The organism is Sagittula sp. NFXS13 (genome assembly GCF_040148795.1).
GTDB lineage: Bacteria > Pseudomonadota > Alphaproteobacteria > Rhodobacterales > Rhodobacteraceae > Sagittula > Sagittula marina.
The window spans coordinates 57,672-114,528 of sequence record NZ_JAGEMH010000010.1 but is presented as its reverse complement, the minus strand read 5'-3'; the positions used below and the strand labels follow the sequence as shown (position 1 = coordinate 114,528).

Genomic DNA, 56,857 nt, shown 5'->3' with positions numbered 1-56,857 from the left:
CCACATTGCCATCAGCAGCGGCGTGCGCGGCGCGACGGTGAGCACCACATTGTTGTCGGTGCGACGGCCAAGGCGGTCAAGCGCGCGGGTCAGATCGTCCTCGGCGTAGTAGATCAGGCTGTCCATGGCGAGGACGCGGTCGAAGCGGCCCAGATTGTCGGACAGCATGTCGCCCGAGGTGAACCGCACCCGACCGTGCAGGTCGATGGGCAGACGCTTGCGCGCGATCTCCACCAGTGAGGGCGAAATGTCGATCGCCACCACATCGGCCCCGCGTTCGGCCAGCGCCTGTGTCATCTGACCGGCCCCGCAGCCCGCATCCAGAACCCGCGCGCCGCGCAGGTCCTGCGGCAGGCGCGACAGCATCTGTGCGCGCATCTCGTCACGACCGCGCCGCACCGTTTCACGGATCCGACTGACCGGCGCATCGCTGGTCAGGCGTTCCCAGGTGCGGGTCGCTGTCTTGTCGAAATAGGTTTCGACACGGGTCAGAGTGCGCTCGTAGCTCATCAATCGAATCCCAAAAGCTCGAATATATCGCGGTCTTCCATCGGGGCGGGGGCCAGCGGGTCTGTGCCGCGCCACAGGGTTTCCGCCAGCCGGACGTATTCCGCGCGGCAGCGAACGATGTCCTCTTCGTCATCCATGGCGAACAGGGTTTTTTTCTTCAGGCGGGACCGCCGTATGGCGTCCACGTCGGGCATATGTGCGATGCGGTTGAAACCGACGGTGTCGCAGTAGCGGTCCACCTCGTTGGTCTCGCGCGAGCGGTTGGCGATACACCCCGCCAGACGCACCTTGTAGTTCACCGACTTGGCCTGAACTGCGGCGATGATGCGGTTCATGGCGTAGATGCTGTCGAAGTCATTGGCGGTGACGATCACCGCACGGTCGGCATGCTGTAGCGGCGCGGCAAAGCCGCCGCAGACCACATCGCCCAGCACGTCGAAAATCACCACATCGGTGTCTTCGAGCATGTGGTGCTGTTTCAGCAGCTTGACCGTCTGGCCGACAACATAGCCCCCACACCCGGTGCCTGCGGGCGGGCCGCCGGCTTCGACACATTTCACGCCGCCCCAGCCTTCGGTGACAAAATCCTCGGGGCGCAGTTCCTCGGGGTGGAAATCCACCGACTTGAGGATGTCGATCACCGTGGGCTGCAACTGTCCGGTCAGGGTAAAGGTGCTGTCGTGCTTGGGGTCACAGCCGATCTGAAGCACCCGCTTGCCCATCTTGGCAAAGGCTGCGGACAGGTTCGACGAGGTGGTCGATTTACCGATTCCGCCCTTGCCGTAGACCGAAAACACCTTGGCCCCGGTGATCTGTGCCGAAGGATCCTGATGCACCTGCACCGATCCTTCGCCGTCCTGGCCCCGAAGATCGGGGATGTCGTCGCGCGGGCTCATGTTGCGGTCCTTTCGGGTTGGGTGAGGGGGTTCATTCTGCGGCCACTCCCTCTAGCCGGTCTTCGAGCGCGTCTGCGGCATGGCGCAGCGCGGCGAGCGTTTCGTCACTGGGCTGCCAATAGGCGCGGTCGTGCGCCTCCAGCAGGCGATTGGCAAAGCGTGAGGAGGCCGCCGGGTTCAGGTCGGCCATCCGCTTGCGCATCGACTCGTCCAGAACAAAGGTCTCCGACATGCGCTGATAGACCCAAGGGTCAACCTGCCCGGTGGTGGCGGACCAGCCCATGGTGTTGGTCAGATGGCTTTCGATCTGACGCACGCCCTCGGCGCCGTGGCTCAGCAGCGCTTCGTGGAATTTTGGATTCAGCGTGCGCGACCTGGTTTCCAGCGCCACCTGATTCGCAAGCGGACGTATCTTGCCGGTGCCACGCGTGGTGTCAGAGATGTAGATCGCCGCATCGGTGCCGCCGCGCGCGCGTTTCACGGCTCGCGAAATCCCACCCAACGTGTCAAAGTAATGATCGACCGAGGTCACGCCCAGTTCGATTGATTCAAGGTTCTGATAGGCCAGATCGACGTTTTTCAGCGCCCGTTGCAGCATGGCGGGGCTGGCCTGCGCCTTGCCATCGGTGCCGTACCCAAAGCTTTTGCGTGCCTCGTAAGCGTCGGCAAGTTCGTCTTCGTTGTCAAAGGATGAGCTGTCGACCAACTGGTTGACGTTCGAACCGTAGGCCCCTTCGGCGTTGGAAAACACCCGCAGCGCGGCGGTCGCCATATCGCAGCCGGTGTCAGCCATATTCGCCAGCGCATGGGCGCGGACGAAGTTCTGGTCGGTCGGTTCGTCGGCCTCTGCGGCCTTCAGCGCGGCTTCGGCCAGCAGTTTGGTTTGCAGCGGCAACAGGTCGCGGAAAATCCCCGAAAGGGTCATGATCACATCGACGCGTGGGCGGCCCAATTCGGACAGCGGGATCAGGTCGGCTCCGCACAACCGGCCAAAGCTGTCGAACCGGGGCCGTGCACCAATCAGCGCCAGCGCTTGGGCCAGCGGTTCGCCATCAGATTTGATGTTGTCCGAGCCCCAAAGCACCACCGCTACGGATCTTGGCATGGTGTGATGCGTGTCCAGCAGGAGTTGCGCCTGACGTGTCCCGGCGCGGCAGGCAAATTCGCTGGGCATGCGGAACGGATCAAAGGCGTGAATGTTACGCCCTGTCGGCAGCACATCGGGCGAGCGGATCAGATCACCACCCGGCACTGGCGCGGTAAAGCGGCCCTCAAGCGCGTTCAGCAGCGCTGGGATTTCGCTGTCCTGCATCAGTAACGCTTCGATTGCCGCACGGTCGGACCCTGCCGGTAGCAGGTTTAGGTAGCTGGCGCGGGCCTTGTCAGACAACGGTTGACCGACCACATGCAGCCCCTCGGGAATCAACGCATCCTCGGTATCCAGCAGGCGCAACCACAAGGCGTCCGGGTCGGTGCCGGTCATGTCAACCGCCTCGGCCTGTTCGGCGATCAACAGCGCCAGCTCGTCACGCTCATGGGCGTCGGGCGCACTGCGACGCCAGCGTGTCAGGCTGTCCTTGAGTTCTGCCAAGCCCTTGTACAGGCCCGCAGACGACAGCGGCGGCGTGATGTGCGACACGGTGACCGCCCCGGTACGGCGTTTGGCCAGCGTCGCCTCGGACGGGTTGTTCGACGCGTAAAGATAGACGTTTGGCATGTCGCCGATCAGCCGGTCGGGCCAGCATTTTGAGCTGGGACCGGCCTGTTTGCCGGGCATGAATTCCAGCGCACCGTGCATCCCGAAATGCAGAAGCACATCGGCCTGAAAGCTGTTCTTCAGCCACAGATAGAACTGGGTGAAGGCATGGGTCGGGGCAAAGCTGCCCTCGAACAACAGGCGCATCGGGTCGCCTTCGTAGCCAAAAGCCGGTTGCAGCCCGACAAAGACATTGCCGAATTGCGCGCCAAGGATGAACACACCGCGTCCGTCGCTCTGGATCTTGCCCGGGGCCGCGCCCCATTGCTGTTCGATTTCTGTCAGCCATGGCGTGCCGGTCACGATCTGGTCGGCGCTGACATGTGCGGCGACGTTGGCCTCTGTGCCGTAGCGCTTGGCTGTGCCTTCGAGAACGGTCTCGCGCAGCGCCTCGACGCTGGCGGGCGGGGTCAGGTCATAGCCGCGGTCGGCCATGGCATGCAGGGTGTTGTAGAGCGAGCGGAACACATCCAGATAAGCCGCCGTGCCCGCAGCCCCAGCATTGGGCGGAAAGCCGAACAGGACGATCCCGACTCGACGATCGCGCACCTGAGAGCGGCGCAGCGCGGCAAGCCGCTCAACCCGCAGCGCCAGCTTTTCGATACGTTCGGGGCAGGGGGCCATCGCCTTGACGGTCGAGGTGATGGCGCAGTTGTGCGCACAGCCGTTGCAGCCATTCTCGCCATGGCGCCCGGCAAAAACCGTGGGATTGGCGGCCCCATCGAGTTCCGGCAGGGCAATCAGCATGGTGGTCTCGATCGGGCCAAGGCCCTGCGTGGAGCCAGCCCATTGTGCAAGCGTCTGAAACTCTAGCGGGTGGGCGGCGATATAAGGCACGTCCAGCGCCTGAAGCCATGTGCAGGCGGCCTCGTTGTCGTTGTAGGCAGGTCCGCCCACCAGCGAAAAGCCGGTCAAAGACAGCAGCGCGTCGATCCGTGGGCCTTCCGGCCCCTGAAAGAAACCGTCGATGGCGGGGCGTGCATCCAGACCACCGGCAAAGGCCGGCAGCACGCGCAAGCCGCGGCCCTCCAGCGCGCGGATCACCGCGTCGTAATGGGCGGTATCGCCGGACAACACGTAGCTGCGCATCATCAGCAGGCCAACGGTGGCCTTGGTGCCCGCTTGGGCGGGCATATCGGCGGCATTGGTGGTGATCCGTTCCGGAAGATCCGGATGGTACAGGCCCACATCGGGGTATTCCACCGGGTCCGGAGCACTCGTGCCGCGCCATTCGGCGTGGCGGCAATAGCGCGAGATCAGGAACCGGATAAGCGATTCAATGTTGTCGTCAGACGCGCCCAGCCAATACTGCATGATCAGGAACCAGGCGCGCAGGTCCTGCGCCTTGCCCGGGATCAGTTTCAGTATGCGCGGCAGACGCCGCAGCATCTTCATCTTTTTCGCGGCATCCTGTGTGCCCGGCGCGCCGTTGCCACCGCCGCGCATCTTCTTCATCAGCTTGGACAGGCCGGTGTCGGGTTTGGACATGTCCAACGTGCCCATGCGCGTCAGCTTGACGATCTGCGCGTCCGAGATCACTCCGATCATCGCATCGCAGGTATCGCGGCGCGCCTGAAGAGCTGGCAGAATCTGGCGGATGTGTTCGTCGAGAAAAATCAAACCTGACAGGATGATGTCCGCCTGCGCGATGTCGGCACGGGCCTGCATCAGCGTGGCGGGGCTTTCGGCCCATTCGGCGGCGGCGTGCACGCTGATGCACAGGCCGGGGAAATCCGTCACCAGCCGCTCGGCGGCCCGGTTGCAGGGGCCGGCCACATGCGAATCCAGCGTGAGGATCACGATGTGATACTCGAAAGCCGAAGAGCCGTCGAAGCCCGTCATGAAGCCATCATCTCGCATAGTGGGCCTTCGCTTCGTAGAGGGTTTCGAGGCCGATTTCGTTCAGACCCTTTTGGGCGGCAAAGGTTTCTGTGTTGCGGCGAGCCTTGCCCCTGACAAAGAACGGGATCTTTTTCAGTTCACGCTCCGCATCGGCCAGCCAGATCACCTGCGCGGTGACAGCATCGACGGGCGCAGTGTCCGGTTCGCCAACCTGAGCGTGGATCGGCTGGGGACTGTCGGCAGGGGCGGACGTGGCGTGACCGCCATGGTGGCTTGGTCCAGCTGCGTCATGAAATTCGAAATCGTCGCGGAACATTGTCAGCAGATGTTCCTCCAGCCCCATGACCAGCGGATGCACCCATGTGTCAAAGATCACGTTTGCGCCTTCGATCCCCATCTGGGGCGAATAGCGCGCCGGAAAGTCCTGCACATGCACCGGGGCAGAGATCACGGCGCAGGGGATGCCCAGCCGTTTGCCGATGTGGCGCTCCATCTGTGTGCCGAGGATCATCTCTGGTGCGAGCTGTTCGATGCGCTCTTCGACGTCGAGATAATCGTCGGAAATCAGCGCCTCGACGCCGTAGTCCTTTGCCAGGGCGCGGATCATCCGGGCCTGTTCGCGGTTGTAGCAGCCGATCCCGGCGACCTCGAACCCCATCTCGTCCCGCGCAATCCTGGCGGCGGTGGCCACATGGGTGCCGTCACCAAAGATGAAAACGCGCTTGCCCGTCAGATAGGTGCTGTCGACGCTGGAGGAGTACCACGGCAGGCGCAGTCGGCTTTCATCCAGTGCGACCGGGCGACCGATTATTGCGGCGATCTCATCTGCAAAGTCGCGGGTGGCCCCGACGCCGATGGGCACAACCTTGGTATATGGCTGGGCAAGTTCCCGTTCCATCCACCGGCAGGCCGCCTCTCCGGTTTCGGGGTACATCAGCACGTTGAAATGCGCGGCCCCCAGTTGGGTCAGGTCGTGCGGGGTGGCACCATAGGGGGCGCAAACGTTCACGCCGATGCCCATGTCCGACAAAAGACCGGTCAGTTCGGTGATGTCGTCACGGTGCCGGAACCCCAGAGCCGTCGGGCCGATCAGGTTGCAGGTGACATGGGCGCTGCGCGTCATCGGCTTGGCCAGCGCGCGGACCAGTTGGAACAGCGTCTCATCTGCACCGAAGTTTTCCTTGCGCTGGTAACTGGGCAGGTCCAGTGCGATCACCGGGCAGGGCAGGCCCATGGTTTCGGCCATGCCGCCGGGATCGTCCTGGATCAGTTCGGCCGTGCAGGACGCTCCGACGATCATCGCCTGCGGCTGAAAGCGGTCATAAGCGTTCTGGCAGGCAGTTTTGAACAGCATCGCCGTGTCGGTCCCCAGATCGCGGGCCTGAAAGGTGGTGTATGTTACCGGCGGGCGGTGGTTGCGTCGCTCGATCATGGTGAACAGCAGATCGGCGTAGGTGTCTCCCTGCGGCGCGTGCAGCACGTAATGCAGACCCTTCATCGCTGTCGCGACGCGCAAGGCCCCGACGTGGGGTGGGCCTTCGTATGTCCAGACCGAAAGCTTCATTCCGCAGCCTCCATACGAAGCGCCGCGCGACGGTGCAGCGGGCGCGAGAACAGCCCGGCCAGATCGCCCGCCTGTTCGTAGAAATGCACCGGGGTAAACACCAGTTCGATGGCCCATTTGGTCGGCAGGCCCTCGGCCTCCAGCGGATTGGCAAGGCCAAGGCCGCAGACCGTCAGATCCGGATGCGCGGCCCGGCAACGGTCCAGTTGCAGGTCCACGTCCTGGCCTTCGGAAATGGTTGGGCCGTGGCCGAGCAGGTCCAGATCCGGGCCGACGATGGCGCGATGAATGTATGGGGCGCCGACCTCGATGGCGGTCATGCCACATTCGCGGGTCAGAAAGCGTGCCAGCGGGATTTCCAACTGGCTGTCGGGAAAGAAGAAGATGCTCTTGCCTGTCAGGCGCGCCGCCGCCTGGGCGACCGCCTTTTTGGCGCGGGCGCGGGGCGCGGTGGTCACGGCGTCAAAACGCGCCTGATCAACGCCGAACTCCCGCGCCACAGCTTGAAGCCACGCGGTGGTGCCTTCTTCGCCAAACGGGAATGGCGCGGGAATGTGCCGCGCCCCGCGCCGTTCAAGGGCGGCATGGGTGCCTCCCAGGAACGGCTGAGTGAGGGCAAAGACCGTGTTCGACCCCAGCGCCAGACCTGAATCGGCGTGGCGGGCGGGCAGAACGGCGATGTCTTCGATCCCCAGATTCGTTAGCAGGTCCAACGCCTGATCCTCGACCACGTCGGGCAGGGCGCCCACCAGCAGCAACTGCCGCTTGTCGGTTTGCGGCAGGGCCGGGACCATTGCGGCGAGGCAGGCGTCTTCGCCTTCGGTAAAGGTGGTTTCGATGCCGGAGCCGGAATAGTTCAGCACGCGCACCTTGGGCGCATGTTTGGCCGACAGACGCTCGGCCGCGCGGGCGAGATCGAGTTTGATGACTTCGGACGGGCAACTGCCCACAAGGAAGAGTTGGCGGATGTCACCACGGCGCGAAAGCAGGCGGTCGACCTCGCGTTCCAGTTCGGCCTGCGCATCGGCGAGCCCTGCCAGATCCGTCTCTTCGAGAATCGCGGTTCCGAACCGGGGCTGGGCAAATATCATCACGCCAGCGGCGCTTTGCAGCAGGTGAGCGCATGTGCGACTTCCCACAACGAGGAAAAACGCATCCTGGATCTTGCGATGAAGCCAGATGATTCCCGTCAGGCCGCAAAAGACCTCGTGCTGGCCGCGTTGTTTGAGCACCGGCACATCGCGGCAACCACCGGATAGAGGGGCGTGAGGCAACGTCATGCCACGGCCTCCGTCTGAAAGCGCGCGGCGCGTAGTTTCAGCAGAAATTGCCCCGCGTTGATAAGGTAGGCTGCGTAGGCGGCGAGCGCCAGAGCCATCAATGCATTGGCCGTCAGGCTGTCGGTGAACAGTGCCCAGACATAAGCGGCGTGCAGTGCGATCACGACAAAGCTGAACACGTCCTCCCAGAAAAAGGCGGGGGCGAAAAGGTATTGACCAAAAACAACCTTTTCCCAGATCGCGCCGGTCACCATGATCAGGAACAGGAAGCCTGTTTTGACCAGGATAGACAGGGTTGCGGCGTCGTAGCCTAGTCCGGTCATCATAAACCGCAGCACCAGGCCAGCGGAAATGAGGAAGGCGGCGAATTGAAGAGGTGCCAGAATGCCTTGGATCAGTGTCCAGACACTTTCGTCTCGGCGAGCGCGTTGGGCGCTGGTATACAGCCCCTTTTCGCCGATTTCAGGATGAGTCTCTGACACCATCTGGCCGCGTCCTCGAAGTTAATTCTTCGTTGATGCTACTGGCCTCGCAGGCAATGTGTCAATCTAAACTTACACATTTGCTTATCGCGAAATGTACCTTCAGGCTCACACCTTTGCGCTGGCATCTAGGCGCGGTTTCCAAGATATCAAATTATTTAGTGCAACGTTTCCATGGCCCTCCGGGGTGCATGCCGCCGCATACCAGCGGCTGAATGTCAATAAAAGTTGACAGGTATTTCGCTCTGGAGCACTCTTGTAGCGGGAACGTCCACGCAAGACTCGCTTGATCAGAACAGCATTCTTGCTAACCTTGGGAGGGGGGGGATGAATTGCATATCAGGGGGAAAAGCGCTGGCCACCAATCGTGACACCGCTATTCGTTTTCTAGTCGAGGCGGCTCTGCAATCGGTTGCCGCCAAAAAGCATGTTTGCGTACCCAGTACTCGTGAAGAGTGGATAGATAAGCTCTGTGTCGAGATCATGTCAGAGTCGGAGACCAGTCATCGAAGCGTGATCACGGCTCTGATGGCGACCGGTGTCTCGTCCGAGGATGTTTTCCAGATCTACGTGCCCGCAGCGGCCCGTCGCATAGGCGAGCTTTGGGTCCTGGACAAGGTGACTTTCGTGCAAGTTACTATCGGAGCCAGCCGTCTGCAGGCGTTGTTTCATGACGAAAGCCAGTCGCCGCAGGGCAAGTGGCTGGATCGCACCGTGCCGTTGGGCCAATCGATCCTGATGATCTTACCCGAAACCGAGGATCACACACTGGGTGCCTTTGTGGCGGCGGACCAGTTCCGTCGACACGGGCTGTGGGTGCGCATGGCAATTCGCTTGAAACCACTTGAGGTTGTGCGTGCTATCGAAGAGGGCAGCTTTTCTATGCTCGGCATGTCCCTGGCCAGCCGAAAATCGGTGCAACATGCTGAAGAACTGATACGATTTTTGAGAACTACACTGGACGTCTGCCCGCCAATTGTTATTGGTGGCAAGTACGTGCTTGACGCGGATGATATCGAAGAACGCACAGGTGCGGATTTCGCTGTTAAATCTGTGCGAGAAGCAATATCGCGATGTAAGCTAGCGACTGTCAACGAGACGCTCGCTATGGATTCGATGGCTGAATAGGAGCGTTAGCGACTCGAGGTGGTGTTTTGACAGATCAAACTTCGGCTCTCGAGTTCAGCCATTCGGGCGTGTTTCCTGAGACTGCTTCGGTAGAATTTCTGATCGAGCAAGCGTCGGATATCGCAGTTCACCTGAGCAGCGCCGGCGTGGTGGAGGGCATCTATGTCAGCCCCGAAAGCCCTTCGCTTGGATGTTTGGATCATTGGGTCGGGCGGAGTTTTCACAGTTTTCTGAATGAAGAAAGCAAAGAGAAATTCGATATACGGCTGGCTCAGTTTCGTAAGAACGCGTCGGAAACGTCGGTCGCGGTGGAGTTGAACCACAGCGACAATGCCGATTGGGAATTCCCTATACGCTACGCAATGCTGCGCGTCCGAAACAGCGACGCCCTGATGTTGATTGGCCGTGACCTTCAGCCCTTGGCGGAGGTTCAGCAGCGACTTGTGCATGAACAACTGGCGCGGGAACGTGACCAGCAACGTATCCGCAGAGCTGAGACATTTTATCGTGTGGTTCTGGAAGCTTCTGAAACCGCCCTTGTGCTCGTCGATCCCGAAACTGGCCGCGTGCGCGACATCAACAGTGTCGCGTCGACAATGTTGGGGGCCAAAGGCGACACCCTGCCCGGCAACACGTTCAACCAAGCCTTTCAGGGATTGCGCCGTGGTGAATTGATGGAGGCGCTGCAAAACGCCAGTTCGTCGGATGAAACCCGCAGCATTCAGGCTGTGGCGCGACGCAGCGGTTTGCACGTGGCAATTTTCCCGGAATTTTTTCGGGCGGCTGGCGAGCTATGTATGCTGTGTCGGTTGGCGAAGGTCGATGAGGACGATCCTGGTGGCACCGAGATCGCCATGGCGCTGGGTTCGCTGTTCAATACCTCGACCGATGCCATTGTGATCCTTGACGCCAAGAGCCAGATCCGCGAAGCCAACGATGCCTTTCTGACGCTGGCGGATGCCGCTCAGTTCCGTGACGTGATTGGCAGCGGCTTTGCTGGTTTCCTAGTGCGCGGCGAAGTGGACATGCAATTGATGATGGAAGCCGCGGTGCGTGACGGTCGCGTTCGCAGTTATACCACGCAATTCAAGAGTACGGTCGGCACCCGCGCATCCGTCGATATTTCTGTTGCCATGCTGAAGACGGGCAACAAAGAACGCGGTTTTGGCATGATCATCCGGGATGTCAGCCAGAACGCCCGCGCCGCCGAGAATTTGCCACAGGCGGTGGTCAGTGAAGACGCGCTTCAAAATGTGATGGACCTTGTTGGCACTGCGTCACTCAAAGAACTGGTGTCCGCCACCTCGGACGTGATCGAGCGCATCTGCATTTCGACGGCGCTTGAGATGACGAAGAACAACCGCGTCGCTGCCGCCGAGATGCTGGGCCTCTCCCGTCAGAGCCTGTACGTCAAACTTCGCAAGTTCGAGATGCTGAACGGCAATCCCGACGAATAGCCTTCAGTCTCATCGGAGCGTGTGCGGCTGGGGTGCGATATTGCGCCCTTTCTGACGATGATCCCAGAAAAAGCTTCCCTCGACTCTGATTGTATAGTCTAGTTTACACTATGAGTGTAACGCATGAAATGCAGGTAGGGCGTAGATACCCGCAACCGCTGGCGGTTCTGACGCTGATCAAACCCATAACGTGGTTCCCCGCGATCTGGGCGTACCTTTGTGGCGCTGTGTCTTCCGGGGTGCCGTTCACTTCCGCCCCAGTACAGGTCGCGTTGGGGATGTTATTGGCCGGTCCGATTGTCTGCGGCATGAGTCAGGCGGCCAACGATTGGTGTGACCGCCATGTCGATGCCATCAACGAACCCGACCGGCCGATCCCCTCTGGGCGCATTCCCGGCCGCTGGGGCCTGTGGATTGCGTTGGCCATGACGGCGCTGTCGCTGTGGGTGGGGTCGTTTTTGGGTCTATGGGGATTTGGTGCGACGGTGTTTGGCGTGCTGGCGGCCTGGGCGTATTCGGCGGAACCCGTCCGGATGAAGCGATCAGGCATCTGGGGGCCGGGGCTTGTGGGTCTGTGCTACGAGGGGTTGCCCTGGTTCACCGGCGCCGCCGTGTTGTCGGCAGGCGCGCCGTCGCTGGCGATTGTGTTGATTGCCGGGCTTTATGCCTTTGGCGCGCATGGCATAATGACGTTGAATGATTTCAAGGCGCTGGAGGGTGACCGCCAGACAGGTGTCAACTCGTTGCCCGTCTCGTTGGGCCCTGAACGGGCTGCACGGGTGGCCTGCTGGGTCATGGTTCTGCCGCAGTTGGTGGTGATCGCGCTGCTGGTGCTGTGGGGGGCGCCGGTGTTTGCGCTGGCCGTAACCGCGCTGGTTTGCGGGCAGGTCTGGGCGATGCGTGTCCTTCTATCCGACCCAAAGGCCCGTGCGCCGTGGTATAACGGCACCGGCGTTCTGATGTACGTCAGTGGCATGATGATTGCCGCCTTTGCCCTGCGTTTGATGGAAGGTGCAATATGACTCTCGGATGGTTTTCGATTGTTCGGCTCGGGCTGGTGCAAATGGCACTGGGGGCGATCGTCGTCCTGACCACCTCAACCCTGAACCGCTTGATGGTGGTTGAGATGGCCTTGCCCGCGGTACTGCCCGGCCTGCTGGTGGCGTTGCACTACGTCATCCAGATCACCCGACCGAATTGGGGTTTTCTGTCCGACACGGGCGGGCAGCGCACACGCTGGATTATTGGTGGCATGGGGATCTTGGCGCTCGGAGGCTTTGGCGCGGCTATCGGCGTGGTGCTGTTTGCCGAGAATTGGTCTGCGGGTTTGGCGGTCTCGATTGTCAGTTATGCGCTGATTGGTCTGGGTGTAGGCGCGTCCGGCACGTCTTTGCTGGCGCTGCTGGCCACTGCAACAGAGCCGCGCCGTCGCGCGGCGGCGGCGACCATCACATGGCTGATGATGATTTTTGGCATTGCGGTGACAGCTGGCACGGTGGGGGCGTTTCTGGATCCTTACAGCCCGGCGCTGTTGCTGCGCATCGTCGGGGTCGTCACGGTCGGGGCTTGCGTGCTGACCACGCTGGCGGTCTGGGGAATCGAATCCCGTCTAGGCGCTCCTGCGCCGGTGGCTGATCCGCCCCGGTTCATCGACGGCCTGCGCGAAATCTGGGCCGAGCGCGCGGCGCGCAACTTTACCATTTTTGTCGGTCTGTCGATGACCGCCTATTTCATGCAGGAACTGATACTTGAGCCATATGCCGGGCTGGTCTTTGGCCTCACGCCGGGCCAGTCGACGCAACTGAGTGGCGCGCAGAACGGCGGGGTGTTCCTGGGAATGCTGACTGTCGGTATCGCGGCCACCGGGCTGAGCCTCGGCAGTTTGCGAACATGGGTGGTGGCCGGGTGCCTGGGCTCCGCAGTCAGCCTGTGCGCCATCACGCTGATCGGGAACTTGGCACTTGGCGTGGCACTGTTGCCCGCCGTGATCGGGCTGGGAGTGTTCAACGGCATGTTCGCGGTGGCCGCCATCGGATCGATGATGGCTTTGGCCGGAGAGGGTCGCACCGCGCGCGAGGGGACCCGCATGGGCCTGTGGGGCGCGGCGCAGGCCATCGCTGCCGGATTCGGCGGACTGCTTGGGGCGGCGGCGGTTGACATGCTGCGCACAGGTCTGCCCGACACGACTGCCTTTGGTGCCGTGTTTCTGGCCGAAGCAGCGCTGTTCCTGTTTGCGGCGCTGCTGGCGCTGCGTGTCATTGCCCACCGTCGCAGCGCGTCTGCGGCCCCTCTGGTTCCGGGAGAGTGAAGATATGTATGACGTCATCGTTGTAGGCGGCGGCCCGTCGGGCGCCACGGCGGCTGAGGATCTGGCGCGGTCGGGGCACAAGGTCGCGCTGCTGGACCGGGCCGGACGGATAAAGCCCTGTGGCGGTGCGATTCCCCCCCGGCTTGTCGCCGATTTCCACATCCCGGAAGAGCAGATCGTCGCGCGCATGACGTCGGCGCGCATGATTTCGCCCAGCGGTCGCAAGGTCGACATCCCGATCAATGGTGGGTTCATCGGAATGGTCGACCGCGAACGTTTCGACGTGTTCTTGCGTAAGCGGGCTGTAGAGGCCGGGGCAACCCTGCTGACCGGCACCTATCGACGGATCGAGCGCGACGAAAAAGGCGTCCGCGTCGTCTATCGCGACAATGTCTGCGGAACCGAGAGGACCGTCGCGGCGCACCTGGTGATCGGCGCGGACGGCGCGCGGTCCAATGTGGCCCGCGACGAAGTGCATGGCGGCGATACCATTCCCTACGTCATCGCTTACCACGAGATCATCGAAGCGCCCGAGCCTACCGCGCAATACGATCCGACGCGTGCCGACGTGATCTATGACAGCCGTATATCCCCGGATTTTTACGGCTGGGTGTTTCCGCATGGCGGAAACGCGAGTGTCGGCATGGGCTCACTGGTGCGCGAAGTGAACGTCAAGAAGGCCACCGCCGATCTGCGCGCCTCGGCCGGATTGACCGACTGCGTAACCCTGCGCCGAGAAGGCGCGCCGATCCCGCTGAAACCGCTGGACCGTTGGGACAATGGCCGCGATGTTTTGCTGGCTGGCGATGCGGCGGGCGTCGTCGCGCCCAGCTCTGGCGAAGGCATCTATTATGCCATGGTCGGTGGACAGGTCGCCGCTGCCGCCTGTGCCGCCTGCCTTGCTTCGGGGCGGGTGCGCGACCTGCGGCTCGCCCGGCAGCTATTCATGCGCGAACACAAGACGGTGTTTCGGGTTCTTGCCTCGATGCAAAGAGCATATTACCGCAGTGACGAACGGCGGGAACGCTTTGTGTCTTTGTGCCATGATGTGGATGTGCAGAGACTGACCTTCGAGGCCTATATGAACAAGAAACTGGTCCACGCCCGGCCGATGGCGCATCTTAAGATCGGATTGAAGAATCTGGCCCACCTGACGCGACTGGTGTCCGTGGAACACATATGACTTCGCTGATTCCCACTTGGGTCGATGGCAATCTGGTCGCAATCGACAAGCTGGAGGCGCACCAACGCGGCCTGCTGCACAAGGCGGTGTCTGTGTTTGTGATGTGCGGCAACGACGTGCTGATCCAGCGCCGGGCCATGGGTAAATATCATACGCCGGGGCTATGGGCCAACACCTGCTGCACCCATCCGCATTGGTCCGAGGATCCCAAGGAGTGCGCCATACGCCGACTTCGAGAGGAGCTGGGGATCACCGGGCTGAGGCTGGATCACAAGGACCAGTTGACCTATCGCGCCGACGTGGGCAATGGCCTGATCGAACACGAGCGCGTCGATTTATACGTGGCGCGCGTCCCGTCGCACATCGCCGTGGACCCGAACCGCGAAGAGGTCATGCAGACCGATTGGGTAGACATGGACCTGTTGGTCCGGCGGGTGCGCGCGCGGCCCGCGCAGTACACGCCCTGGCTGCGGATCTACCTTGCAGAGCACGCGGCCCGGATTTTCGCCTGATCGGTCTCTACGACCCGCCATCAGTTTGCGCGATCCAGTCGAAGATTTTGCGGGTGACCAGGGCGGGATCTTCTTCATGTGCGAGGTGACCCATTGCGCCCAACGATTGCAAGGTGGCGTGGGGCAGGGCGCGAACGGCCTTTGCCGACACCTGCGGGGCGACGGCGCTGTCCTTGTCGCCGGTCAGCAATAGGCAAGGCGCATTGATCTGCGGCAGCGCGTCCAGCAATGGCCCCACATCCCATTGCGACATCATTTGCAAAACCCCATCGACATGGTCGCGGTCAGATACCAGGCGACCATACAAAGCCAAGCCGTCGGGTGGCAGCTGCGATCCAGTGCCTTCGATCAGGCGGCGCGCGCGCGCGGTCGGATTGCCCCCAGCGGCAAAGGCAAGCGCGGTCAGCGGTGTCAGGGCCAGCACTTTTGCCAGCAGCGGAAACAGCCAGCTCGCCACGCCGTCGAAACGACCAAGGGCAGCGTTGATGCCGACAATGCGCGGGCTGTTTGGCAGGATCCGCGACAGGTGCAGCGCAATCGCTGCCCCAGCGGAATGTCCGATGATCACCGAGGGAGCCCAGCCCTGATCCTGACACAAGTGCGCAATGTCCTGTGCCATAGGCACCAGCCCGCAGCGGTTGCGCGGGCCGAGTTTGGTAAACCCTTGTCCGGGCAAGTCCAATGCCACGACGTGATACTGTTGTTCCAATAGCGGGATCATGTCCCGCCATGTGTGGGTCGAGGCGCCCGCCCCGTGCAGCAGCAAGAGCGTCGGACCGCCACACTCGGATCCGGTTTCTTGCACATGCCACTGATGTGGACGACAGCGAACCCGGCGGGAGAGTTCCGACAATGGCCAGTTTGGCAGGGCGCGGTTCCAGTCCATCGGATTACCGGGTCAGCGCCGCATCCGCCGCCGCCGAGATGCGAGACGCATCGGCGCGGGGCAGAGGCAGGTATTGCGCGTTCAACCAACCAGCCAGGGCCGCGCTTTCGGGACCTGGGCGGGGTGCGATGTCAATGACTACCGAAGGCAGCCGCAGGCCGGACAGCAGGCGCGCCATTGTCTGTGCATCCTCGCGGGCCTGCGCGCGTCCGGGCGTGCCGGCCAGGTCGATATTGCCGCGCCCGTCAGTGAGAAAGGCAATGCTGGGGCTGAGGCCAACACGCTGGCCGTGCAGCGCCATGTCGAATGCCGCCCGCAGCCCTGATGCCAGCGGCGTACCGCCGCCTCCGGGAAGGGCAGTTAGTCGACGTTTGGCCTGCACAAGAGAGCGCGTCGGTGGCAAAAGGACCTCGGCACCCGTGCCGCGAAAGGCGACAAGCGCTACCTGATCCCGCTTGGCATAGGCTTGCGCAAGCAGCATTTCGATTGCGCCCTTTGCCTCGGCCATGCGGGACAATGCGGCGGACCCCGACGCATCGACCGCAAAGATCAGCAGCCGGTCAGAGCGGTCCTCGAACCGTCGCAAGCGGATGTCGGCGGGCAGGATGATCAGCTGTGGGTGGCTTTCTCGGGCTTTTCGGCGGAGGGTTTGCCATGGGGCGGCCGCGCGTAGCGTAGCGATGACGTCGATGCGGGCGCGCCCGTCGATGCGACCGGGGCGCGATGGAAGCGGCCGTCCGCGCCGGTTGGCTTGGCGTTTGAACCCCGCGCCACTGCCGGCAGCGGGGCTGCCGCGTGCCCGGCTGCTGCGTTCGAGGCGCATTAGTAGGTCGGCGGGGAGGCATGCGGCGACGGCCTGGACGAGCAAATCGTCGGGGATCTGCCCCGTGTCAGACGCGACACTGTCCGCGTCCGTATTTGCGGGGTCAGGCGGGGCGTCTTGATCGGGGTCTGGGTCTGGCGCCTCATCTTCTTCGGGGGTCTGGGTCGCACGCGGGGCATAAATCAGCTGCACCGCCTCGCGCAGGTGGTCCTGCGTTGTGTTGTCCTCGCCGTCCAACGCGGCCAATGCCCGAGCGCAGCGCAGCGCAAACATTGGCGCACGTGCGCCGTCTATTCCAAAACGTGCGGCCAGCAGCACCAGTTGCGTCAGGTCATCGCTAGGGGTTTGCACCCGATCCAAGTGGCGGCGCGCGCTGTCTATATCGGCGGGCGCTGGCAGACGAATCGCGGCGTCAGCGGAGCGCACCACGGACAGGTCAGCGAGAAATGCCAGCCTGTCGGACATGCTGGCTGGCGCGGTTTCCTCCGGCTCGGCGCCTTCGTCCAGCAAGACTATGCAATGGCCGCCGCCTGTGTCCAGTAGTTGCGACAGCCGCGCGGCAAGTGCGGCGGGCGTGCGCTCTGCCATGGGCAGGAGCAGCGCGCAAGGTGTCTCGGCCAGGCCAGGATCTCGGATCATATGCCCCGCCGCCAGCGAGGCCGCCACGTTCAATCCGCCAAACAGCTGTGCGTCATCCAGCCCTGGATGAATCCGGCGGAGGGGCAAGGGCAGGCCGGGCAGGGCGCCTTCAAACCTTTGGCGCACGGGGCCGGGACGGGCGCGCACAACCATGCCACCGAGTCCGGCAGGGTCCACCATCAGCGCCGACAGCGCTCGCAGCGCCCGGTCCCAGTCCGAGGAGCGGACGGTTGGCGCAGTGGTGATCATGGCAGGGTGTCGGCCACGGTGCGGGCGACCCGGGCAGAGGAGCCGGCCTCGTCCAGTGGATCGCGTCGCAACCGGTGGCTGAGCGCAAGCGGGGCGATGTCTCGAAGGTGCGCGCGATCAATCCGGCCGGCGCCGCGCAGGGCGGCCAGCGCGCGCGCCGCGCGCAGCAGAGTCAATTCACCGCGCAGGCCGTCTGCCCCAAGCGCGAGACTGAGGCGGGCGCAATCGTGCAAAATCTCGTCGGAAGTTTCGACCTGCGGCAAGGCTGCGCGGGCGGAAAGGATCGCATCGCGTAAAGTGGTATCCTCGGCTTGCCATTTCGCCATGAAAGCCGCGTGATCGCGGTCATAGGCGTCGCGCCGGCGGATCACTTCGACCCGTTCCTCGACGGTGTTGGGGGATGCCACCTCGACGGACAGGCCGAAGCGGTCGAGAAGCTGCGGACGCAGTTCCCCCTCTTCGGGATTGCCGGACCCGACCAGCACGAACCGCGCGGCGTGGCGGATCGACAGGCCCTCGCGTTCTACGGTGTTGATGCCGGACTGCGCAACATCAAGCAGCAAGTCGACGATGTGATCCTCCAGCAGGTTGACCTCATCTATATACAGGTATCCGCGATTGGCGCGGGCGAGCAGACCGGGTTCAAAGGATTTCTCGCCGTGGGCCAGCGCGCGTTCGATATCCAGCGCGCCGGTCACCCGGTCTTCCGTTACTCCCAGCGGCAGATCGACAACCGGGGTCGGGCGCTCCGTCATGGTATGATCAGTGACATTGGCCCAAGCGGGGCAATCCTGGGGTGCTTCGGAATTGACAGGGCAGCCCTGTACCACTGTGATTGGCGGCAGCAGCGCGGCCAGTGCGCGCACGGCGGTGGATTTCCCTGTGCCGCGATCCCCGAACACAAGAACACCACCCAGACCGGGGTCGATGGCTGTAAGGATCATAGCGGTTTTCATCTGGTCTTGGCCAACGATTGCGGAAAATGGGAAGGGGCTGATCATGAGGTTGTTCCGAAAGCATTGAGGGGGGATCTGCCCATCCATGTGCCCCGATCCCCGAGTATGCGGAAGCGGGCATATAGCTCCTCACGGAACCAGTCTCCGTCTCGCACTGCGCGGATGGCCGACGCATGCGGACCGCTTTCACGTGCGAAACGCGCCATGGATGAGGTGTCGGGCCAGATTGAAAAGGTGATCTGGTGCAGCAAGGGCACTTCGCCGATCCCGATCTTGAAAAGAGCGTCGGGATTTTGACCGATCATGGCGCTGATGTCAGGAACGCGTTGCCAAAACCGGATGGCACGCGCCGGGCGCACGGTGGCACGGGTCAGCGCGGCGATGGGCCCGGATTTTGCGCCAGATTCCGGGGCCGAAACGATCGGAGCGGCGCTGAACGGAATGTGCCCCGACCACGCGCCGCGCACAGAGGTCGGCGTCAGAAACACTGTCCAGCTTTCATCAGAGCGGGCGTGATAGGCGCGAAACACTGGCGTTGCGTCAGTCTGGTGCCGCGCCGTGTCCAGGTCGGTCCAAGTTGCGAGAATCGCGTAGACGCCGGTGTTCGGGACGGGTGTGAACCCCTCACCAGTACCAGAGCCACAAAGCTTCCAGAAGCCAATGCCAACGGTACGACGCAGGCCCCGCCGGGCCAAGCCCATCATGGCAAAGGCCCAGAGCCGCGAGGCCCCCTTTGGAAAGTGAAAAAAGCTGAGGCTGACGACTTGTATCGAACTTCTCCCCAAAAGCGCGTTGTGTCTAATCAGCCTTACATTTTCGAGGTCATTGGAAAAGGGGGAAATTCCAGATTGTCAACTAAACCTTACACATGTAGGATTGAGGAATGTTGACAGGTGTAGATCCCGTACAAAAGGCAGAAGCCCTCTTGGGGCCGCGCCCTCATGCCGTGGTGATCGGTGCTGGGCTGGGTGGCCTTGCATCGGCTATGCGACTGGGTGCCAAAGGTTACCGCGTGACGGTTCTGGACCGCTTGGACAGTCCAGGCGGGCGCGGGTCGGCGATCACCCAGGGGGGACACCGTTTTGATTTAGGACCCACCATCGTAACCGTCCCTCAACTGTTTGAGGATCTTTGGGCGGCCTGCGGAAAACGGTTCGAAGAGGCCGTCGATCTGCGCGCCTTGGACCCATATTACGAAATCCGCTGGCCCGACGGAAGCAACTTTACCGTGCGCCAGGACGAGGCCGCCATGCTGGCCGAGGTCGAGCGTCTGTCGCCCGATGACGTCAAAGGCTACATTAGATTTCTAAGGGACAGCGAACGGCGGTATCACGTCGGTTTCGAGGATTTGGGGCGTCGCCCGATGCACCGCGTCGGCGATCTGCTGAAGGCGCTCCCGAAATTTGTGATGCTGCGGGCTGACCGATCCATTGCCACCCACGCCGCGGGCTGCGTTAAGGATACGCGGCTGCGCATGGCACTGTCGTTCCATCCTTTGTTCATCGGCGGTAATCCGTTTAACGTCACCTCGATCTATGCGCTGGTCAGCCACTTGGAGAAGGCCTTTGGCGTGCACTATGCCATGGGCGGGGTCGCGGCGATCGCCAAGGCGATGTCTGACGTAATTACCGATCAGGGTGGGCTGATCCGGCAGAAATCCGAGGTTGACGAGATCCGCATAACCGATGGCCGGGCGCGGGGCGTGACCCTGACGAGCGGAGAAATGATCGACGCCGATATCACCGTTTCAAATGCCGATGCGGGCCAAACCTATGACCGGCTGTTGCGCAACCATAGAAGGCGTCGCTGGACCGCGCCGCGCCTGAAACGCACGCGTTGGTCTATGGGGTTGTTTGTCTGGTACTTCGGGACCAAGGGCACGCGGGACAAGTGGCAGGACGTGGGCCATCACACGATCCTGAACGGGCCGCGCTACCAAGGGCTGTTGCAGGATATATTCCAAAAGGGAAAGCTGTCGGAGGACATGAGCCTGTACATCCATCGTCCCACAGTGACCGACCCCAGCGCCGCGCCAGAGGGCGACGATACGTTTTATGCCCTCAGCCCGGTGCCGCATCTGGGCCACGATAACCCAGTCGACTGGGCACGGATGGGCGAAGTCTATCGTCAAAAAGTGCAGGCCGTTCTGGAACGCGATGTGCTGCCCGGCTTGGGCGCGCATCTGACAGAGCAACTGGTGTTCACGCCCGAGACCTTCCGGGACCGGTATCTGAGCCCGCACGGGGCAGGGTTCTCGATCGAGCCGCGCATCCTGCAAAGCGCCTATTTCCGCCCGCATAATGTGAGCGAAGAAGCCAAGGGGCTGTTTCTCGTCGGTGCGGGCACGCACCCCGGCGCTGGCCTGCCCGGAGTGATCGGCAGCGCCGAAGTTCTGGACCAACTGGTCCCTCACGCAAAAATGGCAGGACAAGAATGATTGCACCAAGGGATATGGAGCACTGCGTCGAGTCGATCCGCCATGGGTCGCGGTCGTTTCACGCGGCCTCCCGGCTGTTGCCCGCGCGGGTGCGCGACCCGGCGTTGGCGCTTTATGCCTTTTGCCGTTTGGCGGACGACGCGGTCGATTTGCAATCGGCCAAGGGAGAGGCGGTGCTGCGGCTGCATGACAGGTTGGACAAGGCCTATGCCGGACGCCCGAAGGATGCCCCGGCCGATCGGGCCTTTGCCGCGATCATTGAAGAATTCGAGATGCCCCGCGCATTGCCCGAGGCTCTGCTGGAGGGTTTGGCCTGGGACGCGATGGAACGGCGGTACGACGATCTTTCGGGTCTGCGCGCCTATTCGGCGCGCGTGGCTTCTGCTGTGGGCGCAATGATGTGTGTGTTGATGCGGGTGCGCGACCGGGATGCATTGGCGCGTGCCTGCGATCTGGGCGTGGCCATGCAATTGACCAACATCGCGCGCGACGTGGGCGAGGATGCCCGTGAAGGGCGGCTTTATCTGCCGCTGTATTGGTTGGCAGAGGCCGGGATTGATCCGGACGCGTTTCTGAAAGCGCCCGCCATGACGCCGGACCTGGGCCGTGTCGTGCGGCGTTTGCTGCGCGAAGCGCAGGGCCTCTACCATCGGTCGGAGGCGGGGATCGCAGCCTTGCCGCTAGCCGCCCGTCCAGGGATTTACGCCGCGCGGTTCATCTATGCCGGGATCGGTCAACAAGTTGCGCGCCAAGGCTATGACTCCATCACGCGGCGCGCCCGCACCAGCAAGGCGCAAAAGCTGGGCTGGCTGGCATTGTCGATCCTGCGGACCGGAGCGACGCTCGCCTTGCCAAGGTCGTCAGTCATTCACGCGCGACCGGTGCCGGAAACAGCCTTTTTGATCGCGGCCACGGCGGATCACCGACAGGTACCGCATTGGAGCGACGGGCTGAACGCGACGCTGGAAATTCTGCACACCCGCGAAGAAGAACGCCGCGCGGCATTGATGTCTTCCGCACACGGCTTAAGATAAAGAACATGTTCTGGATTCTCTTTGGCATCTTTTTGGCGTCTTGTCTGGCGGTCGGCGCAACCGGCGGGTTGTTCCCGCCCGGCTCATGGTATGAGCGTCTGGCAAAGCCGTCATGGACCCCTCCAAACTGGCTGTTTCCGGTGGCTTGGACGACGCTTTACCTGTGCATGTCCTTTGCCGGGGCGCGGGCGGCGATGGCGCCGGACAACGTAGTCGCGCTGGCGTTATGGTCTTTGCAGATCGCACTGAACGGGCTTTGGACGCCGGTCTTTTTCGGCCTTCACCGAATAAAAGCAGGGCTGATTGTCCTGAGCGGACTTTGGATCTCTGTCGCGGCGTGCCTTGTGGCGCTGTGGGAGGTGGACCAGATCGCAGGGATGCTGTTTGTGCCTTACTTGACATGGGTCACAGTTGCTTGGGCGTTGAACTTTTCAGTATGGCGGCTGAACCCGGACCAACCCGCAGAAAGCACCGCCTGACTTTTCAATCGAAGGACCAATGCGCCCGGCGCGGCACGCGCATCGCCAGCATTGGCTTCACCAGTGGCATGCGGAACCGGCGCAGGTCGAGCGCCTCGTGCACGCCAGTGATGGCAACGCCGTCCAGACAGGTTTGCACGGCACTGCGGCTGTAGAACGGCGCGTCCAGCATGTTTTGCACCTGACGTGGCCTGAAGCCCGCATCGGCGCGGGTCTCCCGGCGAACTTGCCACAAGGACCGGGGCAGAGGTGCCTTGGGCGGAGCTGTGATGGCTGTCGCGCTGCCGTCACGGCTGAATCGGAACGCCGCCGCCAGCACGGATCCGTCGCGCCGCGTTGCATCGTAGAAACAGGTACTGCCCTGTGAGGTAGGGAACCGCCCCCATGTCCAGTAGTCGAAATCTTGCTCCAGCGCGCGCGTGCCGAAATTTGCGTCGAAGTATCCGTGCCCCTGCCAACGCCAGCCGGGCGCATCCAAGTCCACGTCGATTGCGCAGGTCGGCGCGAAGGGCCGCCAGATATGCGTGCCTTCTGGCGTCAGAGGCAGTTCGACTTCGGTCAGCGCCGAGGGCGTTACGGTGATCTGCCCGCGCACCCGCGACACCACAGGGGGGGCGCTGATTTCGTTGATGTCGATCACCAACCGGTCGCCCTGCCAATGCAGTGATGACGGCCCGACGGTCAGGCTGTGCCGGGTCTGGCGCAGCGCTGCGCTGCCACGATCTGTCATGGTGAACCGCCCGCCGAGGCCATAAGTGGCGACGTTGATGCAGACGTGATTGTCCGGTTGCCGTCGCCCGGACCAGCCATACCAAGGCGAGAACACCGACCCTATGAACGCGATGACGCTGACGGCGCGGGTTCCGCAGGCGCTGATTCCGTCGACATACCACCAGGCGTAGCCATTCGGCGGGACATGGAGGTCAAAGTTGGGTCCGCCAAGATCGCCTCGACCGCGTGCCTCGCGGAGAGGATCGCCATCGGCACACCCGCCCCCGGATGCGCCCCGCCCCCCGCCAGGTACAGTCCCTGCAGCGCGGTTCGGGCCGTCGGGCGCTGAAAGGCCGCCATCAGGCCGTGCGGGCTCTGCCCGTAGAGTGATCCTCGAGAGGCCGGAAACAGTTGGTCGAAGCCCGTCGGGGTGGTCAGGGCGTCTGGTCCCGGTTCCGGATCGAAGGAAAGACCATGACGCCGCAGCGTCTGAAAGGTGCGAGTGTGGCATTGAGCGAACTCCTGATCGAGCGCGGGCAGGGGCGGCGCGTTGGCGATGATTTCGAACCGCTCTACAGTTGGTGGCGGGGTGGTGTCGCCGCGGTCCATCGCACAGATGTACAGCGTCGGGTCTGGAACCAGTGCGCCCCGGGCGAGGGCATCGAATTCAGATTGGCCGCTGTTGCGGAAGAACACATTGTGATGCGCGAGGTCTGGGCCTTCAGGGCGGGCTGCAAAGGACCAGACCTGCGCCGACAGGCTGCGTGCAACACTGCGTGTTTGGGGGGCGATGCAGGTGGCTTGCTCTCCCAGCGCGCCGGTGGCGAGCGCGCGCGGGTCGCCGTTGAATACCACAACATCTGCCTTGATACGGCTGCCGTCTGCCAGCAAAACCCCGGTGGCGCGCCCCGCTGTCTGGGTGATTTCCGAGACATGGGAATTGTACACGAACTGGCCGCCACGCGCGATACACAGCGTTTCCAGCGTCCGCGCCAGTTGATGCATACCGCCATGGATCTTCCATACACCCGACAGTTCGGCCTGCCAGATCAGCGCCAGCGTGGCAGGCACCTGATCGGGCGCGCCGCCGACATAGGTCGCATAGCGCCCGAACAATTGTGCCAGCCTCGGATCGTCAAAGCTGTTCTCAAGCAACGTCGCCAAGGATGAGAACGGCGCCATGCGGGCAATCAAACGAGGGCTGCGCAGGCAGGTCAACGCCAGAGCCAGTCGCGACGGCGCGGCGGTCTGCATCATCGGCCCGTTGAAGCTGGAAAACAGCACGCGGGCCCTGTCGGAAAAAGCCAAAAACTGTTGCGCCGCCGGGTTCCCCGCAAAGTGGCGTATGGAGCCAACATTGAGCGCAAGACTATCGTACAGGTCCAGGCAGCTGCCATCCGGCCAGAAATGCCGCGCAATCAGGTGTTGCCTATGCAGGGTCAAGTGGTCGTCGAGCGCTTCGCCGAGGTCGGCGAACAGCTCTTCGATGAATGGGCGCATCGTCAACACGGTCGGGCCGGCGTCGACCGGCCCTGCATCGGACCGCAGGCAACGCATCTTGCCGCCGGGGGTGGCGTGGCGTTCCAGGACCGTCACTGCAAAACCCGCCTGAGCCAGCCGAACGGCTGCGGCAAGCCCGCCTATGCCAGCACCGATTACAAGGGCAGTTTGTCCGGATCCCGGACCTCGTGGGGCAGATGTCATTTCGAAATTATTGACTCGGCCTGACGAAGTGTCCAATAATATTTACACAACGAAGAGTAAATTTATAATTACATAACCGCAATCAGGGAGACTGCGATGCCTTTGTCCAAACGGATCGAAACGGCGATGGGACAGGCGCTGAGTTTGTCGCAAGACCCCTTGGCGCCGCGGAAGCTGGCCGGCGCACTGCACTATGCCACGTCGCCGGGCGGCGCGCGCATTCGCCCGACGATCCTGCTTTCGGTGGCGATGTCCTGTGGTGATGATCGTCCGGCCCTGGCCAGTTCTGCGGCGGTGGCGTTGGAGTTGATCCATTGTGCCAGCCTCGTGCACGACGACTTGCCGTGTTTCGACAATGCCGACGTGCGGCGCGGAAAGCCTTCTGTGCATCGCGCCTATTCCGAACCGTTGGCGGTGCTGACCGGCGATAGTCTGATCATATTGGCGTTCGAGGTTCTTGCCCGCGCAATCCCCGACCACCCCGACCGCGCTGCGCAGCTGTTGCTGTCGCTGACACGACGGTCAGGAATGCCGGGCGGGATCTGCGCCGGGCAGGGTTGGGAAAGCGAGGCCAAAATCGACCTGAGCGCGTACCACCGGTCGAAAACCGCCGCGCTGTTCATCGCCGCAACCGAAATGGGCGCGATCGCCGCCGGGCACGCGCCCGAGGAATGGCACGACCTTGGCGCGCTGATCGGCGAGGCCTTTCAGGTCGCAGACGACCTTCGCGACGCGCTGCTGGACGAACAGACCTTGGGCAAGCCGACCGGTCAGGACGATCTGCACGGCCGACCCAACGCGGTGGCACAACTGGGGGTGAAGGGCGCGCTGGACCGGTTGTCGCAAATCCTTGCAGGAGCAATCGCGTCGATTCCGTCGTGTCCCGGAGAGGCGGCTCTGGCCCGCATGGTCAGTCACCAAGCGGAAAAGATAATGCCGTCGGTGCCCGCAAAATATCGGGTCTGAGAAGGTGGTCTCGACAAGAGGGCCAAGGGCGTCTGGCGCTTGGCTGCCGCGTCTGATTGCGCGGCCCGGCTTCCAGAAATGGGCTGGGCGTCTGCCGTTCTGGCGCGGCATGGCGCAACGTGACGGGGCGAAAATATTTGATATACTCCAAGGGTTTGTGGCGGCGCAGGTGCTCTTGGCATTGATCGAACTGGACGTTCTGCGGCGCTTGCTTGACGGTGCGCGGGACGCGGCCGAGCTTGCGGTGGATCACGGGATCGACGTGGCACGAATGCAGGCGCTGTTGCAAGCAGGCGCGGCGCTGGACCTGCTGCGGCTGCGAAGTGATGGCCGTTTCGTGTTGGCCCGCAAGGGCGCGGCAATCTTGGGTGTGCCGGGGTTGGAGGATATGGTTCGCCATCACCGCGGTTTCTATGACGATATGTCTGACCCCGTCGCTTTGCTGCGCGGGGAAGGTGAAACCAACATGGCCCGCTTCTGGCCCTATGTCTTTGGTCAAGGGGCCGACATCAGCCCGGAGGCGTCGGCCCGCTATTCCGATCTTATGGCGCGGTCTCAGGTTCTGGTGGCCGAGGACACGTTGCGGGCGGTGCGCCTGAGAGGCGTGCGGCAGCTGATGGATGTTGGCGGCGGATCCGGCGTGTTTCTGAGCGCGGCGCTACACCGATACCGAAGCATGTCCGGCGTCGTTTTTGACCTGCCCGGTGTGCAACGCGCGGCAGAAACCGCGCTGACCCGGGAAGACCTGTTGGGGCCGTCTGGGCGGGCACGGTTCAGTCCCGGCAGTTTTCGCGCGACTGCGCTGCCGACTGGCGCCGATGCCGTTTCCCTCGTGCGGGTGCTTTACGACCACGACGACGACACGGTGCGTGATCTTCTGGCCAAGGTCCACGCGGCGCTGCCGGTCGGCGGTCGACTTATTATTTCAGAACCGATGTCTGGTGGCGCGCGGCCTGATCGGGCGACGGATGTCTACTTCGCTTTTTACACTATGGCGATGGGCACCGGACGCACGCGTTCTGCCGAGCGAATCGTCGAACTGTGTCAGCAGGCGGGATTCGCCAATCTTCGCCCTATTCCGTCAGAGCGTCCTTACATCACGTGTGTTGTAACCGCCAATCGCGCCTGACAAAGTTCACCCGACTGTAAACTTACCTTGACAGATTGGTGTGTAGCTGTAGCCTTACGTTAACGTAGCGTTCACCACTGGCGGCACTCGCCAGACTAATGACGGAGAGGAGGCGTTCATGTTTACCCACGCTGTCCTGTTGAAGGGTCCCGAGGATCTTCACCTGGATGAACTGGCGCTCAAGACGCCGGACAAAGGTGACCTGCTGATCGAGGTGTCCCATTCAGGGATTTCGACCGGCACCGAAAATCTTTTCTGGTCCGGGGCGATGCCCCCATTTCCGGGCATGGGCTATCCGCTGGTACCGGGATACGAATCCACCGGCGAGGTCATCGAGGCCGCACCGGGAACGGGTTACCGCCCCGGCGACCGCGTGTTTGTTCCGGGAGCCGATTGTTTCGAAGGAGCCTATGGCCTGTTCGGTGGCGCGTCGGGGCACTTGGTGTCGGATGCGGCGCGGGTGACAAAGATCGACAGCGCCATGGGGCCCGAAGGCGCGCTGCTGGCGCTGGCCGCCACCGCCCGGCACGCCATGGCCGGTCTGGACAAGCGCGTCCCTGACCTGATCGTCGGGCATGGTACACTTGGCCGGTTGCTGGCCCGCCTGACCGTCGCGTCTGGAGCGCCGGCTCCCACCGTCTGGGAAACCAACATGAGCCGCCGCAGCGGTGCGATTGGCTATGAGGTCATTGACCCCGCCGACGATCCGCGCCGCGATTACAGCGCCATCTACGACGCCTCAGGCAACGCTTCGATCCTGAACGACCTCATCGGACGGTTGGTCAAAGGCGGCGAAGTGGTGCTGGCCGGGTTCTACCCGCAAGGTCTCAGCTTTGCATTTCCCCCCGCCTTCATGAAGGAGGCGCGCCTGCGTGTCGCAGCGGAATGGCAGCGCGAAGATCTCACCGCCGTGCGCGCCCTTGTGGACACCGGCGCGCTCTCCCTTGGCGGATTGATCACCCATCAGGCCGTGGCCCAACAGGCGACAGCGGCATACCGCACCGCTTTTGAGGATCCGACCTGCCTGAAAATGATACTCAACTGGAAGGACGCAGCGTGAAGGACGACGTACCCAATCTGAAGGACTTCGACCAGAGACTGCGTGACGAAGCGCATGAGGACCTGGCGGACCTGATCACCGAAGAGCCCAAGAGTAAGACCCAGATCATCGCGATTTACGGCAAGGGCGGCATCGGCAAATCGTTTACCCTTGCCAACCTCAGCCACATGATGGCGGAGCAGGGCAAGCGCGTGCTGCTGATCGGCTGCGATCCGAAATCGGACACCACCAGCCTGCTGTTCGGTGGCAAGGCCTGCCCGACGATCATCGAGACCTCGACCCGAAAGAACCTCGCCGGCGAAGCGGTTGCCGTCGGCGACGTATGTTTCAAGCGGGGCGGCGTGTTCGCCATGGAACTGGGCGGGCCGGAGGTCGGTCGCGGCTGTGGCGGGCGGGGCATCATCCACGGCTTTGAGTTGCTGGAAAAGCTGGGTTTTCACGACTGGGATTTCGACTATGTCCTGCTGGATTTCCTCGGCGATGTGGTCTGCGGCGGCTTTGGTTTACCGATTGCCCGGGACATGGCGCAAAAGGTGATCCTGGTCGCGTCGAACGACCTGCAGTCGCTCTATGTGGCCAACAACGTATGTTCGGCGGTGGAATATTTCCGCAAGCTGGGCGGCAATGTCGGTGTCGCGGGTCTGGTCATCAACAAGGATGACCATTCCGGCGAAGCGCAGGCCTTTGCCCGCGAAGTAGGCATTCCGGTGCTGGCAGCGATCCCGCAGGACGATGATCTGCGCAAGAAATCTGCCAATTACCAGATCGTTGGCACCGAACAAAGCCAATGGGGCAGCCTGTTTGCCGAACTGGCAGAGGCGGTGTCCATCGCACCGCCCGTGCGTCCGACTCCGCTGGAACAGGACGGTCTTCTGGCGCTGTTCGACAGCAAGGACACCGGCGGCGATTACGTGCTGGTCCCGGCCACTGATGCGGACATGCGCGGCAAATATGCCGTCCCGGAGGAGTCGCTGGAGGTGGTCTATGACGACGTCTGACACCCATCAGGGGGCTGATCCGCGCATGGCGGAGGTCCATCACATCATGAGCCGCGCCCGCCCCGAACAGATCCGCCGTCTTCTGGACGACATTCGTCAGCCTGTCCCGCAACAAGCATCCCGGTCGGAAACCCAATGAGCGATGAAGTGACATATGACACCGCCGCCGAGGTCGAGGTGCTGAAGGATGTCGGACCCTCTGAGGCGGCCGCGCCCGAGGTGAGTGCCGATCAAGGTCTGGGATGTCATTCCGGCAGCGAGCTGGAAAAGGCGGCGCGTGCCGCCGGCTCCAGCGAGATCCTTGATCAATACGCCCGCGATTACCCCAAGGGACCACATGACAAACCGCAAAGCATGTGCCCCGCGTTCGGATCGCTGCGTGTGGGCCTGCGGATGAAGCGGGTGGCCACGGTGCTCAGCGGCTCGGCTTGCTGCGTCTATGGTCTAACCTTTGTCAGCCATTTCTATGGTGCGCGGCGGTCTGTGGGCTATGTGCCATTTAATTCGGAATCGCTGGTGACCGGCAAGCTGTTCGAAGACATCCGCGACGCGGTGCATGAACTGGCCGACCCTGATCTCTATGACGCGGTGGTTGTGACCAACCTTTGTGTGCCGACCGCTTCTGGCGTGCCTCTGCGGCTGTTGCCGGACGAGATCAACGGCGTGCGGATCGTCGGCATTGACGTGCCCGGCTTTGGCATCCCGACACACGCCGAGGCCAAGGACGTGCTGGCCGGGGCGATGCTGAATTACGCCCGCAAGGAGATCAAGGCAGGCCCGGTGCCCGCCCCGGTGGGTGGGACATCCGACTTGCCGACCGTGACCCTGCTGGGCGAAATGTTCCCGGCGGACCCGATGATGATCGGCGCGATGCTGGCCCCCATGGGGCTGGCGGCGGGGCCGGTGGTGCCAACGCGGGAATGGCGCGAGCTGTATGCCGCACTGGATTGTGGCGCGGTGGCGGCGATCCATCCGTTCTACACCGCCGCCGTGCGTGAATTCGAGGCCGCGGGGCGCAAGGTCGTCGGCAGTGCGCCTGTGGGCCATGACGGCACGGCGGCTTGGCTTGCGGCGATTGGCGATGCATTCGCCTTGTCGCCGGAGAAGATTGCCGCCGCGCAGAACGCCTTTCTGCCCGCGATAAAGGGTGCGCTGGCCGCAAACCCGATCAACGGTACGATCACGCTGTCGGGTTATGAAGGCAGCGAATTGCTGGTCGCTCGCCTTCTGATCGAAAGCGGCGCGCATATCCCCTACGTCGGGACCGCCTGCGCCAAGTCGCCCTGGTCCGCCGAGGATGCGGAATGGCTGCGCGCGCGCGGCGTGACGGTGAAATTCCGCGCCTCTCTGGAAGATGACTGCGCCGCCATGGAAGGGGTCAAACCCGATCTGGCGATCGGCACGACTCCGGTTGTGCAAAAGGCCAAGGCGCAGGGCATTCCGGCGCTATATTTCACCAATCTGATTTCCGCGCGTCCCCTGATGGGGCCTGCGGGTGCCGGGTCGCTGGCCGAGGTGGTGAATGCCGCTATGGCCAACAAGGGCCGCATGGACAAGATGCGCGACTTTTTCGAAGGGGTCGGCGCAGGCGATACCGCCGGTGTCTGGGAAGGCGCGCCGAACCTGCGGCCGGAGTACCGGGCGCTGAACCTCAAGAAGATCGAGAAGAAAGCGCGCGCCGCCAAAGCGGAGCAGATGATATGACCGCTGGTTTCGAGTTTGCGCCTTTCGGCATCAGAACCGGGGAGGCAGGCCCATGCTGATCCAGGACCACGACCGCGCCGGCGGATATTGGGGCGCTGTTTATGCCTTTTGCGCCGTGAAGGGCCTGCAAGTCGTGATCGACGGCCCGGTGGGCTGTGAGAACCTGCCGGTGACATCGGTGCTGCATTACACCGACGCGCTGCCGCCGCATGAACTGCCCATCGTGGTGACGGGTCTTGGCGAAGAGGAACTGGGCCGCGAAGGCACCGAAGGGGCAATGAAACGCGCCTGGGGCACGCTGGACCCGGCATTGCCCGCGGTGGTTGTCACCGGCTCCATCGCCGAGATGATCGGCGGCGGTGTGACGCCCATGGGCACCAATATCCAGCGGTTCCTGCCGCGCACCATAGACGAGGACCAGTGGCAGGCGGCGGATCGCGCCATGACCTGGCTGTTCACCGAATTCGGCATGACCAAGGGCCGCATGCCTAAGGATAAAGCCCGCGCCGAGGATGCCGCCCCGCGCGTCAATATCCTGGGCCCGATGTATGGCACTTTCAACATGCCGTCAGATCTGGCCGAGATCCGCCGTCTGGTCGAAGGTATCGGCGCAGAGGTCAACATGGTGCTGCCGCTTGGCGCGCATCTGGCCGAAATGCGAGATCTGGTGAACAGCGATGTCAATATCTGCATGTACCGCGAATTTGGACGCGGCCTGTGTGAGGTGTTGGGCAAGCCCTATCTGCAAGCGCCCATCGGCGTCGACAGCACGACCCTGTTCCTGCGCAAGCTGGGTGAGATGCTGGGTCTGGACCCGGAGCCGTTCATCGAGCAGGAAAAGCATTCGACCATCAAACCGGTCTGGGATCTGTGGCGGTCGGTCACGCAGGATTTCTTTGCCACCGCCAGCTTTGGCATTGTGGCGAACGAGACCTACGCCCGGGGCATCCGCAAGTATCTGGAAGATGACCTTGGACTGCCCTGCGCCTTTGCCATTGCGCGCATCGCGGGCAAGAAAACCAACAACGTCGAGGTTCGCGCCCGCATCGCGCAGGATCGCCCGCTGGTGGTGCTGGGGTCGATCAACGAGAAGATGTATCTGGCCGAACTGAAGGGCGGGCATGGGCCAAGCCCGACGTTTATCCCGGCCAGCTTTCCGGGAGCGGCGATCCGGCGCGCCACGGGCACGCCGATGATGGGCTACGCTGGGGCGACTTACCTGCTGCAAGAGGTTTGTAACGGCCTGTTCGACGCACTGTTCCATATCCTGCCGCTGGCCAGCGACATGGACGCGGTCGAGGCCACGCCGACTCCGCTGCGCCGCAATTTCCCATGGGATGCGGATGCACAGGCGGCGCTGGATCGGCTGGTGGCCAGCCACCCCATTCTGACCCGAATTTCCGCGGCCAAATCCCTGCGAGATGCTGCTGAAGACGCCGCTCTGAAGGCCGGTGCCGAACGCGTTGTTCTGGAAACCGTGCAGGGGATTGCCCCCAAAACACGCTTTGTCAATGAGGAGGATTGATCGATGACCGATGTCACATCCCATACGCCCGGCCGCTACGCGGCACGGCGCGGCCAGGGGGCGGAGTATGCTGTCTATTTTGGCGCAATCTTCGTGACCGCCTTGGCATTTGCCGTTGTGAGCTGCCTGCGCGATCTCGCTTTGGGCAACACCCGGCAGTGGTCCGGACCTCTGGCGCGCGCGCGACGCGACGCCGGGCGGATCACCCCGATGATTTTCTCGGCCTGAGCCCAGGCGGCACAGGACCCGAGACACGAGCTGCCTGCCCTGTCAGGGGCGGACAGAGACCTGAGGGACCGTGAAGGCCCCGCAGGACCCGGCCGCGGGGATCGCGGCGTCAGCGTAGTTTTCCGGAGGAAAGTTAATGGCTGATAACACCGACCTGTCCTTCACAGGTCTCACAGACGAACAGGCCCAAGAGCTGCATTCGGTCTACATGAGTGGGTTATACCTCTTCACGATCGTCGCAGTGGTTGCCCACCTGGCAACCTACATCTGGGCCCCTTGGTTTTAAGGAAGGGATATGGACGTGTCAAAATTTTACAAGATTTGGCTGATCTTTGATCCTCGCCGCGTATTCGTCGCGCAAGGCGTTTTCCTGTTCCTGTTGGCTGTCATGATCCACCTGGTGGTTCTGTCCAATGGCGTCAACTGGTTCGAAAATGCCGCCGAGTCGCGCGCAGCAGCCGATTAAACCAGACTGGGCTTAAGCCCGACGAGACTGCTGCGGGCGGTGTGATCGCCCGCTGCAACCTTAACCATTCATGACGACGGCTTGAGATCTGTACGGGACGAGCCGCCAAACGCGGAGTACAACGATGGCGTTGCTTAGCTTTGAAAAAAAGTATCGCGTCCGCGGAGGGACGTTGATCGGCGGCGAACTTTTCGATTTCTGGGTTGGTCCATTCTACGTGGGCTTTTTCGGGGTCACGACGGCATTTTTCGCCCTGCTCGGAACCATTCTGATTTTCTGGGGGGCGGCCTATCAAGGCACGTTCAATCCCTGGTTGATAAATATCGCGCCCCCGGACCTGTCCTATGGGCTGGGCGCAGCCCCCCTGATGGAAGGTGGCCTGTGGCAGATCATCACGATTTGCGCCATCGGCGCATTCTGTAGCTGGGCGCTACGCGAGGTCGAAATTTGCCGAAAGCTGGGGATGGGGTACCACGTGCCGGTGGCCTTCGCTTTCGCGATCCTGGCCTATGTGACACTGACGGTGTTCCGGCCGGTGCTGATGGGGGCCTGGGGACATGGATTTCCCTACGGCATTTTCAGCCACCTCGATTGGGTCAGCAACACCGGCTATGCCTATCTGCACTTCCACTACAACCCGGCGCATATGCTGGCCGTGACGCTGTTCTTTACCACCACCCTGGCGCTGGCCTTGCATGGCGGGTTGATCTTGTCGGCAGCCAACCCTGAAAAGGGTCAAAAGATGAAGACGCCCGACGACGAGGACACCTTCTTTCGTGATTTTGTCGGCTACTCCATCGGCACACTAGGTATTCACCGCGTGGGCTTCCTTCTGGCGATCAACGCGGTTTTCTTCAGCGCGGTCTGCATCATCATCAGCGGCCCGGTCTGGACCAAGGGCTGGCCCGAGTGGTGGAACTGGTGGCTGGAACTGCCGATCTGGCCAAGCCAAGTGGGGATGTGACCAATGATTGAGTATCAGAATATTTTCACCCAAGTGCAGGTGCAGGGCCCGGTCGAGTGGGGCATGGACAATGAAAACAAGATGGCCGAAGAGCGGATGATTACCCCGTTCTTCAGCCGACTGATGGGGTTGATCGGCAATGCGCAGATCGGTCCGATCTACTTGGGCTGGACCGGCATGGTCAGCCTCGCAACCGGGATCCTGTTCCTGAATATCGTGGGCATCAACATGTTGGCGCAGGTCAACTGGTCGATCCCCGAGTTCCTGCGGCAGGGGTTCTGGCTGGCGCTGGAACCGCCCAGCCCGGGCTATGGGCTTCAAATCCCGCCGTTGCAGGATGGCGGCTGGTACATCATTTCCAGCTTCATGCTGCTGGTCAGCGTCTGCACCTGGTGGCTGCGCAGTTATCTGCTGGCCGAACAGCACAAGATGGGCAAACACGTCGCCTGGGCCTTTGGAAGTGCGATCTGGCTGTTCCTGGTGCTGGGCCTGTTCCGCCCGATCCTGATGGGATCGTGGAGCGAGGCCGTGCCCTATGGCATCTTCCCGCATCTGGACTGGACCGCAGCCTTTTCCATTCGCTACGGCAACCTCTACTATAATCCGTTCCACTGTCTCTCGATCGTCTTCCTTTATGGCTCGGTTCTGCTGTTCGCCATGCACGGGGCGACCATTCTGGCGGTCAGCCGCTTTGGCGGCGACCGGGAACTGGAACAGATTGTCGACCGGGGCACCGCCTCGGAACGGGCGGCTCTGTTCTGGCGCTGGACCATGGGCTTCAACGCCACGATGGAAGGGATTCACCGCTGGGCCTGGTGGTTTGCCGTGCTCTGCCCGATCACCGGTGGCATCGGCATATTGCTGACCGGCACCGTGGTCGACAACTGGTTCATCTGGGCACAGGAACACAACTTTGCGCCGATGTATGACGGCAGTTACGGCTACGAGGCCTTTGGGTCCTACGAAGCCTTCATCGGAAAGGAGTGAGCCCAATGTTCCCCAAGTGGTTTAGCAAATGGAATCGCGATAATCCGGTGAACGTCGAATGGCCGGCGGTTGTGGTCGGAGTGGTTGGAGTTGCGGTGATCGCAGTGACGGCACTGGTGACACTGGGGCAACCCTTTGCCACCGACAGTCTGCAGACCGGCCCACGCGGCACGGGGATGTCCGTGCCGGAATTCAAGGCCGATCTGGCGACCCCGGACCCGATCATCGCCACGATGTTCTCGGACGAACCCTATCTGCCCGAGGAAGGCGAAGAGCTGGCTGGAGACATCTACCAGAACGTCCAGATGCTGGGCGATCTGACCGACGCCAACTTCAACCGTGTGATGGGAGCTATGACCCGATGGGTCGCCCCCGAACAAGGCTGCGCCTATTGCCACGGTGATGGCGATCTGGAGACCTACGGCGAGGACACCCTGTATACCAAGGTCGTTGCCCGCCGCATGATCCAGATGACCCAGAACATCAACGAAAACTGGGATGCACATGTGAACGCGAACAAGCAGGTCGGTGTCACATGCCTTACCTGCCACCGCGGGCAGAACGTGCCCAGCGGCATCTGGTACCAACTGGGGGAGGTTAACAAATCCGCCGAAGGGTGGGCGGCACATCAGAACCGCGTAACCCCTTTGTCGCAGTATACCTCGCTGCCGTCCGACGCGCTCGAAGCGTACCTGCTGAATGGTGAGATTATTGCCGTCCATGATCTTGACAGCCGTGTTGCCGGGATCCCTGGCGAGGACGGCTATCCCGCCATCCAGAACGCCGAGCGAACCTATTCCTTGATGAACTACGTGGCCAATTCTCTGGGTGTAAACTGTACCTTCTGCCACAACACCCGCGCGTTTTACGATGCAGGTCAGGTGACACCACAATGGGCGACGGCAACCCTGGGCATTCAAATGGTGAACGAGCTGAACAATGAGTATCTCGTTCCGCTAAAGGACGTCTATCCGCAGTCCCGCCTAGGTCCAGTTATGGGTGACGCCCCAAAGGCGGCTTGCATGACGTGTCACAAAGGCGCGCAGCAACCCATCCAAGGAACCAACGTCATCAACGACTGGCCGGAACTCGCTGTCACCGAAGGTGCCCCGAGCTATAGCCAATAAGGTCAGATCGGGCGGTACGATCCCTCGCGCCGCCCGTTTTTCCTTCGCGCCGTTCGCGCCCCGCATCGCGTTCGCCGCCCCACCACTCTGCGGGAGGAGCGCGCGTGATGACCCAGGACACCCCGAAAACCCCGTTGTTGGACCGGATCGCAGGACCTTCTGACCTACGCCAGATGCCGGACGACAAACTGGCCCTTCTGGCCGACGAACTGCGCTCCGAGGTGATTTCCGTCGTCTCGGAAACCGGCGGACACCTAGGGTCGTCGCTGGGGGTTGTCGAACTGGCTGTGGCTATTCACGCTGTGTTCAACACCCCGATGGACAAGCTGGTCTGGGACGTCGGCCACCAGTGTTACCCGCACAAGATCCTGACCGGGCGGCGCGACCGTATGCACACCCTGCGTCAAAAAGGTGGTCTGTCCGGCTTTACCAAGCGCAGCGAAAGCGACCATGACCCATTCGGCGCGGCGCACAGTTCCACCTCGATCAGTGCTGCGCTGGGGTTTGCCGTGGCGCGAGACATGGGGCGGCCCACGGGTGACGCCATTGCCGTGATCGGCGACGGGTCGATCAGCGCGGGCATGGCTTATGAAGCTTTGAACAACGCCGGCACCAGTGGCCGCCGACTGTTCGTGATCCTCAACGACAATGAAATGAGCATCGCGCCGCCGGTGGGGGCCATGTCATCCTATCTCAGCCGTATGTACGTCACAGAACCTATGGCCCGAATGAAAGTGCTGGCCGAAGGGTTCGAGGCTGCAATACCCGAACCCATGCGAATGGGCGCAAAACGTGCGCGTCAGTTGGTGACCGGTTTGACCGGTAGCGGCACCCTGTTCGAGGAGCTGGGCTTCGACTACATCGGCCCGATTGACGGCCACGATATGGGCCAGCTCCTGCCGGTGCTGCGCGCCGCCCGGTCTCGTGCCACCGGCCCCGTTCTGATTCATTGCTGCACGGTCAAGGGCAAGGGGTATGCCCCCGCCGAAGCCAGCGCTGACCGCGGACACGGTGTGTCGAAGTTTGACCCAAAGACCTTTGCCCAAGTGGAATCCAGCGGCGGCCCACCCAGCTATACCAGCGTGTTCGGCAAAGCGCTGCTGGCGGAGGCGTCGCGCGACGACCGCGTCGTAGCGGTGACGGCGGCGATGCCTTCGGGCACCGGAGTAAACTTGATGGCAGACCGTTTTCCTGCGCGCGTCTTCGACGTCGGTATCGCTGAACAGCACGCTGTGACCTTTGCCGCCGGGATGGCCGCCAGCGGTCTGCGGCCGTTCTGCGCGATCTACTCTACCTTCCTGCAACGCGGGTATGACCAGGTGGTGCATGACGTGGCACTGCAGGGTTTGCCTGTACGCTTTGCCATTGATCGCGCCGGGCTGGTGGGGGCAGACGGGCCGACCCACGCCGGGGCCTACGACATCGCCTACCTGTCCAACCTGCCCGGGTTTACCGTCATGGCTGCTTCAGACGAAGCAGAACTGACGCATATGGTGGCCACTGCCGCGGCCCACGACAGCGGTCCAATCGCCTTCCGCTATCCACGCGGCGCGGGCACCGGCGTAGCGCTGCCGGAGCGTGGTCAGGTGCTGGAGATCGGCAAAGGCCGCGTGCTGGAGGAGGGCGAGGATGTCGCGATCCTGTCCTACGGCGCTCACCTCGAAGAATGTCGCTCCGCGGCCAGAATGCTGCGCGACGACGGGTTGTCTGTGACCCTGGCCGATGCCCGCTTTGCCAAGCCACTCGACAGCGATCTTGTGATGCGGCTCGCGCGCGAGCACCGCGCGCTTTTGACCGTAGAGCAGGGGATCGAGGGTGGGTTTGGCTCGATCGTGATGCACGCGCTGGCGCGGGCGGGGGCATTCGACCGTGGTTTGGCCATGCGCAATATCTGTTTGCCGGACCGGTTCATCGATCAAGCCAGTCCCGCAGACATGTATGCCGACGCCGGTATGACCGCGCTGGATATCGCAACGGCGGCGCGTCGTGCACTGGGCGCCGAACCTACAGTGGTGCCCCTGACTGTGGGCCGTTGGGCCGATGTCAGCACAGGATGATGGATGTAAACCGCGCTACCTGAAGCGGGTTTCAGGGTAAAGGGGCGAAGTTGAGGCGGTCAAGTTTGGTCGCAGGCTTTGGCCACGTCTCGATAACTTTGGAGTGATACCCAAATTCCGGCACCGCGTTTCTTTGGGATGATATCCCCATCGGACGGACGCTCTGCATAGCCCGGCCGGGCAGTGGATCGCTGTAACAGACCTTGGACGGCGTACGTGGTCGTGGTGTTCGCGTGAAGAACTTCTCCTTTGACGCATCCTTCTGATGGTCGCAGGTCAGTAGGGCTCCACAGTCTGGGTCTGAACATTCAGAATGCAATAAACTTATGCAAACCACGTGTACGGCCTAATCCCCAAACCGGCTCATATTCCTTCGACGAAACGGCATATTGCTTCAGGGTGGACACGTGGTGCTAGAGGAGGGCGTGCCGCGCTAGACCGTTGTCTTGTGCCTTCTCCGTAGGCGGGTGGAAGGCACGCCGGTCGATCAGTCCGATGGTCACTTTCAAGCCTTGCCTCTCCGATGGCGGAAAAGGGCAAGGTTGCGCAGCTCACGATTGACGCCGCGAATGTACGCGCCCAGTTTCATGATCGGGCCCGCTCAATCCGCCGCGCCCGACACGTTGGGCCCCAGTGACATTAGGTTCGGGCGTGAACGTTGCGATGTCAGGCAACTGCACACTTTGAAGGTCTGTACGGCGTCGGACCGTCCAAAGCGCCGAACTTTATTCAGTGCATTCCCTGTATCTTAAGCCGGAGGTGGCCATTCAGGATAAGCCGCACGAGAATCTGCCGCGTAGGGTAGGGGTCCGGGTGATCTTGTGATCTCGGACCGTGTAGGAATTTCATGACGGATATTCAGATAACGTATATTCCACGTCTTGCCTTATGTCCTTAAGACCGGGCTTTGCGCTCTTTTACCCCTTCCGCCAGTTGGTGCCTGAAAAGCAACAGGCTGATGGCAGCGCCTATCTTATCGTAAAGCCGGCGAGCATCGACTGTCAGCTTCTGGATCTGCGCTGTTCGGTCAAAGCGAAAATGCCGTGCCAGGGCCCGAGGAGCGCGATGGAGAAATCCTGCATCGGCCCTCCCGGAAACGGTTGTTCGCACAGCAGATTGATGGTGGCACAGGCGATCAGCGACTCCACATTGCCAAACGTTTCCGGGAATGTTCTGCCGAGCTTTCCGAATTTCTTAGAGATGGCATTCTGGAGTGCCCGCTGGTGGTTGCGGAAATGCCTGTGGACTTAAGTATGGGCACCGCCGTGACACTGCTGCACGTCACGCTCCATTATCCAATCTTGAACCTGTAACCGCCGTTCCTGCCTTTGGCGGTGACCCTAGCGATCCGGTTCTGGAGAGCGTGTCGTCTGACTCGCATGGTCGGGATTGGCATGGGGCAAACATTGGGGTGATTTGATTATTGGTCCTGCTGGCCGGGGTCGAGCAGGGCCAGCAAGTCGAGCAACGTGTCGTAATTGTCTGCGCCAAGTGTCGCCTTGAAGCTTTCGACGATCTCGGCGGCATTTGCAGAATGATCGTCTATGATCTGCTGACCGGCGGGGGCGATTGCGACGAACTGGCGTCGGCGGTCCTGATCGTCGCGCTTCTGCGTCACCAGCCCTTTGTCACGCAAGGTGGAGGTGATGCGGGTCAGGCTTGGGAAAAGCAGGCTGGAACGGTCCGCCAGCGTCTTGGCATCCATAACGCCTTGTTCCGCAAGAACGCGCAGGACGCGCCATTGCTGCTCCGTCAGGCCTGTCTCGGACAGCATATGACGGATCGGCGCCATGACGCCTTCGCGCGCGCGAATAAGGGCAATTGGTAGCGACCGCGTGGTAGAGGGCAGCTTTTTCGTCATAGGAGCCTTTGCTGCAAGTCTGCCTTGGTCTGCCGGGTGGCTTGGTTCTGGCGGACAGCTTAAAGGGCAAGCACGTCAAAAGTCACCATGCGATGCCATCGACTGCTATGCACCGGATCAATAAGTTGCCCGCAGCGCACGCAAAGCGCCAAGCAGCGCGCCCACATCAGACCCGACGCCGACAAATTCACATCCCATATCAATATAGCCCTGCGCCAGCTTTTGATCAGAGGTCAGGATGCCTGCCGCCTTGCCCGCCGCGCGGATACGGGTCAGCGCATTGTTGATCGCAGTCTGCACCTCTGGCGCGCCGGGGTTGCCGATGTGGCCCATGTCTGCAGCCAAATCCGCTGGTCCGACAAAGATCCCGTCCACGCCGTTCACGCTGAGAATATCGTCCAGCGCCTCTAGCCCTGCCATGGTTTCCACTTGCAACAGCAGGCAAATCTGATCGGCGGCGGTGGTCAGGTAGTCCGGGATCGTACCATAGCCCGACGCTCTTGCCAGTGCCGCACCGACACCGCGCGCGCCTTGGGTTGGATAATGCACCGAGCGAACGATCTCTGCTGCCTGCGCGCCGCTTTCCACCATCGGCACAAGGATGGTCTGCGCCCCGATGTCGAGCATTTGCTTGATGTCGGCGCGATTGTCGTCTTTGGTGCGAACGATGGGATGCGTTTTGGTCCCCACGGCCCGAAGCTGCGCCATCACATCGCGCAGACCGTTGGGGCCATGCTCCCCGTCGATCACCAGCCAGTCAAAGCCGGTATGGGCGCAAAGCTCCGCCACCGATGGATCCCCGAAAGAAACCCAAAGGCCGATCTGTGTGTCGCCTGCTTTTAGGCGGGCTTTGAACGGGTTGGTTCGTGCAGGCATGGCGGTCTCTCAAAACAACGGGTGAAGCGGATGCAGCCGTTATGGCGCGACGATGGGGGTGGCGTCCAGATCGGCCTTGCGCGGGGTGACGCCCTCGAACAGGGAGCCTTGCTCGAACCACGATTTCGGCGCGGGTGCGCCCCAAAGTGTCTGACGCTGCGGGTCTTTCAGATCCCACTTGATCGGCTCCAGATCCGGGTCAACCGTCTGATAGTCGGAGCAATAAATCTCGATCCGGTGGTTATCGGGGTCGAGAATATACAAAAAGAAGGCGTTGGAAATGCCGTGTCGCCCCGGCCCGCGTTCGATGTTGCCCACATAGCCGGTGGTGGCCATCAGGTCGCACAGGTCGATGATGTTCAGCGGCGTCGGCACCCAAAAGGCCGTGTGGTGCAGGCGCGGCCCGGTGCCATTGGTAAACGCCATGTCGTGCACGCCCCCCTTGCGGTGCGTCCATGCGGCCCAAAGCAGTTGGCTGTCCTCGTCCTCTGTGTACTCCGTCACCCGAAAGCCAAGCTCGTTGTAAAATGCGACAGAGGCATCCACCGATGGCGAAAAGCAGTTGAAATGGTCGATGCGCAGTGGCTTTACGCCCCGATACAGTTCGTATTTCTGATGGATCGGAGCAAGACGGTCCATCTTGTGATAGAATTCGATCGGCATTCCGTCGTGATCCACCGTTGCGAGCGTCCGGCCCTGATAGGGGCGGTCGACCCAGTCCACCGCGTGCCCCTTGTCCGCAAACCAGGTCGCGGCCTTGTCCAGATCCTCTTCAGCGAAGACCTTGAATGATAGGGCGCGCGCCGTGGCTTGGTCGGCCTGTTTCAGCACGATGCAATGGTGGCCGCGCTCTTCCATGGCACGCAAGTAGAGGGTATCGGCGGTCTCGTCCGTGACCTGCAAGCCCAGCGTGTCTACATAGAAGTGGCGTGATTTCGCCAGATCGGTGACGCCAAAGACCACGTGGCTCAGCCGGATGATGTTGAACGGCGGATACAAGTTCGGGGCAGGGATCGGCATGTCTGGTCTCCTACGGACAGTTGGGACGGGCGTGGCGGACGGGGGTCAGCCGCCCAGCTTGGGGATGCGATGTTCCGCACGTGGAAAACTGACGTTGACCGTTTCCATATAAAAATCGAAAGACCAATCGCCGCCGTCGCGACCTATGCCGCTGGCCTTCACCCCGCCAAAAGGAGAGGGCAGGTGGCGGATGTTTTCGGAATTGACCCACATCATACCGGCCTGCAACTCATCCGTCATACGAATGGCGCGGTTCAGATCGTTGGTCCAGAGATAGGCGGCGAGGCCATATTGCGTGTCGTTTGCCATCTCCAGCGCATCATCTTCGGTGTCGAATGAAATTGCGGTGAGCACGGGGCCAAAAATCTCCTCCTGCGCGATGCTCATGTCATTTCTGGCGTTTGTGAACAGCGTCGGCGCGACAAAGCTGCCCTGATCGCCGACCTTCTCGCCGCCTGCCGCGATGGTTGCGCCTTGGTCCTTTGCCTTAACGAAATAGGACAGCACCTTTTCTTCGTGCACGGGGTGGATGAGCGGCCCGACCACCGTGTCAGGGTCGAGCGGATGTCCCACCTTGATACGTTTGGCGGCGTCTGCAACCCGAGCGCAGACCTCATCATAGATGGTCGATTGTACCAGCAGGCGCGAGGACGAGGTGCAGCGTTCGCCGTTCAGCGAGTAGATCATGAAGACCGCCGCATCCACAGCGCGGTCGATATCTGCGTCGTCAAAAATGATCACAGGGTTCTTGCCGCCCAGCTCGAAGTGCACCCGTTTAAGTGTGTCCGCGCCCTGTTTCATGATCATGGAGCCGGTGCGACTTTCTCCGACAAAAGCGATGGCCTTGATGTCGGGGTGTTCGGTCAGCCGCTTTCCTGCGGTTTCCCCCAGCCCGTTGACCACATTCAGAACGCCGGGCGGAAGCCCCGCGCTTTCGGCGATCTCCACCAACAGCTTGGCGGTCATGGGGCTGAATTCGGCGGGCTTGTGCACCACGGTGCAGCCTGCGGCCAAGGCCGGGGCAATCTTCCACGTCGACAGCATGAATGGGGTGTTCCAAGGTGTGATCACTCCCACAGGTCCAACAGGGCGGCGCGATGTCGTGTTCATTTGCGTCGGTGTGCGGCTGACCTCGCCATCCTCTGCGCCCGGCGCCTGATCGGCGAAGAAGCGAAAATTGGCCGCGCCGCGGATGGCGGCCTTTGACATGAACCGCAGAGCCTGTCCGGTATCCATACACTCGGTAAAGGCTATTTCCTCGGCGCGGGCCTCTATCGCCTCGGCCACCTTGATGAGGATATTGCGGCGTTCCGCACCCGGCGTTTGCGACCAGCCCCTGAACGCGGCCTTTGCGGCGGCGACGGCGGCATCAATGTCAACGGCGTCGCTCTTGGCCACGTCGGCCAGCTTTGTCCCGTCCACCGGGCTGATCGTATCCATCAGCGCACCAGAGTGTGCCGGCACCGTCTGCCCGTCTATGTGATTGAGGACACCGGCCTCGACAAAAGGCTGCATATAGGTGCGGGCCTTTTCGATGTTCTGATCCAGGATGCTCATGGGGTCAGTCCTTTTTGGGCGAGAAACGGGCGTGAATTGGGGTGTCTTTCCAGCTCAGATCCGGATCGATCTGGCGAATTTCCAAAGACAGCGAAAAGTATGGTTCAGCCAACCGGTCGGCCAAGGCCTCTTGCGCGGCGGCAAAGATTTGACTGCCTGCAGCGTGAAGCACGTCACGGGTCCGCCCGGCGCCAACGGATAGGGTTAGCGCAACAAAATCGTTCTCCGGCAGCCCGTCACCCACAAAAGCTATGTCCGCCTTGTGCACGCGGACCCGAATGCCCGCCGTCGGGAAATCGTCTGAGGCGGCCAAGACCTCATAAATCGTCCGGCATAGAAGGCGCAGGCTCTCTGTCGACAGCCCGTCCGAAAACTCCACGGTCATATGCGGCATGATTCTTCCCCCTATAATGAACATGTTAATTAATAGAGTTTTTGTCAACAGAAGTGCTGTACCCGTCGGAAAGGCAAAGGCTGTTTCTGAATTACTAAGCAATTGCAGCGCCATATGAGATGAAAGCCATAACGGCTTTGTTGCATAACGACTGTTTGGGGATTTATCTCGTGCACACAGCGTAACAGCTGGGTTCCTGCGAAGTACAAGGTCACGAATTCGTCGGCTTACAATGACACACTGAAATGAAGCGGCTCGCTTGCGATCCGTTGACCGGAAGGACATGTCGTGGCGATGTTCCGAAGGGTAAATTCGATCCCTATATGATGTGGGCACCACATCCGAGCGACAAACGCGGTCTTCAACAGCAGTTCCGTAACCCCCCTATGCTGCCCGAGTTGATCGACCAAAACCCCACGCGACCAAGACCGCAGAAGCGTTCTGTCAAACGGCGCCTCCGCCGCTCGTCGCATACCTGTCACTTACGACGTAGGATAAATCCTGCTTGGGATGGGGGCAGCCCGGCCCAACGGCGGTTTTTTTAATAAAGCTATGTCAGCCCCCCCCCCCTCCGCAACCGTCGCGCGCCGACCGCCATCGGCAACGCAGCAGCGAGGAACTGGCCTGGCCGGGCGCTGGCCTGAGGGTAGCGGGGCTGGCGGACAAACCTGCCCGGAGGCGGCTCATTCCGGGTGACCTGTAATGAGTCTGGAAATGGGCACCTCACAAGTGTCGATCGTACGGGACTTTCTGGCAATCCGGGTCTTAGCCGCAATCTCCGAGAAGCCAATCGACATTTGGCAGGCCCTCGAGCACCGCCTAGGCGATGATGTAAACACGTACTTATCGGGCTGTGACGAAGAGGTCGCGCGGGCGCTCTCGGCTGTGGCAGATGGCGGGCAGCTTGGTGTTCATGCCAACCTCGGTTCGGTCTACCAAGCCTCCATGCTCCCCTTTGATGCCGGGCGCGTCCACTGCACGGAAGGGCATCCCGCATGGTTATCCCGAGAGTGGATCATCACGATTTTCGTCTCGCCATGCTCGGTGGCAAGACCGGCCATCATCCGTGCGAAGCTTCCATTTTCGCTCCACCGTTTCCAACGACTATTTAGGGTCTTGTGTGTACCGTATTTTGCAGGCGCGTCGCTCAGCCACAGGAGACCAGAAATGTTCACCGCTCTACTCTCGAACAGTGGCTCACCATGCCCCAAGAAGATCAGTGGGTTCTGGTCCTGGTGGTATTAATACGTCATCGAAAAAGACGATAACTTTCTCTTTGGCTTACAAAGAATGTGCCGCGACAGTAGCACCGATACGCTGTGCGCGGACGTCTCCGACATAGTTTCACGCGTTTGGTGAAAGCGCCTATTTACCATTTCACCCGAACCAATGGCGCGCACTGTCCAAACCTCACGCCCCATGCCGGCATTTGCAAAGCGGGCATTCAAGGATCGGTGGGGACAGCTCGGCGAAGCGTGCCAAATGGAAGCACTGAACGCCTGAAATCGCTAAAGGATCGGTCTACCGGTCCGTGTGCGGCATGTATCCCACGAAGGAACAGACTTTCCAGCGGCCGTCAGCCTTGCGCAGCGAGAAAACCGACTGCCAACCGTAAGGTTCTTCACTGCCGCCCTTCAGGGGCGTGCTGCCGTTGAAAACCTTGTGCAGGATAGCTGTAGTATCATTCTGGAATTCGATACGCTTTACCCTTGCCCCCGCGAACATCGCGTCTCTCAGCCTGTCCGGGTCGGCCCTATCGCGGGTCTCGGCGGACATGCGCAGCCATGTGTCACGGTAGGCCGCAAGATCGGGAAATCCTATGGACCATTCGGCGGGGTCATGACTGTGATGGGCGTCAAAGGCCATAAAGCGCTCAGCGTCGAAATCCTGCGCCACGGCCTTCCAATCGCCAGCGATAAAGGCGTCAATATCGACGCGCATATGGGCCTCCCAGATGGCATGACGCTCACCGTCATCTACGGTGAAAGGGTTTTCAGTGGGTTTCATTGTTAATTCCCTTTTTATCGATTTTTGCCCGTTGCCGGGCGGGGCATGGCGCGGCACTTCGACCGGCAGGTCGCGGAGACCCAAATCCGCATCGCTGTGCTAAACCGTTACACAGCTCTTGGCATCCCAGTCAAAGGGCCCTTAGGATAAGTCCCTCCGGGGAAAGGGGAACCTCGGCCTTCAGCCGATTTGTGCAACAGAGCCGATTGAAGATGAAATGATTGAGAAGATCGAAGACATTCCGAACGACTCCAATATCGCGACGCGGCTTGAAAAAATTTTCGAGCGCATGCAGTACCAGAAGGTCAGGTATAGACCGCAAACCTCCTCATATGCGTGACGGAGAAGAGCGGTGATTGATCTGACATCTTCTGCACCGAACGTCCATGGTGCCACCGCCCATGACGCGCTGCTCGACTGGGGGCCGCAGTCCCAAGTGATCGACAGTCGGTCCCTTATCAACGGTCAGCTCTAGTACAAGGGGCCGAACAATTCGTCGCAGAGCGAGATCTGGGAGTGCACCCCGGGCTCTCGCATATCACCTGACGCGCGACGAATTCTATCACGAGGTCAAAGGGCGCGTGAACCATCGCCGCAACGATGGAGAAGAGGTAATCTAGGCAGGCACCGGCACGTGTGTGTTGTTTCCGGCAGCCTGGCGAGGCACGATTGAGATCACAGCGCCCTTGCGCAACATCTACATGTTGGTCTGAATTGGAGAGAGACTTGAAAGCACCCGCAATGCACAGGCCACTGGACATTACCGAAGCGATGGATTGGGAAAGCATCCGGACCATGATCGAGGGCGAAAGCCATGTTTCTGGCAAGACCCTGCACAACGGTTCCAATTGCCAGAGCGAATGCGGTCTGTGGATCTGTACGCCCGGCAAGTGGGGGTACCATGTGACCCGCGACGAAGTCTGCCACTTTCTGGAAGGCCGCGGCACCTACTCAAACGCTTCTGGAGATGTGATTGAGTCCACGCCAGACACTGCGGGGTTGTTCCCCAGAGGTTGGCAAGGAGCCGGCCCCGTTCATGAGACTGTGAAGAAGGCCTGCACGATCCGATGACCCAGACGACGTCTAAATTCCTTGGCGCAGGAAACCTGCGTACAGCGGCGGCCGCGTTTCTAGGATCAAATGGCTTGGGGAGCGCCCGATTGGAGGCCTTCACCGCCGATGCCTCCACCCGCAGCTACTACCGTGTGGTAGGGCGCGACCTGCTGCTGATGGATGACCAGTTCGACCTGCCGGGCTTTGCCGCCTTCATAATGATTTCGTCGCACCTGAACGGATTGGGGCTGTCGGCACCGAGAGTCTGGCATGCGGAACATGAGGAAGGGCTGGCACTGCTGGAGGATTTCGGCGATGCGACCTATGCGACTTGCCTCGCCCGTGGGCTTGATGAGAAAGCCCTGTATGAGTTGGCGGTTGACGCCCTTCTCAAGCTTCACCACGCCCCAAAGGGTCGGCAGATCGACCGCCCGGCCTACGACATGCAAGTGTATCTTGATGAGTTATCGACTTTCTCGCATTGGTTCGCGCCTGCGGTGGCGCCCGGACTGGACACAGAGGCGTTTGATGTCGCTTTTCGTGCGCTTTGGGAAACTGCGCTCACGCCGGTTGCCGGGCGTCACGAAACGTTGGTTCTGCGGGATTTCCACGTCGACAATCTGATGCTTCTTTCGGATCGGACGGACGCGGCGCGCTGCGGTTTGCTGGACTTTCAGGACGCCTTGCGCGGGCCTTGTGAATACGATCTGCTTTCTCTTTTGCAGGACGCCCGTCGCGACTTGATGCCAGGCTTGGAAGAGCAGCTTCTCGATCAATATTGCGCCGATGCGCCGGAATGGCTGGGACATGACGCCGACATCCGCGCAAGGTATCACCTCTTGGCTGCGCAGCGGCACGCGCGCATTCTCGGCGTCTTCGTGCGCCTGTGTCGTCGCGACGCGAAGCCACGCTACCTCGCGTTTATGCCGCGCGTTCTGAGCCAGTTCCGTACCGCGCTGCACGCGGCTCAGCTCACCGAAATCTCAAGCTTTCTCGATGAAGCGCTGCCCGACTGGGTTCAGGTTGCCGGAACGCTTCACGAGATACTTTCACCCAAAACCGGACCTGCAAATGTCTGACACGCTTTCACCGTCCTTTCTGGCGCCTGCGTTCATTCCGACCGATGGGTCCGTAGCACAGTCACCTGTCCTGCCACGCTGGAAACCGTCGGTCACTATGGCGCGCCGACGGCAGGTCACGTCGAGGACGTGTCTGACCCTGTGAATGTTGCGAAAGCTCTGGTCCAAAATTGGTTGTACATGCCGGACGAAGTTCCTGCACAGCGTGGTGGATGCCATGGAACGCGCCGACATGATTGATATCGCGACTGTGATGCCGTGCGAAACCGGCCAACCCAACGCCAATGCGACTTTGCCAACATCCTGTCCGTGTATTGCTATTAAAGCGCGACGGCCCGCGTTGATGCGGACCAAATCAAGGCATCAATGGAGCCGGGCTTTCTCCACCACCAAAACTATGCGCCGCAGGGTGTGCCGCTACATATCGTCCCTTGTAATTTTCCGCTGATCCTTGGTTTCTGGACAATCCCGGCCTCGCTGGCGGTAGCCAACGGTGTGGTCCTCAAGGGACCTTTGTCCGCAATTTTTGGAGCGTCTGCGCCACCCCGCCGAGGCATTCACCGTCGGACCGGCGACCGCGATGGTCTGAAGCTTGTGCCTATCTAGCCGAAAGCCCAGTGCGATAAAATCACGGGCTTTCTTGATCGTGCGCGCCGCAGTCCTGCGGGTCGCCACCCAAGAGGCCAGGGCGCTTTATGTCACCGGCGTGAATACAAGCGAAGCACTCGAACGCCGTCTCTCCTTGCGCACCAGCGAGGGCGAATGACCATGACCAAGCTTTCGCACCGGTTCGCCGACACCGCGTTCGCGCGCTTCTGCCCCCTTTTCGAGAAGGGCCGGGCATGGCCGTGGCTATGCCATTCGCCTGGATCTACCTTCCTTTCCCGATCGGGCCGGTCACCCGCTCGGCACGAAAGTAGGTCTCTCTTTAGGCCTTTTACGCATCGGGAGGATTGGAAACGTGCGGCGTGTGGTTTCGCTACGATGTGCATTATTCTGCTAAGTGACTAAAATATATAAATATTTCACACCATCCACAAAGCATCACATAAAACTACATAAATAAATTTACATGTGATGTTTTGTGAACTAACCTGCATTTGACACAGGTGCTTAACCGCACGGAGGAGGAGATGTCATGGTCGACGCATTTATCTGCGACGCAGTTCGCACGCCGATTGGACGCTACGGCGGGGCCTTGTCGCAAGTCAGAGCAGATGATCTTTCGGCGATCCCGTTGGCGGCGCTTCAGGACCGCAACCCGAATGTCGACTGGTCGCGCGTTGACGATGTGATCATGGGCTGCGCCAATCAGGCCGGTGAGGACAACCGCAACGTGGCGCGCATGGCTGTGCTGTTGTCCGGGCTTCCGGTCGAAGTCCCTGGAACGACCATCAATCGGCTGTGTGGATCCGGTATGGATGCGATCGGCATGGCCGCACGTGCAATTCGCGCGGGGGATGCGGACATGATGATCGCGGGCGGTATCGAAAGCATGAGCCGCGCGCCCTTCGTGATGGCAAAGGCGACGTCTGCATTTTCCCGCAATGCCGAGATGTACGACACGACAATTGGATGGCGTTTCAAGAACCCCAAGCTCGATAAGGCTCACGGAACGCATTCTATGCCCGAAACCGCCGACAATGTCGCCGCGGATTACGGCATCAGTCGCGCCGATCAGGATGCATTTGCCGCTGCGAGCCAGGCAAGATGGGCTGCGGCGCATGAAAAGGGTCTGTTCGCTGACGAAATCACCCCGGTCACGATCCCTCAGCGCAAGGGTGATCCGGTGATTGTCGATACGGATGAACATTCGCGTCCGGGAACCGACGTCGCAGCGTTGGCCAAACTGAGGGGCGTAAACGGCCCTGACCTGACTGTTACGGCGGGCAATGCCTCTGGTGTGAACGACGGGGCCGGGGCCGTGCTTGTTGCCTCAGAGGCCGCTGCGAAATTGCACGGTTTGACGCCCCGTGCGCGTGTCGTTGCCATGGCTGCCGCCGGTGTCCCACCACGGATCATGGGGATTGGGCCGGAACCTGCGACGCGCAAAGTGCTGGAGCGGGCCGGGCTTTCGCTGGATCAGATGGATGTGATCGAGCTGAACGAAGCTTTTGCAGCGCAGGGCCTTGCGGTGTTGCGTCAGCTTGGCATCCCCGACGATGCCGCACATGTGAACCCAAACGGTGGAGCAATTGCCATGGGTCATCCGTTGGGCATGTCAGGCACCCGTCTTGTGGGCACGGCCATGTACCAGCTGCACCGGACTGGCGGACGCTATGCGCTGTGCACGATGTGTGTTGGTGTCGGGCAGGGCATTGCCATGGTTATAGAACGTATCTGAAACGCGAAAGGAACTGACCGATGTATGCACAAATGGTAGAATCCGAAGGCAACCGTGGTGATCTGACCGCACAGGAGCGCGCGTTTCAGGATCGCATAGACGCAGGCGAGAAGATCGAGCCAAAGGAGTGGATGCCCGAGGGTTACCGCAAGACCTTGATACGCCAGATGGGTCAGCACGCGCACTCTGAAATCGTCGGCCAGTTGCCGGAAGGCAACTGGATCACACGTGCGCCAACGCTGGAGCGCAAGGCAATCCTGCTGGCCAAGGTTCAGGATGAAGCGGGCCACGGGTTGTACCTGTATTCGGCAGCCGAGACATTGGGCGTTACGAGAGATGAGCTGTTTGAGGCCCTGCATTCGGGCAAGATGAAGTATTCCTCGATTTTCAACTACCCAACGCTGACCTGGGCGGACATGGGGGCAGTCGGCTGGTTGGTCGATGGCGCAGCAATCATGAACCAGGTGCCGCTGCAACGCACATCCTATGGGCCGTATTCCCGAGCAATGATCCGTATTTGCAAGGAGGAATCCTTTCACCAGCGGCAGGGCTACGCGATCATGATGAAGATGGCCGCAGGGACGCCTGAGCAAAAGGAGATGGCGCAGGATGCGCTGAACCGCTTCTGGTATCCGGCGCTGATGATGTTTGGCCCCTCGGACAAGGATTCAGTTCACTCCGAACAGTCGATGGCGTGGAAGATCAAGATGAACACCAATGACGAGCTGCGTCAGAAGTTCGTCAACGAAACAGTGCCGCAGGCAGAGCTTCTGGGGCTGACTGTGCCGGACGAGAACCTGACCTTTGATGAGCAAACCGGCGACTACAGCTTCAGCGAACCCGATTGGGCCGAGTTCTTTGAGGTGATCAAAGGCAACGGCCCCTGCAACCGCGAGCGCCTTCAGGCGCGCCGCGATGCCTGGAGCGAAGGCGAATGGTTCCGCGACGGTCTGACCGCCTATGCCGAGAAATCCGCGAAACGCCGCGCCGCTGCCGCGCTGGCGGCCGAATAAGGACGAAAACCATGACCGATACCGCGAAACCTCGCAAGGAATGGCCGCTATGGGAGATCTTTGTGCGGAGCCAGAACGGGCTGAATCACCGTCACGTGGGCAGCCTGCATGCGACCGACGCTGAAATGGCGATCAACAACGCCCGCGATGTCTATACCCGTCGCAAGGAGGGCGTGTCGCTGTGGGTGGTTGAGAGCAAGCACATCACGGCCTCCAGTCCTTCGGCGAAAGGTCCGCTGTTCGATCCCGCCGACGACAAGACGTATCGCCACCCGACATTCTACGACATCCCCGATGAAGCGGGGCATATGTGATGTCTTCACCCTCTGACATGAACACGGGCGACGTCGTTGAGCTTGCCGCGAAAGAGGCCGCCCAGCAGGATGTCCCCGATCATCACGTGACAGATGTCGCGCTGAAGCCCGCGTTTTTCGACTGGCTCTGCCGGATGGGGGACACGACGCTGATCCTCGGACACCGCACGTCTGAATGGTGTGGCCACGGACCTGCGCTGGAAGAAGACATCGCACAGGCGAATATCGCGCTGGACCTGATTGGGCACACGCAAATGTGGCTGGGCCTGGCGGCAGAGGTCGAAGACGAGGGTCGCACCGCCGACACCTTGGCCTATCTGCGCGATGCGATGAAATTCCGCAATCTATTGCTGGTCGAGTTGCCCAAGGGCGACATGGCCGTCACGATCATGCGGCAGTTTCTGTTTGACGCCTGGCACCACGACTATCTTGGGAAGCTGACTGGATCGAGCAGTCCCCGGGTTGCCGAAATTGCGGCCAAGGCCTTGAAAGAGGTGACATACCACTTGGAGCGTTCGTCCGATCTGGTCGTGCGTCTGGGCGATGGCACCGACGCCAGCCGGAGCCGGATGCAGGACGCCTTGGAACTCCTTTGGCCCTACACGGGCGAAATGTTCATCTCCGACGACGTCGACCGTGCCATCGCCGAAGCGGGTATTGCCCCGCTGGTAGAGGGCTTGCACGCCGACTGGACCCAAACAGTCACGGAGATTCTGAAAGAAGCGACGCTGGATCTGCCCTCGGGTACCGCATTTGCACAAAAAGGTGGCCGCACCGGTCGTCATACCGAACATCTCGGCTTCGTTCTGGCAGAGATGCAGTTTCTGCAGCGCGCCTATCCCGGAGCAAGCTGGTGACCACGACACTTCCGTCGGTAGATCAGGTCTGGGATTGGTTGGCAGAGGTGCCGGACCCCGAGATCCCGGTGATTTCGGTCACCGATCTGGGAATCGTGCGTGAGGTTTTCTTTGAGGGCGATACGCTCGTGGTTGCGATCACTCCGACGTATTCGGGGTGCCCGGCCATGGCCGTGATCGATATCGACATTCAGTCACACTTGGCAGCCAAAGGCCTGCGTGCCGTGAGGCTGGACCGTCGACTGTCGCCGTCTTGGACGACCGACTGGATCACTGAGGAAGCGCGGGAGAAATTACGTGACTACGGTATCGCGCCTCCGATTGACGGCACCGCTGGCACCGACGTCATGGCCGCGCGTGCGGCGCGCATGTCAGGCACGCCCAACCTGGTCGTAAGTTGCCCAAGATGTGGATCGGCCGCGACCGAGAAGGTCAGCCAATTCGGGTCGACGCCGTGCAAGGCCGCTTATCGCTGTACTGACTGTCTTGAGCCGTTCGACTACTTCAAATGTATCTGAGGATCTGACCCATGGCCCCACGATTCCATCCGCTTGAAGTCACTGATATTCGCCGGGAAACGCGCGATGCGGTGGTTTTGACGCTGACGCCGACAGCGGAGGCCGCTGCAGCGTTCGATTTTACCCAAGGCCAGTATCTGACCTTCCGCCGCGACTTCGACGGTACCGAATTGCGACGGTCCTATTCCATTTGCGCCGGCAAGGACGAAGGCTGCCTGAAGGTTGGGATCAAACGGGTCGATGGCGGGGCGTTTTCGACGTTTGCCAATCAGGACCTGAAGGTTGGCGATACTCTTGATGCGATGCCGCCGATGGGTAAGTTCTTTGCTCCGATCGATCCGGCTGCTGCGAAAACCTACCTGGGATTTGCGGGCGGCTCCGGGATCACGCCGCTGCTGTCGATCATAAAAACGGTGCTTGGCCGGGAACCTGAGGCGACATTCACCCTTGTCTACGCCAATCGGCAGATCAATTCGATCATGTTTCGCGAAGAGCTCGAAGATCTGAAAAACATCTATCTTGGGCGCTTTTCGGTCATTCACATTCTTGAAAGCGAGGGGCAGGAAATCGACCTGTTCACCGGTCGGGTGGATGCGGAAAAGCTGGACGGTCTGTTCCGCCTGTGGATCGATGCCGAAACAGTCGATACCGCGTTTATCTGTGGCCCCGAGCCGATGATGCTGACCATTGCGGAAAGCCTGCGACAGCATGGGCTGGACGACAGTCAGATCAAGTTCGAGCTGTTTGCGTCGTCACAGCCGGGCCGCACCGCCAAAAGGGCCGCAACACGTCAAGACGCGACGACCGGCAACGTCTGCGATGTCACCGTGACGCTGGATGGCGCAACGCGCAAGTTTCAGATGCCAAAGGACGGAACGGCTGTGCTGGACGCTGCAATCCAGCACCAGATGGATGCGCCGTTTTCCTGCAAGGCCGGTGTATGCTCAACCTGTCGCGCCAAGGTTCTGGAAGGCGAGGTCGAGATGGAAATCAATCACGCGCTTGAGGATTACGAGGTCAAGGCAGGATATGTGCTGTCCTGTCAGTGCATTCCTATTTCAGACAAGGTGGTGCTGACCTATGACGAATGAAGCCGCAGATACCATGAGCATTTCCGACTATCTTGCCCAAGGCGGCAAGTTGTCGTCGCCTGAAAATGTACCGCCGCGATATCGGGCTGAGTTGCTACGCCTGATGTCGTCCTTCGTGGACAGTGAACTTGCCGGGTCTGCCGGGTTTGCCGATGCGATCAACTGGGCGCCGGGCATAAAGGAGCGTATCGCTGCCAGCCGGATTACCTTGGAAAAGGCCGATCACGCCGAACGGGTGCTTGATCTGATGGTGGAATTCGGGACGGACAAGGCGCTGTATAACAGTGCGCATGATTGGGCCGCCCGGATGCCACGGGATGCGGACGTCGAGGCGCGCAGGCAGGGCGGTGACATGCGCCTGTCGGTTTTCCATCATCCGCTGGAAAACTGGAACGACGCGGTGATCCTGAATGTGTTGATGGGGCAGGCCACTGTGACCCAGCTGCGCGAGCTCGAGCAGTGTTCCTATGCACCACTTGCCGAGGTGGCTCGCGATATCATCCCACGAGAGCAGCGCCATATGGAACTTGGCCTCGAAGGGCTTGCGCGCTTGACCGAAGTTGAAAGCCGTCTTCCAGATTTGAGGAAGGCTATCGACTACTGGCAACCCCGCGTGGCTTTGACGTTCGGCCGGGATGGGTCTGACCGGTTCGACCGGCTTTCCGCGATGGGTCTGCGTCGCACGGCAAACGAGGCGTTGCGCACCCAATGGCAAGACGCGCTTGATCGGCAACTTGCGACAGTTGCGCTTTAACCAAATTTCGGAAGGAAACGTGATGTTGGATTCGGCATTCGATCCGCGCCGTCTTGAAAGCTATCTGTGCGGCCGTTGGGTCAGCGGAGAAGGCGATCAGGCAATCGCGCATGCGGCGACTGGTGATACCGTTGCCCGCGTGGGCGGTCAGGGGCTTGATATCGAAGCCGCGCTGGACTGGGGGCGCGACGTTGGCGGCGCGGCTCTGCGCAAGATGACAATCCATGAACGCGCGCTGCTCCTGAAAGAGATCGGCCTGCGATTGATGGAGATGAAGGAAGATTTCTACGTTGAGAACTTCTGGACGGGCGCGACGCGCAAGGATGGCTGGGTCGATATCGACGGGGGCATCGGCACGCTGCTGACATTCGCGTCCAAGGCGCGGCGCGAACTGCCCAATGCCCGCGTCCTGACCGAAGGCGACGTGGAGCCTTTGTCGAAGGACAACACCTTCTCCGCACAGCATATTCTGACGCCGTTGCACGGTGTCGCAATCCACATCAACGCCTTCAACTTCCCGGTTTGGGGGTTGCTTGAAAAGATCGCGCCGACCTTGATCGCCGGGATGCCAACGTTGGTCAAACCCGCGACGCAGACGGCTTATCTGACAGAACTGGTCGTGCGGCGGATTCTTGACATGGGGTTGCTGCCTGACGGTGCGTTGCAGCTGGTTTGCGGGCGGCCTGATGGGCTACTGGACCATGTGACAGGGCAGGACGTGGTGACATTCACCGGATCGGCCGACACCGGGGCCAAACTGCGCACGCATCCGGCAATCATCGCCAATTCGACGCGCTTCACGATGGAAGCAGACAGCCTGAATGCCGCCATACTTGGTACGGACGCCGGGCCGGACACCCCTGAATTCGACCTCTTCGTTAAAGAAGTCGCGCGCGAGATGACTTCCAAGGCGGGTCAGAAATGCACGGCAATTCGGCGGGTCATTGTTCCTAAGGCCTATGAAGAGGCGGTGATAGAGGCACTGTCCAAACGTCTTTCCAGCGTTCCCGTCGGCTTGCCCGATGATGACACGTCACGCATGGGCGCACTGGTGTCGCTGGGTGATCGGGACGGGGTGCGCGACAAGATTGCCGCGCTGCAGGCCGAAGCCGAGATCGCCTTTGGCGATCCCGCCGATGTGCATACGGTTTCGGGGGATGCGGCGAAAGGCGCTTTCCTGAACCCCGTCTTGTTGCGCGCCCATGTTCCGCTGAAGGCTGACGCACCTCACAGCGTCGAAGCCTTTGGACCGGTCGCCACCGTTATGGGCTATGACGGTGCGGAAGAGGCGGTAACGCTTGCGCGGATGGGCAAGGGGTCGCTTGTGTCGTCGCTGTTCACAAACGATCCGGCGGTTGCTGCCGAGGTTGTCACCGGAGTCGCGCCTTTCCATGGGCGTGTGTTGATCGGAAGCCGGGATTCGGCGAAATCGTCCACAGGACACGGCTCTCCCTTGGCACCTTTGGTACACGGTGGACCGGGCCGTGCCGGCGGTGGTGAAGAGATGGGCGGCATGCGTGGCGTGAAACATTTCATGCAGCGGACCGCAGTTCAGGGCCCGCCGGCGCTTTTGTCCGCTGTCACAGGTCAATGGACCGAGGGGGCCCCGACCCGCGCAGACAAGCACCCGTTCAGCAAATCGCTGGCCGATCTGCGCTTGGGCGATCAGGTTGTCACCCAGTCCCGCCAGATCACACTGGAAGATGTGGAGCACTTTGCGCACTTCACCGGGGACACATTCTACGCCCACATGGACAGCGACGCTGCCAAGGCAAATCCCTTCTTTGAGGACCGGGTGGCGCATGGTTATTTGATCCTGTCATTTGCGGCAGGGCTGTTCGTCATGCCCGACCCTGGCCCGGTGCTGGCCAACTACGGGGTCGACAACGTGCGGTTCATGACGCCTGTCTACTTCGGCGACACTTTGCAGGTGCGCCTGACGTGCAAGCATATCAACCCACGCGAAAATGCTGAACACGGAGAGGTCCGTTGGGATTGTCAGGTCACCAATCAGGAGGGGCAGGTCGTGGCACAATATGACGTGCTGACAATGGTCGCCAAAGTCTGGCCCT

The 56,857-nt window shown here is 61.3% G+C and carries 54 protein-coding genes and 1 pseudogene (2 of these 55 only partly in view); 37 read left to right on the top strand and 18 right to left on the bottom strand.

Annotation, left to right across the window (positions count from 1 at the left end):
* The 6 genes in view from bchM to bchF are tightly spaced (at most 31 nt apart) and all read right to left on the bottom strand, a layout consistent with a single transcriptional unit that may run on beyond the window.
* Positions 1–510 carry the 5' portion of a magnesium protoporphyrin IX methyltransferase gene (gene bchM / locus J4E08_RS17595; protein ID WP_349539628.1) on the bottom strand. The gene continues 171 nt to the left of window position 1, outside the view, so 510 of the gene's 681 nt are visible here — the first part of the coding sequence; the start codon lies at positions 508–510; its stop codon lies off the left edge, out of view.
* Positions 510–1,406: a ferredoxin:protochlorophyllide reductase (ATP-dependent) iron-sulfur ATP-binding protein gene (bchL, locus tag J4E08_RS17590; RefSeq protein ID WP_349539627.1), complete on the bottom strand. Its 897-nt coding sequence runs from the start codon at positions 1,404–1,406 to the stop codon at positions 510–512. The genes bchM and bchL overlap by 1 nt, the downstream gene beginning before the upstream one ends.
* Positions 1,407–1,437: 31 nt before the next feature.
* The gene (locus tag J4E08_RS17585) at positions 1,438–5,022 is read right to left on the bottom strand and encodes a magnesium chelatase subunit H (protein WP_349539626.1); all 3,585 of its coding nucleotides are present in this window, start codon (positions 5,020–5,022) and stop codon (positions 1,438–1,440) included.
* Positions 5,012–6,568, bottom strand: coding sequence for a ferredoxin:protochlorophyllide reductase (ATP-dependent) subunit B (gene bchB / locus J4E08_RS17580; protein ID WP_349539625.1), 1,557 nt, complete (start codon positions 6,566–6,568; stop codon positions 5,012–5,014). Before bchB ends, J4E08_RS17585 begins: the two co-directional genes overlap by 11 nt.
* On the bottom strand, positions 6,565–7,848 hold the full coding sequence (locus tag J4E08_RS17575; RefSeq protein ID WP_349539624.1) for a ferredoxin:protochlorophyllide reductase (ATP-dependent) subunit N: 1,284 nt from the start codon (positions 7,846–7,848) through the stop codon (positions 6,565–6,567). The genes bchB and J4E08_RS17575 overlap by 4 nt, the downstream gene beginning before the upstream one ends.
* A complete protein-coding gene (gene bchF / locus J4E08_RS17570) occupies positions 7,845–8,333 on the bottom strand; it encodes a 2-vinyl bacteriochlorophyllide hydratase (RefSeq protein WP_349539623.1) in 489 nt (162 codons plus the stop codon). Before bchF ends, J4E08_RS17575 begins: the two co-directional genes overlap by 4 nt.
* 324 nt (positions 8,334–8,657) lie before the next feature.
* On the opposite strand from bchF, the gene J4E08_RS17565 reads away from it, so the two are divergent.
* From J4E08_RS17565 to idi, 6 genes are all read left to right on the top strand, one after another.
* A complete protein-coding gene (locus J4E08_RS17565) occupies positions 8,658–9,458 on the top strand; it encodes a cobalamin B12-binding domain-containing protein (RefSeq protein WP_349539622.1) in 801 nt (266 codons plus the stop codon).
* 26 nt (positions 9,459–9,484) lie between these two features.
* Positions 9,485–10,915, top strand: a complete 1,431-nt coding sequence (gene ppsR / locus J4E08_RS17560; RefSeq protein WP_349539621.1) for a transcriptional regulator PpsR — start codon at positions 9,485–9,487, stop codon at positions 10,913–10,915.
* 110 nt (positions 10,916–11,025) lie between these two features.
* Positions 11,026–11,937: a chlorophyll synthase ChlG gene (gene chlG / locus J4E08_RS17555; RefSeq protein ID WP_349539620.1), complete on the top strand. Its 912-nt coding sequence runs from the start codon at positions 11,026–11,028 to the stop codon at positions 11,935–11,937.
* Positions 11,934–13,223, top strand: coding sequence for a BCD family MFS transporter (locus J4E08_RS17550; protein WP_349539619.1), 1,290 nt, complete (start codon positions 11,934–11,936; stop codon positions 13,221–13,223). The genes chlG and J4E08_RS17550 overlap by 4 nt, the downstream gene beginning before the upstream one ends.
* Positions 13,224–13,227: 4 nt before the next feature.
* Positions 13,228–14,406: a geranylgeranyl diphosphate reductase gene (locus J4E08_RS17545; RefSeq protein WP_349539618.1), complete on the top strand. Its 1,179-nt coding sequence runs from the start codon at positions 13,228–13,230 to the stop codon at positions 14,404–14,406.
* On the top strand, positions 14,403–14,918 hold the full coding sequence (gene idi / locus J4E08_RS17540; protein ID WP_349539617.1) for an isopentenyl-diphosphate Delta-isomerase: 516 nt from the start codon (positions 14,403–14,405) through the stop codon (positions 14,916–14,918). Before J4E08_RS17545 ends, idi begins: the two co-directional genes overlap by 4 nt.
* 7 nt (positions 14,919–14,925) lie before the next feature.
* On the opposite strand, the gene bchO is transcribed toward idi, so the two are convergent.
* The 4 genes from bchO to crtA are packed head-to-tail and all read right to left on the bottom strand — an operon-like array spanning position 14,926 to position 19,241.
* Positions 14,926–15,804 (bottom strand): alpha/beta fold hydrolase BchO, encoded by an 879-nt coding sequence (gene bchO, locus J4E08_RS17535; protein ID WP_349539616.1) that lies wholly within the window; start codon positions 15,802–15,804, stop codon positions 14,926–14,928.
* A 4-nt stretch (positions 15,805–15,808) separates the two neighbouring features.
* The gene (locus J4E08_RS17530) at positions 15,809–17,515 is read right to left on the bottom strand and encodes a magnesium chelatase subunit D (protein ID WP_349539615.1); all 1,707 of its coding nucleotides are present in this window, start codon (positions 17,513–17,515) and stop codon (positions 15,809–15,811) included.
* Positions 17,512–18,516 carry a magnesium chelatase ATPase subunit I gene (gene bchI / locus J4E08_RS17525; protein ID WP_349539614.1) on the bottom strand — a complete coding sequence of 335 codons (1,005 nt, stop codon included), beginning with the start codon at positions 18,514–18,516 and terminating at the stop codon, positions 17,512–17,514. The genes J4E08_RS17530 and bchI overlap by 4 nt, the downstream gene beginning before the upstream one ends.
* Entirely contained in the window at positions 18,513–19,241 is a 729-nt protein-coding gene (gene crtA, locus J4E08_RS17520; RefSeq protein ID WP_349539645.1) for a spheroidene monooxygenase, read from the bottom strand. Before crtA ends, bchI begins: the two co-directional genes overlap by 4 nt.
* A 116-nt stretch (positions 19,242–19,357) precedes the next feature.
* Between crtA and J4E08_RS17515 the strand changes: the two genes are divergently transcribed.
* The 3 genes from J4E08_RS17515 to tspO are packed head-to-tail and all read left to right on the top strand — an operon-like array spanning position 19,358 to position 22,421.
* Positions 19,358–20,908, top strand: coding sequence for a phytoene desaturase (locus tag J4E08_RS17515; protein WP_502949294.1), 1,551 nt, complete (start codon positions 19,358–19,360; stop codon positions 20,906–20,908).
* The gene (gene crtB / locus J4E08_RS17510; protein ID WP_349539612.1) at positions 20,905–21,942 is read left to right on the top strand and encodes a 15-cis-phytoene synthase; all 1,038 of its coding nucleotides are present in this window, start codon (positions 20,905–20,907) and stop codon (positions 21,940–21,942) included. Before J4E08_RS17515 ends, crtB begins: the two co-directional genes overlap by 4 nt.
* A gap of 5 nt (positions 21,943–21,947) precedes the next feature.
* The gene (gene tspO / locus J4E08_RS17505; RefSeq protein WP_349539611.1) at positions 21,948–22,421 is read left to right on the top strand and encodes a tryptophan-rich sensory protein TspO; all 474 of its coding nucleotides are present in this window, start codon (positions 21,948–21,950) and stop codon (positions 22,419–22,421) included.
* Between the two features lie 4 nt (positions 22,422–22,425).
* Here tspO and crtC read toward each other — a convergent pair whose 3' ends face one another.
* On the bottom strand, positions 22,426–23,247 hold the full coding sequence (gene crtC / locus J4E08_RS17500; protein WP_502949292.1) for a carotenoid 1,2-hydratase: 822 nt from the start codon (positions 23,245–23,247) through the stop codon (positions 22,426–22,428).
* A gap of 5 nt (positions 23,248–23,252) precedes the next feature.
* Entirely contained in the window at positions 23,253–24,836 is a 1,584-nt protein-coding gene (gene crtD / locus J4E08_RS17495; RefSeq protein ID WP_349539610.1) for a 1-hydroxycarotenoid 3,4-desaturase CrtD, read from the bottom strand.
* 96 nt (positions 24,837–24,932) lie between these two features.
* On the opposite strand from crtD, the gene J4E08_RS17490 reads away from it, so the two are divergent.
* From J4E08_RS17490 to J4E08_RS17420, 15 genes are all read left to right on the top strand, one after another.
* Complete coding sequence (locus tag J4E08_RS17490; RefSeq protein WP_349539609.1) at positions 24,933–25,802, top strand: polyprenyl synthetase family protein; 870 nt, start codon at positions 24,933–24,935, stop codon at positions 25,800–25,802.
* Positions 25,803–25,806: 4 nt separating this feature from the next.
* Entirely contained in the window at positions 25,807–26,931 is a 1,125-nt protein-coding gene (locus J4E08_RS17485) for a methyltransferase (protein WP_502949291.1), read from the top strand.
* Positions 26,932–27,049: 118 nt separating this feature from the next.
* The gene (gene bchC / locus J4E08_RS17480; RefSeq protein WP_349539607.1) at positions 27,050–27,991 is read left to right on the top strand and encodes a chlorophyll synthesis pathway protein BchC; all 942 of its coding nucleotides are present in this window, start codon (positions 27,050–27,052) and stop codon (positions 27,989–27,991) included.
* Positions 27,988–28,989, top strand: coding sequence for a chlorophyllide a reductase iron protein subunit X (locus J4E08_RS17475; RefSeq protein ID WP_349539606.1), 1,002 nt, complete (start codon positions 27,988–27,990; stop codon positions 28,987–28,989). The genes bchC and J4E08_RS17475 overlap by 4 nt, the downstream gene beginning before the upstream one ends.
* The gene (locus tag J4E08_RS17470; protein ID WP_349539605.1) at positions 28,976–29,128 is read left to right on the top strand and encodes a hypothetical protein; all 153 of its coding nucleotides are present in this window, start codon (positions 28,976–28,978) and stop codon (positions 29,126–29,128) included. The genes J4E08_RS17475 and J4E08_RS17470 overlap by 14 nt, the downstream gene beginning before the upstream one ends.
* Positions 29,125–30,693: a chlorophyllide a reductase subunit Y gene (gene bchY / locus J4E08_RS17465; RefSeq protein ID WP_349539604.1), complete on the top strand. Its 1,569-nt coding sequence runs from the start codon at positions 29,125–29,127 to the stop codon at positions 30,691–30,693. The genes J4E08_RS17470 and bchY overlap by 4 nt, the downstream gene beginning before the upstream one ends.
* Positions 30,694–30,745: 52 nt before the next feature.
* Positions 30,746–32,218 carry a chlorophyllide a reductase subunit Z gene (gene bchZ, locus J4E08_RS17460; RefSeq protein WP_349539603.1) on the top strand — a complete coding sequence of 491 codons (1,473 nt, stop codon included), beginning with the start codon at positions 30,746–30,748 and terminating at the stop codon, positions 32,216–32,218.
* 3 nt (positions 32,219–32,221) lie between these two features.
* Complete coding sequence (gene pufQ / locus J4E08_RS17455; RefSeq protein ID WP_349539602.1) at positions 32,222–32,446, top strand: cytochrome PufQ; 225 nt, start codon at positions 32,222–32,224, stop codon at positions 32,444–32,446.
* Between the two features lie 136 nt (positions 32,447–32,582).
* Entirely contained in the window at positions 32,583–32,732 is a 150-nt protein-coding gene (gene pufB, locus J4E08_RS17450) for a light-harvesting antenna LH1, beta subunit (RefSeq protein WP_183969609.1), read from the top strand.
* 15 nt (positions 32,733–32,747) lie between these two features.
* The gene (gene pufA / locus J4E08_RS17445; RefSeq protein WP_183969611.1) at positions 32,748–32,912 is read left to right on the top strand and encodes a light-harvesting antenna LH1, alpha subunit; all 165 of its coding nucleotides are present in this window, start codon (positions 32,748–32,750) and stop codon (positions 32,910–32,912) included.
* Between the two features lie 124 nt (positions 32,913–33,036).
* Positions 33,037–33,876 (top strand): photosynthetic reaction center subunit L, encoded by an 840-nt coding sequence (gene pufL / locus J4E08_RS17440; RefSeq protein ID WP_183969613.1) that lies wholly within the window; start codon positions 33,037–33,039, stop codon positions 33,874–33,876.
* A gap of 3 nt (positions 33,877–33,879) precedes the next feature.
* Complete coding sequence (gene pufM / locus J4E08_RS17435) at positions 33,880–34,863, top strand: photosynthetic reaction center subunit M (RefSeq protein ID WP_349539601.1); 984 nt, start codon at positions 33,880–33,882, stop codon at positions 34,861–34,863.
* Between the two features lie 5 nt (positions 34,864–34,868).
* On the top strand, positions 34,869–35,990 hold the full coding sequence (gene pufC / locus J4E08_RS17430; protein WP_349539600.1) for a photosynthetic reaction center cytochrome PufC: 1,122 nt from the start codon (positions 34,869–34,871) through the stop codon (positions 35,988–35,990).
* 107 nt (positions 35,991–36,097) lie between these two features.
* Positions 36,098–38,047, top strand: a complete 1,950-nt coding sequence (gene dxs / locus J4E08_RS17425; protein WP_349539598.1) for a 1-deoxy-D-xylulose-5-phosphate synthase — start codon at positions 36,098–36,100, stop codon at positions 38,045–38,047.
* Positions 38,048–39,147: 1,100 nt separating this feature from the next.
* Positions 39,148–39,360, top strand: a complete 213-nt coding sequence (locus J4E08_RS17420) for a hypothetical protein (protein WP_349539597.1) — start codon at positions 39,148–39,150, stop codon at positions 39,358–39,360.
* 107 nt (positions 39,361–39,467) lie between these two features.
* Here J4E08_RS17420 and hpaR read toward each other — a convergent pair whose 3' ends face one another.
* The 6 genes from hpaR to J4E08_RS17385 all read right to left on the bottom strand — a co-directional run bounded on the left by hpaR (position 39,468) and on the right by J4E08_RS17385 (position 45,762).
* Entirely contained in the window at positions 39,468–39,908 is a 441-nt protein-coding gene (gene hpaR, locus J4E08_RS17415) for a homoprotocatechuate degradation operon regulator HpaR (protein WP_183969623.1), read from the bottom strand.
* 117 nt (positions 39,909–40,025) lie between these two features.
* Positions 40,026–40,784 carry an aldolase/citrate lyase family protein gene (locus J4E08_RS17410; protein WP_349539596.1) on the bottom strand — a complete coding sequence of 253 codons (759 nt, stop codon included), beginning with the start codon at positions 40,782–40,784 and terminating at the stop codon, positions 40,026–40,028.
* A gap of 39 nt (positions 40,785–40,823) precedes the next feature.
* On the bottom strand, positions 40,824–41,804 hold the full coding sequence (gene hpaD, locus J4E08_RS17405) for a 3,4-dihydroxyphenylacetate 2,3-dioxygenase (RefSeq protein WP_349539595.1): 981 nt from the start codon (positions 41,802–41,804) through the stop codon (positions 40,824–40,826).
* Positions 41,805–41,849: 45 nt separating this feature from the next.
* Positions 41,850–43,361: a 5-carboxymethyl-2-hydroxymuconate semialdehyde dehydrogenase gene (gene hpaE, locus J4E08_RS17400; protein ID WP_349539594.1), complete on the bottom strand. Its 1,512-nt coding sequence runs from the start codon at positions 43,359–43,361 to the stop codon at positions 41,850–41,852.
* A 4-nt stretch (positions 43,362–43,365) separates the two neighbouring features.
* Positions 43,366–43,869: a 5-carboxymethyl-2-hydroxymuconate isomerase gene (locus J4E08_RS17395; protein WP_349539593.1), complete on the bottom strand. Its 504-nt coding sequence runs from the start codon at positions 43,867–43,869 to the stop codon at positions 43,366–43,368.
* A gap of 1,407 nt (positions 43,870–45,276) precedes the next feature.
* On the bottom strand, positions 45,277–45,762 hold the full coding sequence (locus tag J4E08_RS17385; protein WP_349539592.1) for a hypothetical protein: 486 nt from the start codon (positions 45,760–45,762) through the stop codon (positions 45,277–45,279).
* A 39-nt stretch (positions 45,763–45,801) separates the two neighbouring features.
* Between J4E08_RS17385 and J4E08_RS17380 the strand changes: the two are divergent.
* The 13 genes and pseudogenes from J4E08_RS17380 to paaZ all read left to right on the top strand — a co-directional run.
* Positions 45,802–45,912: pseudogene (locus tag J4E08_RS17380) on the top strand (IS5/IS1182 family transposase); the annotation flags it as partial.
* Positions 45,913–46,114: 202 nt separating this feature from the next.
* Positions 46,115–46,237 (top strand): hypothetical protein, encoded by a 123-nt coding sequence (locus tag J4E08_RS17375; protein ID WP_349539591.1) that lies wholly within the window; start codon positions 46,115–46,117, stop codon positions 46,235–46,237.
* Between the two features lie 266 nt (positions 46,238–46,503).
* Positions 46,504–46,833, top strand: coding sequence for a cupin domain-containing protein (locus J4E08_RS17370; protein WP_349539590.1), 330 nt, complete (start codon positions 46,504–46,506; stop codon positions 46,831–46,833).
* Complete coding sequence (locus J4E08_RS17365) at positions 46,830–47,894, top strand: aminoglycoside phosphotransferase family protein (RefSeq protein ID WP_349539589.1); 1,065 nt, start codon at positions 46,830–46,832, stop codon at positions 47,892–47,894. The genes J4E08_RS17370 and J4E08_RS17365 overlap by 4 nt, the downstream gene beginning before the upstream one ends.
* A 354-nt stretch (positions 47,895–48,248) precedes the next feature.
* Positions 48,249–48,500, top strand: coding sequence for an aldehyde dehydrogenase family protein (locus tag J4E08_RS24580; RefSeq protein ID WP_502949293.1), 252 nt, complete (start codon positions 48,249–48,251; stop codon positions 48,498–48,500).
* A 532-nt stretch (positions 48,501–49,032) separates the two neighbouring features.
* Complete coding sequence (gene pcaF, locus J4E08_RS17360) at positions 49,033–50,238, top strand: 3-oxoadipyl-CoA thiolase (protein WP_349539588.1); 1,206 nt, start codon at positions 49,033–49,035, stop codon at positions 50,236–50,238.
* Between the two features lie 20 nt (positions 50,239–50,258).
* A complete protein-coding gene (gene paaA, locus J4E08_RS17355; RefSeq protein WP_349539587.1) occupies positions 50,259–51,251 on the top strand; it encodes a 1,2-phenylacetyl-CoA epoxidase subunit PaaA in 993 nt (330 codons plus the stop codon).
* 11 nt (positions 51,252–51,262) lie between these two features.
* The gene (paaB, locus tag J4E08_RS17350; RefSeq protein WP_183969641.1) at positions 51,263–51,565 is read left to right on the top strand and encodes a 1,2-phenylacetyl-CoA epoxidase subunit PaaB; all 303 of its coding nucleotides are present in this window, start codon (positions 51,263–51,265) and stop codon (positions 51,563–51,565) included.
* Complete coding sequence (paaC, locus tag J4E08_RS17345) at positions 51,565–52,422, top strand: 1,2-phenylacetyl-CoA epoxidase subunit PaaC (RefSeq protein WP_349539586.1); 858 nt, start codon at positions 51,565–51,567, stop codon at positions 52,420–52,422. Before paaB ends, paaC begins: the two co-directional genes overlap by 1 nt.
* Positions 52,419–52,940 carry a 1,2-phenylacetyl-CoA epoxidase subunit PaaD gene (gene paaD / locus J4E08_RS17340; protein ID WP_349539585.1) on the top strand — a complete coding sequence of 174 codons (522 nt, stop codon included), beginning with the start codon at positions 52,419–52,421 and terminating at the stop codon, positions 52,938–52,940. The genes paaC and paaD overlap by 4 nt, the downstream gene beginning before the upstream one ends.
* An 11-nt stretch (positions 52,941–52,951) precedes the next feature.
* Positions 52,952–54,031 carry a 1,2-phenylacetyl-CoA epoxidase subunit PaaE gene (gene paaE, locus J4E08_RS17335; protein ID WP_349539584.1) on the top strand — a complete coding sequence of 360 codons (1,080 nt, stop codon included), beginning with the start codon at positions 52,952–52,954 and terminating at the stop codon, positions 54,029–54,031.
* Positions 54,021–54,785: a Phenylacetic acid catabolic protein gene (locus J4E08_RS17330; protein ID WP_349539583.1), complete on the top strand. Its 765-nt coding sequence runs from the start codon at positions 54,021–54,023 to the stop codon at positions 54,783–54,785. Before paaE ends, J4E08_RS17330 begins: the two co-directional genes overlap by 11 nt.
* Positions 54,786–54,807: 22 nt before the next feature.
* Positions 54,808–56,857, top strand: the 5' portion of a protein-coding gene (gene paaZ, locus J4E08_RS17325) for a phenylacetic acid degradation bifunctional protein PaaZ (protein ID WP_349539582.1). Its footprint extends 8 nt past the window's final position; the window shows 2,050 of its 2,058 coding nt (coding positions 1–2,050); its start codon is at positions 54,808–54,810; its stop codon lies off the right edge, out of view.

What these genes read in the sequence shown, in the direction of transcription:
- bchL (WP_349539627.1), bottom strand. Translation starts at nt 1,406, where the DNA reads ATGAGCCCGCGCGACGACATCCCCGATCTTCGGGGCCAGGACGGCGAA.
- J4E08_RS17585 (WP_349539626.1), bottom strand. Translation starts at nt 5,022, where the DNA reads ATGCGAGATGATGGCTTCATGACGGGCTTCGACGGCTCTTCGGCTTTC.
- bchB (WP_349539625.1), bottom strand. Translation starts at nt 6,568, where the DNA reads ATGAAGCTTTCGGTCTGGACATACGAAGGCCCACCCCACGTCGGGGCC.
- J4E08_RS17575 (WP_349539624.1), bottom strand. Translation starts at nt 7,848, where the DNA reads ATGACGTTGCCTCACGCCCCTCTATCCGGTGGTTGCCGCGATGTGCCG.
- bchF (WP_349539623.1), bottom strand. Translation starts at nt 8,333, where the DNA reads ATGGTGTCAGAGACTCATCCTGAAATCGGCGAAAAGGGGCTGTATACC.
- J4E08_RS17565 (WP_349539622.1), top strand. Translation starts at nt 8,658, where the DNA reads ATGAATTGCATATCAGGGGGAAAAGCGCTGGCCACCAATCGTGACACC.
- chlG (WP_349539620.1), top strand. Translation starts at nt 11,026, where the DNA reads ATGAGTGTAACGCATGAAATGCAGGTAGGGCGTAGATACCCGCAACCG.
- J4E08_RS17550 (WP_349539619.1), top strand. Translation starts at nt 11,934, where the DNA reads ATGACTCTCGGATGGTTTTCGATTGTTCGGCTCGGGCTGGTGCAAATG.
- J4E08_RS17545 (WP_349539618.1), top strand. Translation starts at nt 13,228, where the DNA reads ATGTATGACGTCATCGTTGTAGGCGGCGGCCCGTCGGGCGCCACGGCG.
- idi (WP_349539617.1), top strand. Translation starts at nt 14,403, where the DNA reads ATGACTTCGCTGATTCCCACTTGGGTCGATGGCAATCTGGTCGCAATC.
- bchO (WP_349539616.1), bottom strand. Translation starts at nt 15,804, where the DNA reads ATGGACTGGAACCGCGCCCTGCCAAACTGGCCATTGTCGGAACTCTCC.
- J4E08_RS17530 (WP_349539615.1), bottom strand. Translation starts at nt 17,515, where the DNA reads ATGATCACCACTGCGCCAACCGTCCGCTCCTCGGACTGGGACCGGGCG.
- bchI (WP_349539614.1), bottom strand. Translation starts at nt 18,516, where the DNA reads ATGATCAGCCCCTTCCCATTTTCCGCAATCGTTGGCCAAGACCAGATG.
- crtB (WP_349539612.1), top strand. Translation starts at nt 20,905, where the DNA reads ATGATTGCACCAAGGGATATGGAGCACTGCGTCGAGTCGATCCGCCAT.
- tspO (WP_349539611.1), top strand. Translation starts at nt 21,948, where the DNA reads ATGTTCTGGATTCTCTTTGGCATCTTTTTGGCGTCTTGTCTGGCGGTC.
- crtD (WP_349539610.1), bottom strand. Translation starts at nt 24,836, where the DNA reads ATGACATCTGCCCCACGAGGTCCGGGATCCGGACAAACTGCCCTTGTA.
- J4E08_RS17490 (WP_349539609.1), top strand. Translation starts at nt 24,933, where the DNA reads ATGCCTTTGTCCAAACGGATCGAAACGGCGATGGGACAGGCGCTGAGT.
- bchC (WP_349539607.1), top strand. Translation starts at nt 27,050, where the DNA reads ATGTTTACCCACGCTGTCCTGTTGAAGGGTCCCGAGGATCTTCACCTG.
- J4E08_RS17470 (WP_349539605.1), top strand. Translation starts at nt 28,976, where the DNA reads ATGACGACGTCTGACACCCATCAGGGGGCTGATCCGCGCATGGCGGAG.
- bchY (WP_349539604.1), top strand. Translation starts at nt 29,125, where the DNA reads ATGAGCGATGAAGTGACATATGACACCGCCGCCGAGGTCGAGGTGCTG.
- bchZ (WP_349539603.1), top strand. Translation starts at nt 30,746, where the DNA reads ATGCTGATCCAGGACCACGACCGCGCCGGCGGATATTGGGGCGCTGTT.
- pufQ (WP_349539602.1), top strand. Translation starts at nt 32,222, where the DNA reads ATGACCGATGTCACATCCCATACGCCCGGCCGCTACGCGGCACGGCGC.
- pufB (WP_183969609.1), top strand. Translation starts at nt 32,583, where the DNA reads ATGGCTGATAACACCGACCTGTCCTTCACAGGTCTCACAGACGAACAG.
- pufL (WP_183969613.1), top strand. Translation starts at nt 33,037, where the DNA reads ATGGCGTTGCTTAGCTTTGAAAAAAAGTATCGCGTCCGCGGAGGGACG.
- pufM (WP_349539601.1), top strand. Translation starts at nt 33,880, where the DNA reads ATGATTGAGTATCAGAATATTTTCACCCAAGTGCAGGTGCAGGGCCCG.
- pufC (WP_349539600.1), top strand. Translation starts at nt 34,869, where the DNA reads ATGTTCCCCAAGTGGTTTAGCAAATGGAATCGCGATAATCCGGTGAAC.
- dxs (WP_349539598.1), top strand. Translation starts at nt 36,098, where the DNA reads ATGACCCAGGACACCCCGAAAACCCCGTTGTTGGACCGGATCGCAGGA.
- hpaR (WP_183969623.1), bottom strand. Translation starts at nt 39,908, where the DNA reads ATGACGAAAAAGCTGCCCTCTACCACGCGGTCGCTACCAATTGCCCTT.
- J4E08_RS17410 (WP_349539596.1), bottom strand. Translation starts at nt 40,784, where the DNA reads ATGCCTGCACGAACCAACCCGTTCAAAGCCCGCCTAAAAGCAGGCGAC.
- hpaD (WP_349539595.1), bottom strand. Translation starts at nt 41,804, where the DNA reads ATGCCGATCCCTGCCCCGAACTTGTATCCGCCGTTCAACATCATCCGG.
- hpaE (WP_349539594.1), bottom strand. Translation starts at nt 43,361, where the DNA reads ATGAGCATCCTGGATCAGAACATCGAAAAGGCCCGCACCTATATGCAG.
- J4E08_RS17395 (WP_349539593.1), bottom strand. Translation starts at nt 43,869, where the DNA reads ATGGCGCTGCAATTGCTTAGTAATTCAGAAACAGCCTTTGCCTTTCCG.
- J4E08_RS17385 (WP_349539592.1), bottom strand. Translation starts at nt 45,762, where the DNA reads ATGAAACCCACTGAAAACCCTTTCACCGTAGATGACGGTGAGCGTCAT.
- J4E08_RS17370 (WP_349539590.1), top strand. Translation starts at nt 46,504, where the DNA reads ATGCACAGGCCACTGGACATTACCGAAGCGATGGATTGGGAAAGCATC.
- J4E08_RS17365 (WP_349539589.1), top strand. Translation starts at nt 46,830, where the DNA reads ATGACCCAGACGACGTCTAAATTCCTTGGCGCAGGAAACCTGCGTACA.
- pcaF (WP_349539588.1), top strand. Translation starts at nt 49,033, where the DNA reads ATGGTCGACGCATTTATCTGCGACGCAGTTCGCACGCCGATTGGACGC.
- paaA (WP_349539587.1), top strand. Translation starts at nt 50,259, where the DNA reads ATGTATGCACAAATGGTAGAATCCGAAGGCAACCGTGGTGATCTGACC.
- paaB (WP_183969641.1), top strand. Translation starts at nt 51,263, where the DNA reads ATGACCGATACCGCGAAACCTCGCAAGGAATGGCCGCTATGGGAGATC.
- paaC (WP_349539586.1), top strand. Translation starts at nt 51,565, where the DNA reads ATGTCTTCACCCTCTGACATGAACACGGGCGACGTCGTTGAGCTTGCC.
- paaE (WP_349539584.1), top strand. Translation starts at nt 52,952, where the DNA reads ATGGCCCCACGATTCCATCCGCTTGAAGTCACTGATATTCGCCGGGAA.
- J4E08_RS17330 (WP_349539583.1), top strand. Translation starts at nt 54,021, where the DNA reads ATGACGAATGAAGCCGCAGATACCATGAGCATTTCCGACTATCTTGCC.